We start from the raw sequence: 55941 nt of genomic DNA, 5'->3' as shown, positions 1-55941 counted from the left end.
CCCCGTCGGCGCTTGCGTCGGCATGCGCGGTTCGCGCGTTCAGGCGGTCGTCGGCGAGTTGCAGGGCGAGAAGATCGACATCATTCCGTGGTCGCCGGAGCCTGCATCCTTCATCGTCAACGCGCTGCAGCCGGCCGAAGTCGCCAAGGTTGTTCTCGATGAAGATGCCGAACGTATTGAAGTTGTGGTCCCGGATGACCAACTATCACTTGCGATCGGTCGTCGTGGCCAGAACGTCCGCCTTGCTTCACAGCTGACAGGCTGGGATATCGACATCCTCACCGAGCAGGAAGAATCCGAGCGCCGCCAGAAGGAATTCGTCGAACGTTCGAACCTCTTCATGGAGGCGCTGGACGTCGATGAAATGGTCGGCCAGGTTCTTGCTTCCGAGGGCTTTGCCAGCGTCGAGGAAATTGCCTACGTCGATAGCGACGACATTTCCTCCATCGACGGCTTCGACGAGGAAACGGCGGCTGAAATCCAGCAGCGCGCCCAGGAATACCTTGCCCGCATCGAAGAAGAGCGGGATGTGCGCCGCAAGGAACTCGGTGTTTCCGACGAATTGCGCGATCTGCCGGGAATGACGAATGCCATTCTCGTTGCGGTCGGTGAAGACGGCGTCAAGACGGTCGAGGATTTCGCAGGCTATGCGGTCGACGAACTCACCGGCTGGCGCGAACGCAAGGATGGCGAAACGGTCAACTACCCCGGCATCCTGTCGCAGTTTGATGTCAGCCGCGCTGATGCGGAACAAATGGTCCTCGCCGCGCGTCTGAAGGCAGGCTGGATCACGGAAGAGGACCTTGCTGTGGAAGAGGCGGCGGAAGCCACCTCCGACGAAGAGGTTGCCGGCTGACCTTCGATCCCGAAAAGTTGCATGACTATTCGGGAAGGGTCATGCGGGATTATCGAAGGGCGATTGAGGCGTGGAACCGGAAATGAACGACAGGACGTGCATCGTCACGCGTGACAGCGGTTCTGTCGACGACATGATCCGGTTTGTCGCCGGCCCTGACGGAACGGTTGTGCCGGATCTGAAGCGCAGCCTTCCCGGCCGGGGATGCTGGGTGAAGGCCGAGCGGCGCTATTTGGATGAAGCGGTCAAGCGCAAGCTGTTTCCGCGCGCATTGAAGGGTGCCGTCGTCGTCCCCGACGATTTCGGAGCGGTCGTTGATCGAATGCTCGCAAAATCCGCGCTGGGAAGTTTTGGGTTGGCGCGCAAGGCCGGGGTTGTGGTAACAGGGGCGGCAAAAGTCGACGCCGCCATCCGCAACGGTACTGCCGCACTCGTTCTTCATGCCCATGAAGCGGCGGAAGATGGTGTTCGCAAGCTTGACCAGGCCCGCCGTTCGGTAGTTTATGCGGGCGGACCGGAAATACCCGCTCTTTCATTGTTCGAAAGCAGTGAAATGGATTTGGCATTGGGCGGGGTAAATGTGATACATGCTGCCGTACTCAAGGGAATGGCAGCTGCCGGGTTCGTTAAGCGGGCCTGGTTGCTTCAGCATTTTCGCGGTGGCCCCGAGGATCAGGCCATCGCAAAAACGGCATTTGCCGCGAAGGAAACGGAAACGGAATGAGCGATACGAAATCGACAGACGACAAGACGCTTGGCGTCAATAAGAAAACCCTGACCCTGAAGCGGCCCGGCGTTGAACAGAGCACGGTGCGCCAGAACTTCAGCCATGGGCGGACGAAGTCTGTTGTGGTTGAAACCAAGAAGCGCAAGTTTAATCTTCCGGATCACAAGCCGGAGGTCGCGCCTCCTGCTGCCGCCGCGCCGGCGCCTGCACCTTCGCCCGCACCGGCCCAGGTTCGCCCGGCCGTTCAGCCTGCGGCAGCGCCGGTGAGCGCGCCCGCGGCTGCACCGCGTCCAGCAGCGACGGCAACTGCCGCGCCGGTCGCTCAGCCCGCCGCGCGCCCGGCCCAGCCGCAGCAGCGTCCTTCCGGCCAGCAGCAGCCGTACCGTCCCGCCGGCCAGCGTCCGAACGACCGTTCCGGCATGGTGCTGAACACGCTCTCGAGCGCCGAGCTCGAAGCGCGTCGCAAGGCGCTCGAAGGTTCGAAGGCGCGTGACGCCGAAGATCGCGCCAAAGCTGCGCTCGAAGCCACACGCCGTGCGGAAGAAGATGCATTGCGCGCCAAGGAGCGTGAGGAATCCGCCCGCCGCCAGGCCGAGGAAGAAGAGCGCCTGCGCCGCGAGGCCGAAGCCAAGCAGAAGGCCGAGGAAGAATCGCGCAAGCGCCAGCCCGAGCTCAAGACCGCCGACGATTCGGCGCTGAAGGCTCCGGCGCGCAAGACCAATGCTACCGAGGAAGAAGACGATCGCCGTGGACCAGCAGGTGCCCGCCGCGGTACCAGCGCCGTGCCGGCCAAGCCCGAAGTGCGCGCGCCGAAGGTTGTTCGGGGTGAAGACGAACGCCGTCGCGGCAAGCTGACACTGGGCGCTGCCCTTGATGATGAAGGCGGCCGCAACCGTTCTCTCTCGGCGATGCGTCGCCGTCAGGAGAAGTTCAAGCGCGGGATGCAACAGGAAACGCGTGAGAAGATCGCGCGTGAAGTCATTCTGCCTGAAACGATCACCATTCAGGAACTTGCCCAGCGCATGGCCGAGCGGTCGGTCGACGTCATCAAGTTCCTGATGAAGGAAGGCCAGATGATGAAGCCGGGCGATCTGATCGATGCCGATACGGCACAGCTCATCGCCGAGGAATTCGGCCACACGGTCCGCCGCGTTGCCGAGTCCGATGTCGAAGAGGGCATCTTCAACGTTGAGGATGACGCCGCAGCACTGGAGCCACGTCCGCCGGTCGTCACCATCATGGGTCACGTCGACCACGGCAAGACCTCGCTGCTCGATGCCATCCGCCATGCCAACGTCGTCTCCGGCGAAGCCGGAGGCATCACCCAGCATATCGGCGCATACCAGGTCGAGCAGAACGGCCAGAAGATCACCTTTATCGATACGCCCGGCCACGCCGCCTTCACGGCAATGCGAGCCCGCGGTGCTCAGGCGACGGACATTGCGATCCTCGTCGTCGCAGCCGACGACAGCGTCATGCCGCAGACGATCGAATCGATCAACCACGCCAAGGCGGCCGGTGTTCCGATCATCGTGGCGATAAACAAGATCGACAAGCCTTCCGCTGATCCGCAGAAGGTTCGCAACGGCCTGCTGCAACACGAGGTTTTCGTGGAATCGATGGGCGGTGAAACGCTTGACGTGGAAGTGTCGGCAAAGACCGGCGCCGGTCTCGAAAAGCTGCTTGAAGCCATCCTGCTCCAGGCGGAAATTCTCGACCTGAGGGCCGATCCGCACCGGACCGCCGAGGGCGTGGTCATTGAAGCCAAGCTCGAGCGCGGCCGTGGCTCGGTTGCCACCGTGCTCGTCCAGAAGGGTACCTTGCATCCTGGCGACATCATTGTTGCTGGCAGCGAGTGGGGCCGCGTTCGCGCGTTGGTCAATGATCGCGGCGAGAACATGAAGGAAGCAGGCCCGGCAACACCGGTGGAAGTCCTCGGTCTGCAGGGTCCGCCCCAGGCAGGCGATCGCTTCGCGGTTGTCGAGAACGAAGCCAAGGCACGCGAAATCTCTGAATACCGTACGCGCCTTGCCCGTGAAAAGGCAGTGGCCAAGCAGGCAGGTTCGCGCGGCTCGCTCGAGCAGATGATGAGCCAGTTGCAGGTGTCCGGCCAGAAGGAGTTCCCGCTCCTGATCAAGGGCGACGTGCAGGGCTCGATCGAAGCCATTTCCGGCGCGCTGGATAAGCTCGGGACCGACGAAGTGCGGGCCCGGATCATCCATTCTGGCGCTGGCGGCATCACGGAAAGCGACATCGCGCTTGCCGAGGCTTCCAATGCTGCGATCATCGGCTTCAACGTGCGTGCCAACAAGCAGGCACGTGACCTTGCCGAGCGCGAAGGCATCGAAATCCGCTACTACAACATCATCTACGATCTCGTGGACGATGTGAAAGCAGCCATGTCGGGACTTCTGTCGCCAGAACGGCGCGAGACCTTCCTCGGCAACGCGGAGATTCTCGAGGTCTTCAACATCACCAAGGTCGGCAAGGTTGCCGGTTGCCGTGTTACGGAAGGCAAGGTCGAACGTGGTGCAGGCGTACGCCTCATCCGCGACAACGTTGTCATCCACGAAGGCAAGCTCAAGACGCTCAAGCGCTTCAAGGACGAAGTTTCCGAAGTGCCGGCGGGCCAGGAATGCGGTATGGCATTCGAAAACTACGACGACATTCGCGCAGGCGATACGATCGAAGCTTTCCGCGTCGAGCACGTCACCCGCACGCTGTAAAAGCGTCTCTGTTAAGATCGATGGGACCGCCGGAATGAAAGCCGGCGGTCCGTTATCGTTATTTGGATAAGATCGTTATGTCTCGTTTTGCATCATCGGGTCCCTCACAACGCCAGTTGCGCGTCAGCGAGCAGGTGCGCCACGCAGTTGCGCAGGTGCTCCAGCGTGGCGAGGTTCGTGATCCGACGCTCGAAAATGCCGTTGTTGCCGTCTCGGAAGTGCGCATGTCGCCGGACTTGAAGATCGCGACGTGTTTCGTCTCGCCGGTCGGCGCCACCGACAGCGAAGGCGTTATCACGGCGCTCAACAAGAGCGCCAAGTTCATTCGCGGACGCGCCGCGCCGTACCTCAAGCAGATGAAATACATGCCGGAGTTCCGCTTCCGCATCGACACCAGCTTCGATAATTACGCGAAGATCGATGCGCTTTTGCGCAAGCCGGAAGTAACCCGCGACCTTCACGCCGATGATGACGATGATGGCGGCGAGCCCAATCCCGGCGATGTTCCCGGACACGACGGTAACGACTAAGATGGCAAGACAGCGCAAGAAGAAGGGCCGCCCGGTTTCCGGCTGGCTGGTATTCGACAAGCCAAAAGGCATGGGTTCGACCGAAGCCGTCTCCAAGATCAAATGGCTTTTCAAGGCGGAAAAGGCCGGACACGCCGGAACGCTTGATCCGCTTGCCTCCGGTATGCTGCCCATTGCCCTTGGTGAAGCGACAAAGACCGTTCCCTATGTTATGGACGGAACCAAGATGTATCGCTTCACGGTCACCTGGGGTGCAGAACGCACGACCGACGACCTTGAAGGCGAAGTGACGCTGACGTCGGCCGATCGTCCGGACGAGGCCGCGATCAAGGCGATCCTGCCCAAATATACCGGCGTGATCGAGCAGGTCCCGCCAAAGTTCTCGGCAATCAAGATCGCTGGCGAACGTGCCTATGACCTTGCCCGCGGCGGCGAGGAAATTGAAATACCCGCCCGCGAAGTCGAGATCGACCGGCTCGAACTCATAGAGCGGCCCGACGATTCCACGGCAATATTCGAAGTCGAGTGCGGCAAGGGCACCTATGTGCGCTCGCTCGCACGCGACATGGGACGCGATCTTGGCTGCTATGGCCATATTGCGGACCTGCGCCGCATCGAAGTCGCGCCGTTCGACGAACAGGATTTCGTGACCTTGGCCGAACTTGAGGCGGCGCACCCGCCTGTACCCGAAGGCGAAGAGGCCGGCGAGCAATCCTATCAGGCAATCGCCGAGCGCTTTGCCGTGATGGATGCCTTCCTCATCGAGACAGGCGCTGCGCTCGACTGCCTGCCGCAGGTGGCGGTTTCCGACGATCAGGCGCACCGCATCCGCATGGGCAATCCAGTTATACTGCGCGGCCGCGACGCGCCGGTAGAGGCTGACGAAGCTTGTGTCACGAGCCGCGGCAAGCTGCTTGCGATCGGTTTCATCGAGCAGGGCCAGTTCAAGCCGAAGCGGGTGTTTACGGCTTAGCTTCTGGGTTTCGGGTGAGAATCATTTGCGGCTGGTAATTTGCCGCGTTTTCGACTATACGGCCCCCAGCGACAAGCATTGCTCTCGCTTTAACCGGCCCCCGCTGGACGACATCCCGGCCGTGGGCATCCTGTTTTTCCCTTCCAAAGAAAGGATATACGATGTCGATTACCGCTGAACGCAAGCAGGCAGTGATCTCCGAATATGCAACCAAGCCAGGCGATACCGGTTCTCCGGAAGTCCAGGTTGCTGTGCTGACGGAGCGCATTGTCAATTTGACCGACCATTTCAAGGACCACAAGAAGGATAACCATTCCCGCCGTGGTCTGCTCAAGCTGGTCTCGACGCGCCGCAGCCTTCTCGATTATCTCAAGAAGGTTGATGAGACGCGCTACCAGACGCTGATCGGAAAGCTCGGCCTGCGCCGCTAACAGACTGGACCGGCGGTCGCTCCTTGCGCCGCCGGTTCTTTTCATCCCTCGCGGGTGAAACTACCATGAGACAGATCATGGGGCAGGATTGCTGGCAACTCGGCTTGGGGAGTTGCACGTTGTCTTGCCCGTGATTGGTCTGAAACGAAACGGAAGATCATCGCGGCACCAAAGGGTGCGCGTTGCCTTCCAATGAAGGACAAGACATGTTTAATCAACACAAGGTTGAAATCGAATGGGGCGGTCGTCCGCTCATTCTTGAAACCGGCAAGATCGCCCGTCAGGCTGACGGCGCGGTGCTCGCCACCTATGGCGAGACCGTGGTCCTTGCCACCGTCGTTTCCGCCAAGGAACCGAAGCCGGGCCAGGATTTCTTCCCGCTGACGGTCAACTACCAGGAAAAGACCTATGCCGCCGGCAAGATCCCGGGCGGCTATTTCAAGCGCGAAGGCCGCCCGAGCGAGAACGAAACGCTTGTTTCGCGTCTCATCGACCGCCCGATCCGCCCGCTCTTTGCCGATGGCTACAAGAACGACACGCAGGTCGTCCTCACCGTCATCCAGCATGACCTCGAAAACAATCCCGACATCGTCTCGATGATCGGCGCTTCGGCAGCTCTTACGCTTTCCGGCGTTCCCTTCATGGGCCCGATCGGCGGTGCACGCGTCGGCTATATCGGCGGCGAGTACAAGCTGAACCCGACGGTCGATGAAATGGTCGAATCCAAACTCGACCTCGTCGTTGCCGGCACAGGCGATGCGGTTCTGATGGTTGAATCGGAAGCGCAGGAACTCGGCGAAGACGTCATGCTCGGCGCAGTCATGTTCGGTCATCGCAGCTTCCAGCCGGTGATCGACGCGATCATCAAGCTGGCTGAAGTTGCTGCGAAGGAGCCGCGCGATTTCGTCTCCGAAGACCTTTCGGCCGTAGAAGCCGCCGTTCTGAAAGTCGCCGAAGACGATCTGCGCGCCGCCTACAAGATCACCGACAAGCAGCAGCGTTATTCAGCCGTCGATGCCGCCAAGACCAAGGTCAAGGCGCATTTCTTCCCGGAAGGCGTCGAGGAGCCCGAATTTTCGGCTGAAGAGATTGCGACTGTCTTCAAGTCGGTTCAGGCCAAGATCGTTCGCTGGAACATCCTCGACACGGGCAGCCGTATCGATGGCCGCGATCTGAAGACCGTTCGTCCGATCGTCTCAGAAGTCGGTATCCTGCCGCGCACACATGGTTCGGCCCTGTTCACCCGTGGTGAGACCCAGGCCATCGTCGTTGCCACGCTCGGCACCGGCGAAGACGAACAGTATGTCGACTCGCTGACCGGCATGTACAAAGAAACCTTCATGCTCCATTACAATTTCCCGCCTTATTCGGTCGGTGAAACGGGACGCATGGGTTCGCCCGGCCGTCGTGAAATCGGCCATGGCAAGCTTGCCTGGCGTGCCATCCATCCGGTGCTCCCGGCCAAGGAACAGTTCCCCTACACTCTGCGCACCGTTTCCGAGATCACGGAATCCAACGGTTCCTCGTCGATGGCAACGGTTTGCGGCACGTCGCTGGCCTTGATGGATGCAGGCGTTCCGCTGCTTCGTCCGGTTGCAGGTATTGCCATGGGCCTGATCCTCGAAGGCGAGAAGTTCGCAGTTCTCTCCGATATCCTTGGTGACGAAGATCATCTTGGCGACATGGACTTCAAGGTCGCCGGCACGGAAGGTGGCATCACCGCCCTGCAGATGGACATCAAGATCGACGGCATCACCGAAGAGATCATGAAGGTTGCCCTGGCTCAGGCCAAGGACGGCCGCGTCCACATCCTCGGCGAAATGGCGAAAGCCATTACCGAAGGCCGTTCGGAACTTGGCGAGTTCGCGCCGCGCATCGAAGTCATGAACATCCCGACCGACAAGATTCGTGATGTCATCGGCTCCGGCGGCAAGGTCATTCGCGAAATCGTCGAAAAGACCGGCGCGAAGATCAACATCGAAGATGACGGTACGGTCAAGATAGCATCGTCCTCGGCCAAGGAAATCGAAGCCGCGCGCAAGTGGATCCATTCGATCGTTGCTGAACCGGAAGTCGGCGAAATCTACGAGGGCACGGTCGTCAAGACCGCTGACTTCGGCGCCTTCGTCAACTTCTTCGGCCCGCGCGATGGCCTGGTCCATATCTCCCAGCTCGCTTCCGAGCGCGTTGCCAAGACCTCAGATGTGGTCAAGGAAGGCCAGAAGGTCTGGGTCAAGCTCATGGGCTTTGACGAGCGCGGCAAGGTTCGCCTCTCGATGAAGGTCGTCGATCAGGAAACCGGCAAGGAAATCGTTCAGGAAAAGAAGCCTGCGGAAGAAGACGCAGAGTAATTTCTCGAGCGAACGCAATTGGAGAGCGCGCCCTTGTGGCGCGCTTTTTTCTTGAACGACCAGAATGGATAAGGCGATGACCGACGGCGCACTCAAGACGCTTTTTCTACCCTTTGAAAACGAAATCCTGCCGGTTCCCGCGGGTCAACGCTGGCTGTTTCTCGGCGCCGAGGCGAACCGCGACATTGCTCTCGCATGGCGCGATATCCTGACCTGCCTCCAGCCATTCAGGCCGGATTTCATCGATCTTGAAAAGGCCGGGTTCAATACGATTCCGCGCCTTGAGGGCCTGCAGACATTTGATGGTGCGCTGATCCTGATCGGAAAGCACCGCGGCCGCAATGAAGCCTGGCTCGCCCAGGCTTTCACTCACGTCAGGCCCGGAGGCACGATTGTCGTCGCCGGCGACAAGAAGCTGGGTATCGACAGTTGCCGCAGGACGGTCGAGACTTTTGCGCCGGTTATGGACCGGCTGTCCAAGCACCACGCCGTCGCCTTCTGGCTGACGCGCCCCGAAAAGCTGGCTGTCGACAGCGTCGAAGCGCTGAAGCCGCTCCCTGTTCGAGTCGAAGACCGATACACCACAGCGCCGGGCATGTTCTCGCACATGGCAATCGACAAGGGATCGGCGCTTCTTGCAAAGCATTTCGAAGGCCGCATCAGCGGCCACGTTGCGGATTTCGGTGCAGGCTGGGGCTATCTTGCCAGCGAACTTCTCGGTCACACCGAGAAAATGAAGTCGCTGGCGCTTTATGAGGCCGATTTCGAGGCGTTGGAGGCGGCAAGGCAGAATGTGGTCGGGCCGGCCGACATCCCGGTGTCGTTCCATTGGCACGATGTCAACCGTGAAGCAATTGCAGATATCTACGACACCATCGTCATGAACCCGCCCTTCCATGCCGCACGCAGCGCCGATCCGACCATGGGGCAGGGGTTCATCGCGGCGGCGGCCAAGCGATTGAAGCCAGGCGGTCGCCTCCTTCTCGTCGCCAACCGGCAGATGCCCTACGAAGCCGGACTAAAGGCGCTGTTTCGCACGGTGACACCGCTGGAGGACAATGCCGGTTACAAGATCATCGAAGCGAAGAAGTGACATAAAACAAAAAGGCCCGCCAGCGCATCGCCGGCGGGCCTTCGATAAACACTTCAAGCGCTAGATTATTCCTTGTCGTCGTCGGACTTCTTCAGTTCTTCCAGCGTCGGCATCGAGACGATGTTGTAGCCGGAATCGACGTAATGGATTTCGCCGGTCACACCGTTCGAAAGATTCGATAGAAGGTAGAGCGCCGAGCGGCCGACATCCTCGATGTCGACAGTGCGCCGCAGGGGCGCATTGCGCTTCTGGTAAGAGAACATGGCGCGGGCATCGCCGATGCCGGCACCGGCAAGCGTGCGCACAGGACCCGCCGAGATCGCGTTGACGCGAATACCTTCCGGCCCGTAGTCGGCGGCGAGATAGCGCACCATTGCTTCCAGCGCGGCCTTGGCGACGCCCATAACATTGTAGTTGGGCATGACGCGCGTCGAGCCGCCATAGGTCAGCGTCAGAATCGAGCCGCCCTCCTTCATGAGCTTGGAGGCGCGCTGGGCAACTTCGGTGAAGGAATAGGCAGATATGACCATCGTGCGGCTGAAATTGTCGCGCGTCGTCACATCGGCATAGCGTCCCTTGAGCTGCGCCTTGTCGGAAAAGCCGATGGCGTGCACGACGAAATCAAGCGCGCCCCATTCCTTTTCCAGCGTGTCGAATACAGCATCCACCGTGGCGATATCTTCCACATCGCAGGGCAGCAGGAATTTCGATCCAAGCTGTTCCGCCAGCGGCGCGACGCGCTTGCCGAACGCTTCGCCCTGATAGGTAAAGGCAAGCTCGGCGCCATTGGCCGCAAGTTCCTTGGCAATTCCCCAGGCAATGGAATGGCTGTTCGCGACCCCCATGATGAGACCGCGCTTGCCTTTCATCAAATCACCCATGTTCAGAGCCTTTCCTGGCCACGCTGGCCGCATTCTGTTGCTCGGTTGACGAGACGATCCATTCCGGCTCCCCCCTTAACCGTCGTACCGCTGGAACACCAGCGAAGCGTTCGTGCCGCCAAATCCGAAGGAATTGGTGAGAACCGTGTTCAATTTGACATTGTCGATCCGCTTGCGCGCAATAGGCATGTCGCCGAAGGCGGGATCGATCTCCTCGATATTGGCGCTCTCGGCGATGAAGTCGTGGTTCATCATAAGAAGCGAATAGATCGACTCATGCACGCCCGTTGCGCCTTGCGAGTGGCCCGTCAACGACTTCGTCGCTGAGATTGGCGGGCACTGATTGCCGGACCCGAAGACCTCGCGAATGGCCTCGATCTCCTTGAGATCGCCAACCGGCGTCGAGGTGGCGTGCGGATTGATGTAGTCGATCGGTCCTTTGACATTGGCGATCGCCATGCGCATGCACCGGGCTGCGCCTTCGCCGCTTGGCGCGACCATGTCCGCGCCGTCGGAGGTGACACCATAGCCGACGAGTTCGCCATAGATTTTGGCGCCCCGGGCCTTGGCATGTTCGAGTTCTTCGAGAACGAGTACGCCAGCACCGCCGGAGATGACGAAGCCGTCGCGATTTTTGTCATAGGCGCGCGAGGCGACCGCCGGACGATCATTGAACTTCGAGGACATCGCCCCCATGCCGTCGAAGAGGACAGAGAGGGTCCAGTCGAGGTCTTCGCAGCCGCCGGCGAACATCATGTCCTGCTTGCCATACTGGATCATCTCAAACGCATTGCCGACGCAATGGTTGGACGTGGCGCAGGCGGAGGAGATCGAATAGTTGACGCCCTTGATCTTGAACCAGGTGGCGAGTGTTGCCGAAGCTGTCGAAGACATGGCTTTCGGTACGGCGAATGGGCCGACCTTCTTGCTCGATCCGGATTCGATGGTCTTCTCTGCGGCTTCGACGATGGTGCGCGTCGATGAACCGCCGGATCCCATGATGATGCCAGTGCGTTCGTTGGAGATCAGGTCCGCTTCGAGACCGGCATCGGCGATGGCCTGGTCCATGGCGACATGGTTCCACGCCGTCCCGCCTCCATGGAAGCGCATGGCGCGGCGATCGACCAGGGTCGATGGATCGAGTGTCGGAGCGCCATGAACCTGGCTGCGGAATCCATGCTTTGCATATTCTTCGGCAAAGACGATGCCTGACTTTGCAGTCCGCAGGGATTCCAGCACTTCCTGCGTGTTATTGCCGATAGAGGACACGATACCCATGCCCGTCACAACCACTCGCCGCATCGCGATCTCCTTGAAGGTGTTGCGCTGGCTGAAGGCTCAGGCAGCGCTTTCCTTGAACAGGCCAACCCGCAGGTCGGTTGCCTTATAGATAGTTTCGCCGTCGGCCTTTAGCCAGCCATCGGCAATGCCAAGGACGAGACGACCGCGCATGACGCGCTTGAAGTCGATACCATATTCGACAAGTTTGGTCTTTGGTGTGACCATGCCGGTAAATTTGACTTCGCCTGTCGAGAGCGCGCGACCCTTGCCGGGCTCGCCCAGCCAGCCGAGGTAAAAGCCGGTCAATTGCCACATGGCATCGAGGCCGAGACAGCCGGGCATGACTGGATCGCCGATGAAGTGGCAGGGGAAGAACCAGAGGTCTGGTTTGATATCGAACTCAGCGCGGATATAGCCCTTGCCGTTTTCGCCGCCTGTCTCAGAAATCTCAGTGATGCGGTCGAACATCAGCATGGGCGGAGCCGGCAACTGCGCATTGCCCTGACCGAACATCTCTCCGCGGGCACAGGCAAGAAGCTCCTCATACCCGTAGCTTGATTTCTGTTCTGGCATTCTTTCTCCCATCGACTGCTTTTGACGTTGGCGCATGGAAAGCAAGACGCTCCTGCGCATGCGGACCCTATCACAGACTGTTTCCGCCTGAAAACGCTCTCTAGAGCAATCCGAAGTCAAATGGAACCCTTGGCTTCGTTGTGCCTTCGGTGAAATCCTTATGACAGAAGATCGGCCGGAATCCGACATAGACGAATGGCCTAAATGCTGCCTATTGATCGATTTCGCAAGACAGCATATATCAAATAGTGCGCATCAGGGGCACTTTGCCCGTGGTGTGGTTTTGGATGTGGTTAACGGAGTGGCAGACGGGCCATGCATGTTTCTTACGAAATAGAGGCTGATGTTTCCTTGCAGGAGCGCTTGCGCTTTGCTGGTCTGAGGCCGACCCGTCAGCGCATCGCGCTTGCCAGCCTGATCTTCTCGAAGGGCGACAGGCACCTTTCAGCCGAGGAACTGCATGAAGAGGCGCAGGGCGCCAACGTGCCGGTTTCGCTGGCAACCGTCTATAACACCCTGCACCAGTTCACCCAGGCGGGAATGCTGCGCATCCTCGCCGTTGAAGGTGCAAAGACTTATTTCGACACCAATGTTTCGGACCATCATCACTTCTTCGTCGAAGGCGCCAACGAGGTTATCGATATTCCCGATGGTTCGGCGATGGTCGGGCACCTGCCTCCCGTGCCAGAGGGCATGGAAATCGTCAACGTCGATATCGTGATCCGCCTGCGCAAGAAGCGCGGCTAAACGATCTATCAATACACCCTGCGCAGCAGCAGGTCGACGAAAGTGCCGGCCGCCGAGCTTTAAACCAGCCGTATCGGACCGGGATAGCGCGCAACGATCGGATCCGAAGTTACGAGCGTTATTCCCTCAGACATGGCCTGTGCCACAAGTATGCGGTCAAACGGGTCCTTGTGGATCTGCGGCAACGCTGCGACGGCAACGGCGTGTTCGCTCGTGATCGCCAACTCGGCATAGCCATTGTCCAATAAACCGCGACGGAGGATGCGCGCATCCACCCGAAAGTCGGAGCGTTCCAATCCCTGCTTTATCGCGGTTTCCCATAGACTGGCGGCGCTGAAGACCAGTTGGTTCTCCGGATTCGTGAAGAGCAATCGTGCATCAACGGAAAGTCTGTCGTCGAACGCCGCAGCCCAAAGGATAAGATGTGTATCGAGCAGCAACCTCATTTGGCAATGCTGAATAGAGCCTCTATTTCCTCTTTGCCCATCTCGTTGAAGTCGTCGGGGACATCGATCTGGCCAGCTAAGAACCCAAGGCGCTTTGGTTGCGGCGTGTCTTGAACGTCGACTGCGCTCACCTTGACCATCGGCTTTCCGGCCTTGGCAATGATGAACGGTTCCCCGTTGGAGGCCTGTTCAATAAGACGCGAAAGGTACGTCTTTGCTTCATGAATATTAACAGTTCGCATTGTGTCACCTCTCAGACTTAGTCTATTAGACTTAGTCTATTCCTCTGGGCGAAACAAGTACACGTTTTAATCGTCGAATTTCTCGTCCGGATAGGCGCCCCAGATGTCGGGCTGCTTTATCCAGCCGCTGGCGCCGCTGAAAACGACGCGGCAATAGGTGCCGTTACAGGCTTTCAAGGTTCCAAGTACGCCCGGCTGGACCTTGGCGACAAGCGCGGACTGATCGTCGGCGCTGCGATAGACATTGAGCATGGCGCCGTCCTTGTCCCGCTGCCATGGCGCCGTCAGAGCCGTTCGCTTGCCGGAGAGCAATGACTGATAGACCCAGCCTTCCGTGCCTTCGGAATCGCGGATGCGTCGCCAGTTGTCGAATTCCTGGACGATCTCGACCGGGAGGCCAGACTTCAGGAATAGCCACGTCACCGCATAGTCGCGGCCCGGGCCAACGCGCAGATTGACGCGACCGGGCTTCAGGCTGACGAATCGGGGCAGGGGCAGACCGCTGGGTCCGACCTGCGCTGCCTGCGCCGGTGCGAAAGCCGGCAAGGTCAATGGCAGCCCCAGCGTCACGGCTGCAGCGAGGCTGGCGGCAGTCAGGAAGCGGCGAAAAGTTCCAATATTCAACAAGGTCGGTCCTTCGTCGTCCGGGCCTCAATCCGCGCGTTTTTCGGCAGAATGGCGGACGATCCCTATTTTTCTTTGTCTTTGATGCGCCGCCTTGATAGACAAGTGGAGGAGCGCAAAGAGCAATTGCAGTTTGCAATGACTTGGTTAAAGAGGTCTCAATAGCGCTGTCAAATGGGAGGGGAATATTGGTGAGCAAGAAGCCTCTGGTCGTCATAACTCGCAAATTGCCGGATCCCATTGAAACCCGCATGCGCGAGCTTTTTGAGGCCCGGCTGAATGTCGATGACCGGCGTCTGACCAAGGCGGAGCTGATCGAGGCGGTCAAAACTGCCAATGTGCTCGTCCCCACCATCACCGACCACATCAGCGAAGAGATTATTGCCGCCGCGGGACCCAACCTCCGGTTGATCGCCAACTTCGGCAACGGTACCGACAATATTGACGTCGTTGCCGCCGGCAAGCGCGGCATTACCGTTACCAACACGCCGAACGTTCTGACCGAAGACACGGCCGACATGACCATGGCTCTTCTGCTCGCCGCCCCGCGCCGCCTGGTCGAAGGCGCATCGATCCTTCTCGACGACGGAAAGTGGGAGGGCTGGGGTCCGACCTGGATGCTCGGCCGCCGCATCTGGGGCAAGCGCCTCGGCATCGTCGGCATGGGCCGCATCGGCACTGCGGTGGCGCGCCGCGCCAAGGCTTTTGGCCTTTCCATACATTACCACAACCGCAAGCCGGTCAACCCGCGTACCGAAGAGGAACTAGAGGCGACCTATTGGGAGAGCCTCGACCAGATGCTGGCCCGCATGGACATCATCTCGGTCAATTGCCCGTCGACACCGGCCACGTTCCACCTGCTTTCGGCAAGACGCCTGGCGCTGATGCAGCCGACGGCGTTTATCGTCAATACGGCGCGCGGCCAGATCATCGATGAGCACGCACTTATCGAGCAGCTGGAACAGGGCAAGCTCGCCGGGGCGGCGCTCGACGTGTTCGAGCACGAACCCGCAGTGAATTCCAAGCTGCGCAAGCTCGCCAAACAGGGCAAAGTGGTCATCCTGCCGCATATGGGCTCGGCGACTCTCGAAGGGCGCATCGACATGGGCGAGAAGGTGATCATCAATATCCGCACCTTTATCGACGGTCATCGCCCACCGGATCGCGTCTTGCCCGATCGCGTTTGACGCCGGAATTCAGGCGGCGATTGCGATATCGCCATCGCCGGCGACGCGGAGTTTCTCTCCATTCAGCCCTTCGAATTTCTCGCGGTCGAGTTCAACGGCGATCGGCGTCTGGTAGCCCATTTCCTGTGCCACGATGAGCCCGAGGAGGAGAATAGCATCCGGTTCGTGCAGAATAATTGCCGCGGGCGCAAGATCGACGGCAACCAGCTCAAGCAGCACGGCAGCGGCCGATGAAGAACCGATTGTCCCGGGCAGGCAAAGAATCGTTCCGGCAATCGAGGCACCGTGCTCGGGATGGCGCACGTCTTCGATCAATCCCGTCTTGGGATTGACCCCGCCCCAGAAACTGATCGGCGCAGAAAGGACAAGTGCCGGGCCCTCGGCTGCAGCGCCCGCAACAAGAACCTTCGCCTTCATGACGCGGCTCCGAAACGCGGCCGACCCGCAACGGCGCTTTCCACACATTCGGCCATGGAGCCATAGAGCACGCCATAGCCGGTATTGCCCGGCGCATAGTGGGCGAACTTGCCGGAGTTGGTCATGAGCACAGCACCTTCTGCCTCCGGCAAGATGGGCGTGACGACGACGCAGGTATCAGCAACGATGACAACGCCGGCGTCTTCGAGAGATTTGCGACCGCCATTGGCTTCCAGCTCCGCCAATGCGTGGCGGCCGGTGCAGGCATAGAGCGGGATTTTGAGCTTGCGGCCGGCAACGAGCTGTTGAAGCTGGTTGAACTCCTCACCCGACAAATGCGGACTGCCGATGGCGACGGCATCGAGCCTGTCTGTGCCTGAAACGGTGGAGAGCCGCCGGCGCGAATCTGCGACCATTTCCTCGCTGACATGGATAGTCATCTCCGGCGGCTGATGCTGGAGCGCGCTATTGAGATCGGGTGCTTCCGGCGTAACGCCCGACACATGAAATAGCCCGACTGCTCCCGCTGAAGCGGCCGCTGCGCCAAAGGCTTTCAAAGCGTCTTCGCCGGGATGGCGGGCAAGCCCCGAAACAATGCCGACCGCGCCGCCAAGCTCACGGCCGTAGAGGCTGCCAAGAATGGGAAAGGCCACTTCGGAAGCCAGAAAGGCAGGGTCGAGACCCGACACATCGAACACCACGGTTGCGCGGCGGTTCTCCTCGAGGTGAAAACCGTAGTAGGGTGCAAAGCCGGCAATCGCGCAGGCGATGTCGAGAAAATCGCCATAGCGGTTGGTGCGGGCGCCCAGCACCGAATTGCAGAACACGACCGCATTGGATTCGCCCCAGGCGACGTCCGTGCCGGGGGCCGGACGATGGCCCGCCTGATAGGGCGCGCAGGTCCAGCTCGGCTCGCAGCCGAGCTTGCGATAGGCGTCCATCATGCGCCGCGCCATCACCCGCTCATGCGGCGGCAGCCGGTTCCTTGAACATCCGGTAAGGTCGATGGAGCCCACATTGAGTGTGGCGCGCACGGCGACTTTTGCCCTGCCTTCAACGAGCTTTTCGGCAAAAAGCGTTCCGGAGTCGCCGTGGTAAAGCGCACCGTCAATATGGGCTGAAGCAATGGGGATGAGGGAGGGCGCCCCCATCAGCCGCGCCGTTGCTGCAACGATCCGCATCGCCATCGCTGCGCCTTCACCGCCCGCACCTTGGGCAATCGATTGCTGTTCCGCAGTCAGTTCAAGCGGCATCATCCGACCGCTTGCGCGCCTTGTACTTGATGATTTCGAAACGCGAGGTCAGCGCATCATAGAGCAGGAGCCGTCCGACCAGCGGTTCACCAATTCCGGTAATGAGCTTGATGACTTCCGTCGCCTGCAAGGTGCCAATGACGCCTGGCAGAACACCGAGTACGCCGGCCTCGGCACAGGCCGGAAGCAGTCCCGGTGGTGGCGGATTGGGAAAGAGATCGCGATAGGATGGATTGGCCTCGCCGGCAGGGTTCGCCGCATAGGGCATCAACGTCGTGACCGAACCGTCGAACCGTCCAAGCGCTGCCGAAATCAGCGGCCGCTTTTCCTTAAGGCAAACGTCGGCCAACAAATAGCGCGTATCGAAATTGTCCGATCCGTCGACGATGATATCGTAGCAGCGCACGAGATCGGCGGCATTCTCCCTCGCGATGCGCGTCTCATGGGTCTCGACGATGACATGCGGGTTGATCGCGGCGATGGCCCGCGCGGCGCTTTCGACCTTGGCCGATCCGACAAGGTCCGAGCTATGTATGATCTGGCGCTGCAGGTTTGAGAGTGAAACGCGATCATCGTCAATGATCCCGAGCGTGCCGACGCCTGAGGCCGCGAGATACTGCAGCACCGGAGCGCCGAGGCCGCCGGCACCGACAACGAGCACCCGAGCACGTTTCAGCTTTTGCTGGCCGGGACCGCCGATCTCGCCAAGGATGATATGGCGCGCATAGCGTTCGATTTCAGCTTGGGAGAGGGCGGTGTTTTGCTCGTCGATCATTTTCTGCGCTGGCTATCCACTTTGCCGGTCAGCCTCCAATGCGATTGGTGCGATTGGAGCGCTCGTCCAAATCGACACTAGAGCAAGAACGTCTCGAAATGCACGGCCGATTTGCACTCAGGCGAGAAATTTCAGCCCGCCGATGCCGGCAACGATCAAGCCGATGCAGACAAGACGGACGACCGTCGCGGGCTCGGCAAAAAGATACATGCCTAGAAGTGCAGTGCCGACCGTTCCGATACCCGTCCAGACCGCATAGGCACTGCCGACGGGAAGATCGCGCAGAGCCAGGCCAAGCAACACGACGCTGATGACCATGCTGCCGGCGGTAAGGATCGAGGGAGTGAGGCGGGTAAAGCCATCGGTATATTTGAGCCCGATGGCCCAACCGATTTCAAAGAGTCCCGCAGCGACGAGTATTATCCAGGCCATGACGACCTCCTTCACATATTTGCTCGGGCCGTCCCGGATTTGTCTGGAAGCGCCGGAAATCCAGCGGCGTTGCTCACAAGGTCTATTTAGGAAACGGCAATGTGAATGGCAAGCCTGTCGCGCGATGACTAATTTTGTTGTTTATGTTCAAGGCCGATGAAGGGCGACAGCGAGCCACATTCACCTGTTCCGGCACGCAACAGCATGGAGAAAAATAAGGATGAACAATAATCGGAAGCTCCCGAACGGTTTAACCCGGCGCGCGCTCCTAGTATGCATGACGCTGATATCTACGCGGGGAGTTGCGATGGCTGACACGAAGGCACTTGAACTGATTGAAGCCGCGCATGGCGGCGACACGACGACCTTGCAGTCGTTGCTCGCGCAAGGGGTTGATCCCGATGTGCGGAACGAACGCGGCGAAACGGCGCTGCTCGTCGCAACACATGCCAACCGCATAGAAGCGGCACGCATGCTGATCAAGGCCGGCGCCGACGTGAACGCCAAGGACAGGATCGAGGATAGTCCCTATCTGTATGCCGGCGCCCGCGGTCACCTCGAAATACTTCGCATGACGCTCGCCCATGGCGCGGATTTAAAGAGCACCAATCGCTACGGCGGCACGGCACTGATCCCGGCGTCGGAGCGCGGTCACGTCGAAACCGCCCGCACGCTTATCGAGGCCGGCGTTGATGTCGACCATGTCAACAAGCTCGGCTGGACAGCACTCCTCGAGGCGGTCATTCTCGGCGACGGCGGTCCCCGCCATATTGCGATCGTCAAGCTGCTTGTCGATGCGGGTGCGAACAAGGCGCTTGCCGATAGGGACGGCGTCACGGCGCTGCAGCACGCACGCGCGAAAGGCTATGCGCAGATCGTGGCCCGGCTGCAGTAAATGACATGCGGTTCATTGTGCTCGCCGCAGCTACCTCCTAGCGACCTCTTCGCCAACCTGCACACCCCTGCCACCATCCTCGGGCCTGACCCGAGGAGCCATCGCGGATGTACGTGAGCGCTGCCGCGGGAAATGGAAAAAATCCGTCTCTCTCTCAATCAATTGGTAACCAAGATTCTTCATTGTTCATGCAGGACAGTCGCGGATTGAGGACGCGGTTTTGTTGCCCGCAGCCTCAGTTTTGCCACGGTAAGCGTGGTTTTGCGCGGACTGTCGCGTGGGTTGAGCAGTGTGGGTACGAGTATCATGGCGTTTGCAGTCGGGGCGGGCGGAAAGCCTTCGCAAAAAAATGGCCGTCGTCGGGGTCCCGGACTAACCTCCGCCGCCTTTCTTGCAAGTCTCGGAATCATGACCGCGTTCGGCGCGATCATTCTTGCCGTTACACTGCACCATGCCGTCGCCTCGCGGTCCGAGGGCAGCGCGCTCGCTGACAGCTACAGGCCGGGTGAACGGGCGTTTGGCCCGAGCAGCATCGCCCTCGCACCCAACCTCGTCCCGGTTCGCGTCAATCCCAAATATCCCCGCGTTCCGGAACTCACCGGCACGGCCTGGCAGGCTACCGATATGGACGAGGGCTCGGTGATCTCGGCTACCGGCGAGATCGTTGTCATCACGCCGCCGAAGCCGAAGTTCGTTCTGGCGGCAACGGCGCCAATTGAAGAGGATGCGTTCGGTGTCCGGGCTTCGGGCCTCGATACAATGCATGTCGCTTCCGTGCGTTCCTACAGCACCTTCGACGAGCCGCCTTCGCCGCAAGTCGCCTTGGCCGGTGCGCCCGCCGCTGCGGGTTATCCGTCAGACGGTCCGTTCAGCCTGGTATTGGCTGAAAAGGACCCCGGGCTTGACGATGCAGACGATGCGGCTGAAGTCCCGCTACCCGGCATCCGTCCCAACCGCCCGGCCCGGCTGGCCAAGCGCGCAACGCCGCAGCTTCTTGCCTATGCGCCGCAGGACAACGACATTCGCGATGTTGCGCCGTCCTACGAACCGCCGGCGGCCCGCCTCTTTGCCCGCAATCGCACCGCGATCTACGATATCTCGGCCAAGACGGTCTACATGCCCAATGGCGAGCGTCTTGAGGCGCATTCCGGACTTGGTCCGCTGCGTGACGATCCACGCTCCGTACACAAGAAGATGCGCGGCGCAACGCCACCACATACCTACCGGTTGACGATGCGCGAGGCCCTCTTCCACGGCGTCGAGGCGATCCGGCTCAATCCACTCGATCCGAGCAAGCTTTTTGGCCGCGACGGACTGCTAGCCCATACCTACATGCTCGGCCCGCGCGGCGATTCAAATGGCTGCGTGTCGTTCAAGGATTACCGCCGGTTCCTTGCGGCCTTCAAGCGGGGTGAGGTCACGCAGCTTGTCGTCGTCGCCCGGATGCCGGCATCGACGACGAGCATTGCCTCGCGGTAATCCGCTTCTGCTGGAAGCCGACCCCACGCCTGCCAACGCCCGTCTTCTGTAGGACACTCTAGAATACGGTATTCACCGATTGTCCGAGCGCCATCGCTCCGGCATACCGCGCTTGCGGGCCTTGCTGGAGCGGGTGGAACCGCGCGCCCTGGATATCCCGGAAACGCTGTTCAAGACCGTTCGAGCGATAAAAACCGGCACCACCCGCCAGCTCGAGAGCAAGCTCCACTGTCTTGATTGCATGTTCCGCCACCAGTGAACGTCCGATCATGACCTCGTTGACGCTTTCGGCGGAAGGCGAATTGCGCTCGACAATTTTCACCATCCACTGATGTGCAAGCTGGGCGGCGCGTAGCGAGGTGTCCATGCGACCGGCGAGGTTCATGGAGGTTTCGGTTGGCTGCTTTTTCTTGGCAAGATGGATGGCAATGTCCCGCGCGCTTTCGGCAACGCCGAGATACACAGCATAGATCAGCGGAAATGCCGTTGTTGCGATGATCTGGAAAACCGGATGCCATTCGCCCGCCTTACGCGAAAACGCGACGCTGGCGTCAGGCACAAAGAAGTCCTCGATCGCAACATCGTTGGAGCCGGTTCCTCGCATTCCGAGCGCTTTCCAGGTATCGACAACCTTCACTTCGGCTGACTTCATGGGAACGCCAAAGTGGATCACCTGAGCCGATCCGTCTTCCCCGCGAAGGATTGCGCCGGTCATCAGGATGTCTCCGGCATTGGCGCCTGAGGTGAACACCTTGCGCGCCTTGATGCGGTAGCCGCCCTCGACCTTGGTTGCATCGCCTGAGCCGCCGATCCAGTCCGAGCCCCCGCTCGACAACAGGATCAGCTTTTCAGCGGCAATACGCTTCAGAAGGGGCTCGACGGCCAAAGCCTTCTGGTGGCGCCAGCGCCAGGCAGGGATCGCGACTTGATGCGTGTGCATCGAGAAAGCGAGCGCGGTCGACGAGCAGCCATGCGCGAGCACGCGCAGCATTTCGGCAAGCTCGCCAACGTCGGCGCCGCCGCCGCCAAGTTCGTGCGGCACGCCGGCATGGACGAGGCCGGCCTCCTTGAGGAGCTTATAGTTCTCCGCAACGAAAGTGTCGGTCTCGTCAAATTCCGCTGCCCTCGCAGCGAGAGCTGGTGTCAAAGAGTGCGCGATATCTACGGCACTCCCGGACGAAGCTTCGTCCGCAATGGATGATGTATGTGCCATGCTGTTCATAGGTCCTCCTTGGGGCTTCAACAGCCCATGCGCAAAGGATCCTCTCAACGCTGCAATTCGTCCAGTTCAGGAAATGTACTAGCCTATTCGGCTTCGCCCTTGGCCGTTTTCGCCCGTGCGCGTGGCGTGGCTTTCTTTGCCAGTTTCTTGGCTTGGTTGAATTCGACGGCGGCGCGAATGAGCTTTTTCAAAGCGTCCTTGTCAACCTTGTCGCCCTCGTGGACGTCGATCGCGCGCCACACTTTGCCCCCGAAGCCATTGTTGAAAAGCTTATCTGGATCCGGAAGGCTTGCGCCGTGCGAGAACGTCAGCTTCACCTTTTCCTTGTGGGCATTGCCCACCGCAATGATCCCGTCGCGCTCCCAGACAGGGCTACCCATCCACTTCCATTCCTCGACGATCTCCTTGTCGGCTTCAAGGAAAGTCTTGCGGAGGCTTGCGAGCATCTCCCCGCGCCAGTCGCCGAGTTTTTCGATAAGCTGGTCAATATGTTCCGAGGGATTCATGGGTACTGTTCCTCCAGTTCCGGACCCGATTCGTGCAGGCAAGCCTATATTACTTGATCAAATCAGGGGACCCAGCCGGGCAGGGCGGCGGCCTGACGGATCCACGCCGCCAGTTCCTCCTCATTGATCGCGTCGTTCTCATGGATGTGAAAGTAACGGGTGTTCTTGTCCTTGGATTCGACAGGCGGCATCGGGTTCAGCGACGCGCCGTGGAAGAAAGCGACCTTTATGTATTTGTCGAAGCAGTGGACGCCGAGAAAGAATCCCTCACCTTCAATACCGTAGAGCGGCGAGTTCCATTTCACCGCCTTTCGCACATCGGGAACGGTGCGAGCGATCAGCGCGTCCAGGCGTCGGCCGGCCTCGCTTTTCCAGCCGGGCATCGCCGCGATATAGGCCTGAACGGGGGCGTCGCCGTCAGCTTTCGCAATCTGAGGGTTGCCGCCCGACAAGAGCTTGGGCTCTGCGGGGGTGCCTTGGGGCTTGCGGGCAGGTGATTTGCCGGAGAGTTCCTTCGCTTTCTTCTTGACGGTCTTGCCCGGTTTCTTTTGGGCAACCGTACGCGGTTCATTCGAAGTATCGGTCATACGTCCAACCTTTCGAGCAGCGTTTAAAAGACAGGGCATAGTTGTATCCGCAGACTTCGGCACAAGGCAACGTTCCGACCCGAAATGTCCAGCCGGTAGGATTCGACCGCGTTTTAGGGTATTCTTGCCTTAAGAAAAGGGTCAGGAAGACCGGTGGGAACAATGGAACAACGTGGAGGATACGGGCAGTTCTGTCCGGTTGCGATGGCGTCGGAGATATTGTGCTCGCGCTGGACGACGCTCGTGATACGCGAAATGCTGATGGGAACGACGCGTTTCAACGATCTGCGCCGCGGCGTGCCGCGCATGTCGCCTGCGCTTTTGTCCAAACGGTTGAAAGAGCTTGAACGTGCGGGGGTGGTAGAGGTCGTAACCAACGCCAACGGCACGACCGAATATCATCTCTCGCCCGCTGGCGAAGACCTGCGGGCAATCGTGCTCGGCATTGGCTCCTGGGGGCAGCGCTGGGTTGAATCGGAACTGTCGCTGCGCAATCTCGATCCCTCCCTGCTGATGTGGGACATGCGCCGCAACCTCAATCCGAAGCCGCTGCCAAAACGGCGCTGCACGATTCAGTTTCTGTACCCCGAACTGCCGGAAACCAGGCAGAATTTCTGGCTGGTTGTCGACGGCAGTTCCGTTGACCTTTGCGGCTTCGATCCGGGATTCGATGTCGATCTTCTGGTGACAAGCTCGCTGAAGAGCATGACGGCGATCTGGATGGGACTTTCGGCCGTCAGGCGCGAGGTCGAAGCAGGCCGCGTCGAATTCGACGGCGACCCCAGCATTGCGAGCGCCATGCAGCAATGGCTCGGCCTCAGCACATTTGCCCCACAGCAACGCATGGTATCATAGGATTGGTGAAATCGCCGCAGTGCGGAAACCGCAAGCATGACTTGCGGCTTCCTTTGTTCCTTTCAGACGACAATCAGCCCAGCGATTTGATGATTTCGCGATAGGCTGCTTCCGGGAAAGCCTTCAGCGTACGCGTGCGCACAAAGCCCTTCTGCCCAAGGCCGAGCGTAAAGCGCGCCATGACCGCGTCGTCGGGCGCCGTCATGATGCCGACCATGTCATATTCGCCCATCGTCAGAAAAAACTGATCGAACGAACCACCCATTTCCTTGAGCATTTTCTTCGCACCGTCGAGCCTGTTAGGCGAGTCCCCGGCGTTCTTGAGGCCAAGTTCAGTCCAGTTCAAGAGAACAACATATGTGGTCATCGCTAACCTCCCCCGCGGCACGGCTCGTGCCGGTGGCCGCGATTTTGCTCCCTCCGCATCCCCGGATTAACTATAGTCCTGTTGGCAGGGTGGAACAATGCAAGGCCTGCGACAGACGCACCGGCCCAGACTTGATCAGTAGTCCATGCCGCCGCCCGCAGGCATGGCTGGAGCCGCGGGCTTCTTGGGAATATCGGCGACCATCGCTTCGGTCGTGACGAGGAGACCCGCAATCGAGGCAGCGCCTTGCAGCGCGCTGCGCACCACCTTTGCCGGATCGATCACGCCCATCTCGTAAAGATTGCCATATTCGCCGGTCTGGGCGTTCCACCCAAATGCAAAGTCGCTATTCTCGCGCAATTTGCCGACGATCAGCGAGCCCTCCGCGCCGGCATTCTCCGCAATCTGGCGCACGGGCATCTCGATGGCCCGCCGCACGATCTCGATACCGACGCGTTGGTCCGCATTCTTGACCTGCAGCCCCTCAAGCGCTTTGGCTGAACGCAGGAGCGCAACGCCGCCACCGGGAAGTATTCCTTCCTCCACGGCCGCCCGTGTCGCGTGAAGCGCGTCGTCGACGCGATCCTTGCGTTCGCGCACCTCGACCTCGGTCGAGCCGCCAACCCGGATCACGGCCACGCCGCCGGCAAGTTTGGCAAGCCGTTCCTGCAGCTTTTCCTTGTCATAGTCGGATGTCGTATCCTCGATCTGGGCCTTGATCTGCACAATACGTGCATCGATATCGGCTTTCGTGCCGCCGCCGTTGACGATAATCGTCGTTTCCTTCTCGACGATCGTCTTCTTGGCACGGCCGAGCATGTCGAGTGTGACGTTCTCGAGCTTGATGCCGAGGTCGTCGCTAATCGCGGTGCCGCCCGTCAGGATCGCTATGTCCTCGAGCATGGCCTTGCGCCGATCGCCGAAGCCAGGCGCCTTGACCGCTGCGACCTTCAACCCACCGCGCAATTTGTTGACGACGAGCGTGGCCAATGCCTCGCCCTCCACATCTTCTGCGATGATCAGCAGCGGACTTCCCGACTGGATGACGGCTTCGAGAATGGGCAGCATTGCCTGAAGGTTCGAGAGCTTCTTCTCGTGGATGAGGATATAGGGATCTTCGAATTCGACCCGCATCTTGTCCTGGTCAGTGACGAAATAGGGGGAGAGATAACCGCGGTCGAATTGCATGCCCTCGACGATTTCGAGTTCGGTCTCGGCGGTTTTTGCCTCCTCGACAGTGATGACGCCTTCGTGCCCGACCTTCCCCATGGCGTCGGCCAGATATTGGCCGATTTCGATATCGCCGTTGGCGGAGATGGTTCCCACCTGGGCAATTTCGGAATTGTTGGAGATTTTACGGGCATTGCGCTTCAGTTCCGCAACGACTGCGTCCACGGCGATATCTATGCCGCGCTTCAAATCCATCGGATTCATGCCCGCAGCTTCAGCCCTCGCGCCCTCGCGCACGATGGCCTGGGCAAGAACGGTAGCTGTCGTCGTGCCGTCACCGGCAACATCGCTCGTCCTCGAAGCGACTTCGCGCAGCAGCTGGGCTCCCATGTTCTCGAATTTATCCTCGAGTTCGATTTCCTTGGCGACGGTGACGCCATCCTTGGTGATGCGCGGCGCTCCGAAGGATTTCTCGATTACGACGTTGCGGCCCTTGGGACCGAGTGTCACTTTGACGGCATTGGCAAGTATATCGACGCCGCGCATCATGCGATCGCGCGCTTCGGCGCTGAATTTGACTTCTTTTGCAGCCATGGTCCTCACTCCTCCCTTTTACAAGTTCTGTAATTTTCCTTGAAAACACAGCGGAATCTGACAAGATTCACAGTGACGCATGAGTTGATCCACAAGGGAAATATTCATGACAACAAGCAGAGCATTCGAACTTCAGCTAAAAGGCTACGGTCTGACAACGGCCGAGATACATTATCGCCTTCCCGACCACCCGAGCTTTCTGCAGCTTTACATTTGGCAGGAATACGATCTTGCTCCGTCTTTCCCGGAATTGAAAGGCTTTCTTGATTTCTGGTGCAAGGACATCGAGGGGCCGCTGCACTCAGTCCGGATCGTCCACCAGCACCTGATTTCGCCGCGTGAATGGCGCGCAGTGGACGGCATCATATCGCTGCATTGATTGCGGCGCCCCTGGAATATTCTCCGGACAATCCGCCCGCCCACAGACGAGATGATGGAAAACCATCAATATCCAAATGGACCGGGCTGCATTCGGAAAGGTAATTTCGATGCACGGGCAATAAGAGGCCGGCGGGGCGCAGTTGCGGAGGATAATCAAATGACGAAAAGCTATGCGCTTGTTGGCGACGCAGCGCGCGCCGCAGTACTGACCGACGATGGCTTCGAGCACCGGGTCGAATCCGAATGGTTTTCCGCAAAAGTCGACCGCAAGGTCTTCAAGCAGTTGATGAAGCGTTCAGACCTGGTCTCGCTGCGCCATTTTGGGCTCTGGCTCGCATTGCTTGCCGTATCGGGTGCCGGCGCTTTTCTGACATGGGGCACGCTTTGGTGCGTTCCATTCTTCGCCGCCTATGGTGTTCTCTACGCTGCCAGCGATCACCGCGCGCATGAACTTTCGCACGGGACGCCATTCAAGACGCGCTGGATCAACGAGGCGCTTTACCACCTCAACGGCTTCATGACCCTGCATGAGGGTTTTTACTGGCGCTGGAGCCATTCGCGGCATCATACAGACACGATCATCGTCGGCCGCGACCCCGAAATTGCAGTGCCGCGTCCGCCCGATATTCCAGGTATCATTCTCGATTTCTTCTTCCTGAAGTCCGGCCTGATCCAGATGGCTTCGATCCTGCGCCACGCCTGTGGCAGCCTGAACGGGGAAGGCCGTCACTTCGTTCCTGACAGCGAACAGCCCAAGGTGTTCTGGTCGTCACGCATCTACGTTGCGATCTTCGTCGCGACCGGAGCCGCCTGCTGGTATTTTGCCTCGATCCTGCCTGCCCTGTACATCGTCCTGCCGCGCTTTTATGGCGGTCCGCTGGCGCAGCTCTTCAACATCACGCAGCATGCGGGGCTGGACGAGGATGTCTACGACCACCGGCTCAACACGCGGACATTCGAGACCAATCCTGTGTTCCGCTTCCTCTACATCAACATGAACTACCACATCGAGCACCACATGTTCCCTATGGTGCCGTTTTATGCCCTCCCGCAACTGCATGCCATGATCAAGGACCAGTGCCCTCCGGTCTATCCGTCCATCTGGGACGTTTACCGCGAAATCATCCCGGCGCTGATCAGGCAGGTGAAGGACCCCGGCTATTTTGTCCAGCGGCCGCTGCCGGGAACGATTCGGGCCGCACCCGATATGCGCTTTGCCGCGCCCGCCGAGTGAACAATAATTTTGAGGAGAACTGACGATGAATGCTGTTTCGAAGACCTGGATCGAAGCGTGCGACGCCGATGACATCGACGAGGAGGATGTTATCCGCTTTGACCACGACGGTCGCACTTTCGCGATCTTCCGCTCGCCGGACGACGAGTATTATGCCACCGATGGCCTCTGCACCCATGAGAAGGTGCATCTTGCTGACGGGCTCGTCATGGACCATGTCATTGAGTGCCCAAAGCATAATGGCCGCTTCGATTACCGAACCGGCGCGGCCAAGGGCGCTCCTGTCTGCGTGAACCTGCGTACCTATCCGGTCAAGGTCGAATACGGGAAAGTCCTCATCTCCGTTGGTTAGTTTGCCGTGCGATCGGATGTCTTCCCGACATTCTCCGGTCCGTGCAGCGTGAAGTCGATCGTCGCGCTATAAGGTGTCTTGAATTCGGGATGCTCGGCATAGCCGAAGTGGTGCAGCAGGATGTCGACCGCGAGCCGCGCCTGCTGCTGCGGGTTCTGGTCGATGGCGAGCGTCATCGTACCCTCTCGCAACATTTTACACGATTGCGGGGTTAACTCGTGCCCGATGAAGATGGGTTGTTGCTGCAGCGCGCTCTTGCGAAGGGCGAGTTCAACGGCGTCATTCGGAGCACCGGCATTATAGACGCCGACAATATCGCGGTGACATTTCAGTGCATCGACCAGGAGCCGCTCGGAAATTTCAGAATCGTCGCGCCCCTCAAGACGCTCCGCCAGTGTAAGCCCGGCGCCGTGGACATTGATTGCATCTGTCAAACCCCGAATGCGGTCGGCATGGCCCCTGATTCCGAGGTCATAGCACAGGGCAATGACGCGACCCGGTTGCCGCGCAAACTTCGCCATGAAGTAGCCCGCCGTCCGCCCCGCAGCGTAATGGTCTATTCCGGCATAGGCGAAGCGCGCTGAGGTTGGCAGGTCGGAGATGACGGTGATCACCGGAATACCCGCTGCGGTTATGGCGCCGACGGCGCCGATGATCGCGGGATCCTCCTGCGCATAGATGATCACGGCATTGCAAGTCGTGGCGCGGATACGCTCGGCAATGTGTTCCGCCTTGTCGTCCTTGAGCAAGCTACGCTGAATGGTAACCGAGCGGTCGAGGCTGGGTGCAAGCTGCATGAACGCCTGGTTCATGCGCTTGATCAGGGGCAAATACGGCCGCGCCAAGATTACCTCCAGGCGCAGGCCCTTATGATAGGTCGCGGGCAGGATGCGCTGCAGACCGAGCTGTCGCGCAGCCCGAATGATCTTCAAGGCTGTTTCCGGTTTGACGTTGCCGCGCTCATTGAGCAGACGATCGACCGTAGCGATACCAACTCCCGCAAGCTCGGCAACCTCGCTCAGTATGACCTTCTTACGCGCCATCAACCGCTCCGAGGCTGCATGGCGCTAGGCTGCCGGACGCTGTGGAATATCGAGGCCACGCTGCACGGCGGGCCGGGCAAGTCCGCGCTCCAGCCAGCCGGGGACATATTTCAGCCTGTCGAAATCAACGATTTCCCGCGCGCCGTAGAACCCGACAAGGTTGCGCACCCAGCCGAGCATGGAGATATCGGCTATGCTGTATTCGTCGCCCATGATCCATTCACGCCCGCTGAGCCGCGTTTCGATTACGCCGAGCAGGCGCTTCGATTCATCAACGTAGCGTTGGAGCGGCCGCTTGTCCTCGATCTCGCGGCCTGCGAACTTGTGAAAGAATCCGACCTGTCCGAACATCGGCCCGATTGCGGCCATCTGGAAGAAAACCCACTGGATGGTCTCGTACCGCAGGCTCGGATCCGCGGGAATGAGCTTGCCGGTCTTCTCGGCGAGATAAAGCAGGATGGCACCGGATTCGAAGAGGCCGAGCGGCTTGCCGCCCGGACCATCGGGATCGATGATCGCGGGGATCTTGCCGTTGGGATTGAGCGACAGGAACTCCGGCGTCCAGCTTTCATTCTTGCCGATATTGACCGCATGCGGCTCGTAGGGCAGCCCAAGTTCTTCCAGCGCGATCGACACCTTGACCCCGTTCGGGGTCGGAAAAGAATAAAGCTGCAGCCGGTCCGGATATTGTGCCGGCCAACGGCTGGCAATGGGGAAAGCGGATAGATCGGACATTCACGTCTCCTTGGGGGGATTTGATTCTGGAGCGGGTAGGCTAGCATGCAGGCGAACGCGCATCCACGTTGACGGGTTCCTGTGATTGTTCGGCTTTTCCGAAAACCAGTTCCGCCATCTGCCACCTACTTCGAACCGAGGCCAATCACCACTATCAAGTCCAACAACAGCGGCTGACCCTCAGCCCGCATCAGACATCAGGAGAAGAACATGAGCAGATTATCTGGAAAAGTGGCGATCGTTACCGGTGCGAGCGCCGGTATCGGTCGGGCGACGGCAAAGCTGTTCGCCATGGAGGGCGCAAAGCTTGTCGTCGGCGCGCGGCGCAAGGAAGAGCTTGACGCACTGGTGCTCGAAATCGAGAGCGATGGCGGCGATGCCGTTGCCCTTGCCGGCGACGTGCGTTCGGAAGATTATGCCAAGGGCCTCGTCCAACTCGCTGCGGAACATTACGGCAGGCTCGACATCGCCTTCAACAATGCCGGCGTTATGGGAGAAGCGGGCCCAACTACCGGCGTTTCTGAAGCAGGCTGGAACGATGCCATTGCGATCAACCTGACCGGCTCTTTCCTTGCCGCCAAGCATCAGGTCGCGGAGATGCTGAAGCACGGTGGCGGATCGATCATCTTCACGTCCACCTTCGTCGGCTACAGCTTCGCATTCCCGGGCGTTGCTGCCTATGCCGCCAGCAAATCCGGCATTATAGGCCTCACCCAGTCGCTGGCCGCCGAGTACGGACCGCAGAATATACGCGTCAATGCGATCCTGCCAGGTGCGGTCGATACGGACATGTACCGCGAGATGAACAATACGCCTGAGTCAAAGGCATTCATCACCAACCTTCATGCCTTGAAGCGGGTCGCGACCGCGGAGGAACTGGCGCGCTCCGTGGTCTACCTGGCCTCCGACGACGCTTCGTTCGTGACCGGCACGGCCTCGCTGGTCGATGGCGGTGTCTCGATCACACGGACGTAATCTGCTCGACGTTGATCCTCGGGCCCGCACTGGTCAGGCTCGAGGGCCAAAATCAAGGCGGCGTGACAATCATCCAGGTGAACACATAGGCCTGGAGCATGACCAGAATGCCGACGAGGCAGGCCAGCACGATCGAATGCTTGAAGACAAAGCGCAGGATCGTCCCCTCATGCCCGTACCAGTTGGTAGCGGTGGAGGCGACGACGATCGACTGGGCATCGATCATCTTGCCCATGACGCCGCCTGACGAATTGGCCGCGCTCATCAGTATCGGTGAAAGACCGAGTTGTTCGGAGGTAATCTTCTGCAGATTGCCAAAGAGCACGTTGGAGGCGGTATCCGATCCCGTCAGGGCGACGCCCAGCCAGCCGAGCAAGGTTCCGAAGAAGGGATAGAGCACACCGGTCGCGGCGAAAGCGAGGCCGAGCGTCGCATCGATGCCGGAGAGGCGGGTGAGCGTTCCGATGGCAAGCATCGCCGAGATCGTGATCAGCGAGTAGGCGCACAGCTTTATCGTGCGGCCATAGGCCGTGATCAATTCAAGTGGTTTGTAACCCATGATGAAGCCGGAAATGATGGCTGCAATCAGCATGCCGGACCCGGTAAAGGAGAGCCAGGTGAAGGCAAAGACTGCCTTTTCCGGCGTCGGGGTGGCAGCAATCGGCGCGACTTTCATGATCTGGTTGTTAAGGCCCGGCACCTCGTAGCTCAACGTCGCCCATGGATTGACCATGCCCTTGAACCAATCAGTACCCCAAAGCAGAAGCACCGCGCAGACGATGATCCACGGCGTCAGTGAGGCCCAGACCTCCTTGCGCGTCGGCTCGCGCTTGTTTGCCTTCACCGGTGGGACCTGGCTTGCGGAGTCGTCGCGGATGCGCAGCTTGGCCGAGGTCCAGATGACCTGCGGCTGCCAGATGCGAAGAAAGCCTATGAGGCAGGCCATGGAGATCAGGGAAGCGCCGATATCGACGATCCAGGGGTTGACGAAATTGGAAATCAGGAATTGGGGCACGGCGAAGGAAACGCCGGTGACGAGAATGGCAGGCCAGACTTCCTTCATGCCTCGCCAGCCGGCAAACGCCCAGACAACCCAGAATGGTATGATCAGCGAGAAAAACGGCAATTGCCGTCCCACCATGGCGCCGAGCAGAAACGGGTCAATACCCGTCACGCTCGACAGGCCGGCGATGGGTGTGCCGAGCGCGCCGTAGGCGACCGGGGCGGTGTTGGCAATCAGCGACAGGCCTGATGCGGCAAGCGGCGAGAAGCCGAGGCCGATAAGGATCGCTGCGGTGACTGCAACCGGCGTGCCAAATCCCGACGCGCCCTCGAAGAAGGCACCGAAAGAAAAGGCGATCAGCAGGATCTGCAAGCGCCTGTCGCGGGTAACGCCGCCGATCGTGTTCTGCAGCGTCTCGAAGATGCCCTTCTCGACGGTCAGTCTGTAGAGAAATATGACGTTGAGGACGATCCAGCCAATCGGAAAGAAGCCGGTTACAACGCCAAGCAGCGATGCCCTGACCGACATGCCGGCGGGCATTGTGAAGATGAAGATGGCGACAAGATTGGCAACGACCAGGGCGATGATCGCGGCGATGTGCACCTTGACCTTGTTCGATGCGATCATCGCAAGCAGAACGACAACAGGTATCGATGCGGCGATAGTCGATAGAACGGCGTTATTGAAGGGGTTGTAAACCTGATTCCACATGTTGAATACGCTCCATGACGAATGTATGTGGCAGATGAATCGGTCTTGTCCCTAGTTGGTACGTCGAAAGTCCAATATTGCAAGGCGACTTACTCACAAAAGCGTTTGATAAGTCCGACGCCTTTCGCCGACGTCTCGAAGCAACTCAACACAATCCAGACGTGTGTTACCGTAACATACTTGCGTGTAAACGGGTTGCTGGTCACCAATGGAAGCAGAATGCTTTTGCTGGGATGCAGTTCCAACTCACGCAAATCTTCCACGCAGTTTCATGCCGCATCGGCGTCGCAGCTTGTGACGCGAACAGACGATCTCAAGAAAACCGGACGCAAGCCCATTGCATGAAACCAATGAATGGCGCGCGGACTTCCAACGGAGGCCAACATGAAAGTGAGAATAATAAGCCAAGTGGCTGCCGCGCTCATTGTTATGGGCGCATTGGTTCATGGCGCAGCAGCAGCTGACGCTATTACCGAGGAGGAGGCCGCGACGATCGGCATAGATGCCTATGTCTACTTCTATCCCATGGTGACGATGGATGTGACGCGGCGGCAAGCAACAAATATCGAGGCTGGTAAAGTCATGGGGCGAGGGCCGGCCAACAGCTTCGTCAACGTTCCGGAATTTCCGACCGCCGACTACCGCGATGTGGTCAGGCCCAACTTCGACACGCTCTATTCCTCCGCCTGGCTGGACATGACCAAGGAGCCTATGGTCGTATCCGCACCCGACACCGGCGGGCGCTATTACCTCCTTCCCATGCTCGACCTGTGGTCGGACGTCTTCGCATCACCCGGCTGGCGGACCACCGGTACGGCCAAGGCCGATTACGTGCTGGTGCCACCCGGCTGGCAAGGCAAAGATCTGCCAGATGGCCTCCAGCGGATAGACGCGCCGACACCCCATGTCTGGATCATCGGCCGTACCAAGACCGATGGACCGGAAGACTACGACGCGGTTCACAAGATCCAGGCGGGCTACAAGATCACTCCGCTATCGCAATGGGGAAAGACTGCAGAAGCCGCCAAGGTGACGGTCGATCCCTCGGTCGATATGAAGACGCCGCCTAAAAAGACAGTCGACAGCATGTCCGCAAACGAATTCTTCACCTACGCGGCCGACGTCTTGAAAGTCAATCCGCCGCATATCACCGATCAGCCGATCATCGCACGCATGAAGCGGATCGGCATCGAACCCGGAAAGAGCTTCGACGCGGGCAAGCTCGATCCGGCCGTTGCAAAAGGGTTGCAAGACGTGCCCGCCCAAGCGCGAAAGCTTATGGAGTGGAAGGTGCCGACGCTTGCTCGCGTCGCCAATTATTGGTCGATGAATACCGATACGATGGGCGTTTACGGCAATTACTACCTCAAGCGGGCGATTGTGGCGCAACTCGGCCTCGGTGCAAACCTGCCCGAAGATGCGATCTATCCGCTCAATCTCGCTGATGAAAAAGGCGATCCTCTGACCGGCGCCCGGAATTACACCCTGCATTTCGACAAGCAATCACTCCCGCCGGTCGATGCATTCTGGTCGGTCACGCTCTATGATATGGAAGGCTTCCAGGTTGGCAATCCGCTCAATCGCTTTGCTGTCAGCAGCTGGATGCCGTTCAGCTATAATGCTGACGGTTCGCTCGATCTCTACTTCCAGAACAAGAGCCCTGGCGCCGACAAGGAAGCCAACTGGTTGCCCGCGCCTGAAGGTCCATTCAACCTGACGATGCGGCTCTATGGGCCGCGATCCGAGGCCCTCACGGGAAAATGGAACCCGCCGGCCGTCATTGTCGCGCCTGCCTTGCAGCCCTTGGTGACGCAGTAACAGCAACTCGGCCGCGCGGCGCTGGAAACGGCGCCGCGCGTTTGTATCTCCGGAGCGCTTCTATTTAAGTGCGCAAAACTCTAAAACACCCTCATGAACTTCATTCGGCATCTCTTCGGTGTCTCCCGCAGCCTTTGGAAGGCGATCACGGATGAACTCCGTTCGGTCGGCCGCCCGGGCCCCCGGCTCGTCGACGAGCTTGAATGCGTCCTGTCGGTGCTGCTTGCAATTGTCTTCGCCCATGCCCTTGGGGCGCAATATGTCGGGTGGGCGGCATTCAGCGGCTATGCGGTCATGCGCTCGCGGCTGTCGGAAAGTGTCATGCGCGGGACGCTGCGGATCACGGGAACGATAGCAGGCGCGATCGTTGCGCTTATCCTCGCGCCGCTTATTGCCGACAAACCGTTTCCGCTCGCCTTGGCTTTGGCGCTGATCGGGGCAACGACGCTCTATTTCGCGCTTGTCAGCCGGCGCAGCTATGCCTGGCTTTTTACGGGACTTACCTTCTGCATGATCCTGATCGAAGGCATGATGCAGCCCGCGAGTTCGGTCTTTCCCTTTGCCCGGTCGCGTATCGTCGAAATCCTTGCAGGCACATTTGCCTGCATCATCGTCAGCGCCTTGTCCAACTGGACCATTCGCCGCGCGCTGCGGCGAGACGAGCCGAAGACTGCGACGCCCCTCGCGACCCCGGCGGCAACGCTTTGGCACAAGGGCGCTGCGCTCCATGCGCTCCAGGCGGGGATCGCGCTGGCGTTCATTCCGTTCATCTGGCGGTGGACCGGCTTTGCCTCGCTCAGCCAGTCGAGCGTCACCATCATGGCCGTCATGCTGTTGCCGGTGGCAACGCTTGAATCAAGCGTATTGAATCCGGTCACCTCGAAGATCGCGATGCGCTTTGTCGGTTGCGCTGCCGGCGGCGTGCTCGCCATCGCGGTCCTGTTGAGCAGCCATCACTCGCCGTTGCTTATGACGCTTGCCCTTTGCGTTGCCGTTATCATCGGACGGCACGTCGAGAACGGCAATCCGGCGACGAGCTATATCGGCATCCAGTTCGCGCTTGCTTTCCTTGTCGTTCTCGTTCCCGACAACTACATGAATGCCGCGCCGGAGCCGGGTTTGAACCGCCTGGCTGGAATTTTGCTCGGTATTGTAATCCTCGAACCAGTTCTGCTCGCCTGGCATCTGCTTTTCGCTGATAAATCGCCGCCGAAAGTTGGAATGGCGACCGAACCCGACAACATGCCGAGGGAATAGCAATCAATTCGGCGCGACTGCACCGTGCGACACGTTGAAGAATTGCGCCCGTCCGCGAAGGCTGTCGAACAGCGAGGTGTCCGTGCCGGTCATGAACGCCTGGCCGCCAAGTTCCTCGATAATGTCGAACAGGGCGGCCCGGCGGCCCTCGTCGAGATGGGCGGCAATTTCATCGAGCAGCAGGATGGGCGCCATGCCGGCAAGCTTGCCGGTAAGCCGCGCATGCGCAAGGATAAGCCCGATCAGCAGCGCCTTCTGCTCACCTGTCGAGCACAGTTCAGCGGGCATCGCTTTTGGCCGGTGGCGGACGAGGAGATCGGAGCGGTGCGGCCCGTCGAGCGTGCGCCCGGCGGCGCGGTCGCGGCTTCTACCATCACGGAGCGCTCGCCTGAAAATCTCCTCCACATCGGTTGCCGCCTCAATGCCGATGCGCTGCTCAAGTGCGCCTTCGATGAGGCAATCGGCCTTGGGGAAGGGACTGCCGTCGGGCGAGCGTTCGATCATGTCATTGATCAGCCGCATCAGTTCGGCGCGCGCTGCGGCAATCGCTATGCCGAGTTCGGCCATCGGCGTCTCAATTGCATCGAGCCAGGCGTCGTTGGAGCGCTCTTCGGTAAGCAGTCGATTACGGCTGCGCATCGCCTTTTCATAATCGAGAACGCGCTTGCCATGAGCCGGGTCTATGGCGAGAACCATGCGGTCGAGAAAACGACGCCTGTCGGCGGAGGGGCCAGTAAAGAGGCCGTCCATCGCCGGCACGAGCCAGAGGATACGCGCGTAGTCGAGAAGTTCATCGGCGCTTGCGGCGGTGACACCGTTAACGCGGACGCGCCGCCCGCTTTCGCCCGGCCCATTGCCAGCAAGGCCGGTTCCGACATCGACCGAGCCTTCCTCCGTCTCAATGGCGGCATGGATGGCGAAACCGTCAGGTGCTCCGCTGCGAGTTACATCCGTATAAACGGCGCGCCGCAATCCACGGCCAGGCGAAAGAAACGAAATCGCTTCGAGGAGATTGGTCTTCCCCGCACCGTTTTCACCCGTCAACACCACATGCGATGGCCCGAGCCGCAGCGAGAGGCTTTCATAGTTGCGAAAGTTGGCGAGCTTCAGCCGGCTGATCGAAACGCGCGCTGGTGGGAGACTGTTTTCCATGCAGGCCTACTGTATGCCGCCTGGAAGGCCGCTCAACCCCCGACTGCGCTTCCACGCAGAGGAGGGTGACGGGATTTTCACACGATCACCCATTGAATGCTGGCGATCGCCCTAAACCCGCATCGGCATGAGGACATAGAGCGCATTTTCATCGCCTGTATCGCGCACCAGTGTCGGTGAACCCGCATCGGCCAGCATGAACACTGCCTCCGTACCGGTCAACTGCGCGGTAATATCGAGAAGGTACTTGGCATTGAAGCCAATCTCGATCGGATCGGCGTCATAATCTGCGGCAATTTCATCGGTGGCACTGCCGGAGTCCGGGTTGTTGACGGTCAGCGTCAGCAGTCCATCGCCGATCGTAAGCTTTACGGCACGGCCGCGCTCGCTCGAGATCGTCGAGACACGATCGACAGCCGAAGCGAAGCTTTGCCGGTCGATCGACAGCTTCTTGTCATTGCCCGAGGGGATGACGCGCTGATAATCCGGGAACGTGCCGTCGATGAGCTTCGAGGTAAGGACGACCGATCCAATGGTGAAGCGGATCTTGGTTTCGGAGAGTTCGACAGTCACCGTAATATCCGGATCGTCGACGAGCTTCTGCAATTCAGCGACGGTCTTGCGCGGGATGATGATCCCCGGCATGCCCTCGGCACCGGCAGGCGCCTCGAGTTCGGCGCGGGCAAGGCGATGGCCGTCGGTGGCGACAGCGCGCAGCTTCAGCTTGCCGTCGCTCTCGATGGCGTGAAAATAGATGCCATTGAGATAATATCGCGTCTCTTCGGTGGAGATGGCAAATTGCGTGCGCTCGATGAGGCTTTTCAGCGCGCTCGACGGCATGCGGAAGGTGTGGCTGAACGCGCCAGCGGTCAGCTCCGGAAAGTCGGACTGCGGCAGGCACTGCAGGCGGAAGTTCGAACGGCCGGACGTGACGGCCATGGAATTGCCATCCGTATTGGTGGCCAGCATCACCTCTGCGCCGTCCGGCAACTTACGGACGATGTCGTAGAGGAGGTGGGCCGGAACAGTCGTCGCACCGGATTGCTCGATTTGCGCGCTTGTTGCTTCCGTCACTTCGAGATCGAGGTCGGTGGCCTTCAAGGCGAGGCTGGCGCCGTCGGCATTGAGCAGGACATTCGACAGGATCGGAATGGTATTGCGCCGTTCGACCACGCGGTGGACATGATTGAGCGACTTCAGAAGGTTGGAACGTTCAAGAGTTACACGCATGATAAACCGGTCTCGCTGACTTCTATTCCGGCAGGAGGGCGGCGTATCTGCAATCCTCCTCCGGTGCGGGGCGCTTATTCCCCAGGGTCAAGCAAATTGGCAGAACTTCGCCTTAAAAAGCAAGCCTGCGGCAGGCATCAGCGTACCATACCGCAGGCTTTCTGTTGATAAGATGTGTCCTATTGGGCCTGTTCGTTGATCAGGCGCTTCAACAGTTCGAGTTCTTGCGAGAGTTTCTGGTCCTTGCCGACAATGTCCTCGATCTTGCGCACGGCATGAAGGACAGTGGTATGATCGCGACCCCCGAAACGACGGCCGATTTCCGGCAGGGAACGCGGCGTCAGCATTTTGGCCAGGTACATGGCGATCTGGCGCGGCTTGACGATCGTGCGTGTACGCCGGTTCGACAAGAGGTCCTGCTTCGATACGTTGTAGTGGCGAGCGACGATGCGCTGGATTTCCTCGATGCGGATGCGCTTGGCATCGCCCCCACGCATGAGATGGCTGAGGAGTTCATCAACGCGGTCGACGGAAAGGTTCGGTTCGAACGTCTGGCGGAACAGCAACTGGTTGAACGCGCCTTCAAGTTCGCGGCCGCTGCCGGTCACGGACTGGGCGACGTGGTCGAGAATTTCCATGGAAATATCCAGCGAATGATCTTCGAGCTGGGCAGCAGCGAGACGGCGCTTGAGGATTTCGAGACGCATCGCATAGTCCGGCGAAATCATTTCCAGGGCAACGCCGCCCTGAAGCCGTGAGCGCACGCGGGCATCGAGCGATTCAAGCTCGGAAGGCGGACGGTCGGCAGCAACGACGACCTGCTTGGCACTGTCGAGCAGCGTATTGATCAGGTGGCAGAATTCGTGCTGGATCGACTTACCCTGCAGGAATTGCATGTCGTCGATGATCAGAAGGTCGATATCGCGAAGCTGTTCCTTGAACGACAGCGCATTGTTGTCGCGGATTGCTGTCGCAAAGCGCCACATGAAATATTCGGCGGTGAGATAGACGACGCGGGCGCGCTCCGGACGCTTCAGCGCCTCTGCGGCGATAGCCTGCAGGAGATGGGTCTTGCCGAGCCCGACCGACGCGTGAATGAACAGCGGATTGAAGCGGACGGCGCTGGCGCCGGCATCGGCGATGGTGCGCGCCGCAGCAAGCGCCACGCGGTTTGGCGTACCATCGACGAATGTCTCGAACGTATAGCGCGGATCAAGTGGCGAGCCAAAAACCGAGTTCTGCGAACGATCGGCGAAATGCGCTGGAGCCTTCTTTTCCTGCGAGGTGGTGCCGACCGGGAACACCGGCTTCTCACGGGCCAGCGCACGCGTCTCGGCACGCTGGGGTGCCTCGGCGTCACAGATCGGCCGGATGGCACGGCTGGCGCTGCGGAAGACGATCTCGACCTTCAGAACCTGCTCTTCTTCCTCGCGCCAGAGCGCGGTGATCATGTCGGAGTAATGATTGTTGATCCACGAGCGCAGGAAGGCGGTCGGCACGGACAGCCGGACGATGCTCTTCGACGTTTCGTCGAGTTTCAAGCGGCCGAACCAGCTCGAATAGACCTCGCTGCCGAGTTTCGCCTTGAGCTTGCTTTTGACACGCTCGAATATCATTTCGCTGCCGGCCGAAGCCATGTCTTTCCCCTCATCCACATGGAGCGGGACCATGGCATTTGTGCCGTTTTCCATTATTCCGCTGGTCATTGTCATCGCCTCATCCTGGTATTTCATTCGGGTCGTAGAGACGCCCGTGTTTTATATTTGCCGACGTATCACCGTCAGGCAGTGATGACCGACGAGCCGCCCCAGTGGCCCGTCTGGTTAATGCCGTAACTAACAGATTGAGGATTTGGCGATCACGCAGTGTTGTACTGAATAAGACTTGTTCAGAATATCTGTCACAACCACGTTCGCATCCCTCTCGTTAGGCGCGTAAAGCCTTACGCCCGGCTCACGCCAGCGTCGCCAACCCGCTCGATTTATGAAACAACCCAACCCCGATGGGCTGAGTACTGACAAAAACCACTCGTTACGCAAACGGTCAAATCTGCGCCCGAACCCACTATTTAATAAGCCTGTTAAATGGGTTTTGCCCACCCCTTCGATGTCTTGGACCTTACAAAAACCTTTGCAGGAAGAGCAAGTCCGGCCCAAGGGTTTTTTGATGAATAAAAGGTTAATGGAATTTGATTTTTTTTAAGTGTCCCCGGCTCAACTTGGAAAAACCGTTCGGATTCAAGGCTTTTTTTGAGGCTCAGATTTTGTTGCACTGCGACCAGACACACAGAAAAAAAATTTATAAATTTACGCTTGACAGCGGGTGTGGTCGGAGATTCCACCGGACGGTCCCGAGTTATAATTACTACCTTTTATAACCCGTTGAAAAAACACACAAATTGATGATTGACGCTTTTTGTCCTAATCGATTTGTGACCACCAGATGTCATGGTTTTGATAAGCCACAATCTTTTCCCCGGGTAACGAATTTATTCCCAGAATCAGGCCCAAATATAAAAACCCGGCTAAATAGATGCCGGGTTTTCAAATATAAATATGAAGGTCTGATTAAGCAGACATGCCCTTCAGGCGAGCCGAGAGGCGAGATACTTTGCGCGAGGCAGTATTCTTGTGAAGGACGCCCTTCGAGGCAGCGCGCATGACTTCCGGCTCGACAGCCTGGAAGGCGATGGCGGCAGCCGCCTGGTCGCCGCTTGCAACCGCATCTTCGAATTTGCGCAGGAAGGTGCGCACGCGCGAGCGGCGGGATTTGTTGACTTCGGTGCGGGCTTCGATCTTGCGCGCCGCTTTCTTGGCCGAAGGAGTGTTGGCCATGATGCCTCTCTTTTCTGTCAGCTAATCGGCAGCCTGAAAGCAGCCGTCACAAAATAATAGGGTGGCCGAGGGGCCACCGAACGTTGGGGGGCTTATAGATGACGTTTGCTTCTGCGTCAACTTGGAATCGCTGATGAATTCGGGGATATTTTCGTTCAGCGATTTTTAAAGGACGGCGCCCGCTTTTCGGCAAAGGCTGCCATGCCTTCCTTCTGGTCCTCGAGGGCAAACATCGAGTGGAAAACCCGGCGCTCGAAGCGCAAGCCTTCCGAGAGTGTCGTCTCATAAGCGCGGTTGACGGTCTCCTTGGTCATCATCACGACCGGGAGCGAGAAGGAGGCAATCTTCGCGGCCGCCTTGACGGCCTCGGCCACAAGGTCTGCCGCAGGAACCACCCGGGATACCAGGCCGCAACGCTCGGCCTCGGCCGCATCCATCATGCGCCCGGTCAGGCACAGGTCCATTGCCTTCGACTTGCCGACCGAACGGGTGAGGCGCTGCGATCCGCCCATTCCCGGCATTACACCGAGAGTGATCTCGGGCTGGCCGAATTTCGCGGTGTCGGCGGCAATTATGAAGTCGCACATCATGGCGAGTTCGCAGCCTCCGCCAAGTGCATAGCCAGCGACCGCAGCAATCAACGGCTTGCGCAGCCGGGTCACGCGCTCCCACTCGCTGAAATAGTCGCCGAGATAGGCGTCGGCGAATGCAAGCGTCTGCATTTCCTTGATGTCGGCGCCGGCGGCAAAAGCCTTTTCGGACCCGGTGATGACGATCGCGCCGATATGGTTGTCCTTGTCGAACGCTTCAAGTGCGCCTGCAAGGTCTGCGAGCAGCGCCGAATTCAACGCATTGAGCGCTTGCGGACGATTGAGCTGGATAAAGCCCACCTTTTCGCGCGTCTCGACGATGATGTTTTCATAGGTCATGGTTGATCCTCCTCAATCGCTAATGCTGGCACACGGGGCAATAGAAGGTCGAGCGCCCGCTTTGGACAATACGCGACACCGTGCCATTGCAACCCTTGCGCGGGCACGGGGCGCCTTCGCGGTCATAGACCGAGAACGAATGCTGGAAATAGCCAAGTTCGCCATCGGCTTGCCGGTAATCCTTGAGGCTCGATCCACCGGCCTTGATCGCGTCAACGATGACAGCCCGGATCGCTGTCGCGAGTCGCTTTGCATCATCGGTTGGCGCGCCATCCGTGCCGGAAATGCTCCCTGCCGATCGCAATGGCGAGAGTTCCGCGCGCCACAGCGCTTCGCAGACATAGATGTTGCCAAGCCCGGCTATCAACCTCTGGTCGAGAAGTGCCGCCTTCAACGGCGCCGCCTTCTTGTGAAACAGCTTCGCCAGCAAGGCGCCATCGAGGCGGTTGCCTGTCGGTTCGGTGCCAAGGCCCTTGATCAGCGGATGATTGTTAAGTTCGCCCGGCTCGGCAAAGAGCATGAAGCCGAAGCGCCGCGGATCATTATAGACGACGCGGCTCGTCTTGCCGTCCTTGGCGCCGAGTTGCAGCACGACGTGGTCGTGCAGCGCGTTCTTCGAGCGCTCATGGGCAAAATCGCCGGGCGTTTCCGCCGCTTCGCCTTGCTCGATGCGATAGGATCCCGACATGCCAAGGTGGCTGATGACACCAAGACCGTTATCGAGATGAAGGATGAGATATTTGGCGCGCCGTTCGAGCGCTTCGATGCGCCGGCCCGTCAAACGCTCGGCGAAGCGCTCGGGGAAGGGAAAGCGCAGGTCGGGGCGCCGCTGCTCCACGCCAAGTATGGTCGCGCCCTCCATGACGGGTTGGAGACCGCGCCGGACGGTTTCAACCTCAGGTAGTTCAGGCATCGGAGCTGCGCTCTCCCGTTCCCTTGAGGAAGCTCTTGCCGTGGAGGCCGGGGGCAACGCCGAGATGGGCGGCGACCGTCTCGCCAATATCAGCGAAGGTCGGGCGTACGCCGAACGAGCCTTTGGGCAGGTCCGGACCGTAGCAAAGCACCGGAACGCGCTCGCGCGTGTGGTCCGTGCCCTGATAGGTCGGGTCGCAGCCATGATCGGCGGTAAGGATCATGAGATCGCCCGGACGGAGCTTGGCGATAGCCTCGGGAAGGCGCATGTCGAAGGCCTCTAGCGCTGCCGCATAGCCTGCGACATCGCGCCGGTGGCCGTAGAGCATGTCGAAATCGACAAAATTGGTAAACACGAGGTCGCCATCCTGTGCGTCGTCCATCGCGACCAGGGTTTCATCGAAGAGCGCCATGTTACCGTTGGCCTTGCGCACCTGACCTACGCCCTTATGCGCATAGATATCGCCGATCTTGCCGATGGCGATGACCATGCGGCCGGCATCGGTAAGGCGGTCCAGCAGCGTCGCCTCTGGTGGCGGCACGGAATAATCGCGGCGATTGCCGGTGCGCTCGAATGTTTCCTTCGCCTCACCGATGAATGGCCGGGCAATAACGCGGCCAATATTCAGCGGATCGACCAACTCGCGAACGGTTTCGCAAAGCTTGTACAAGCGTTCCAGCCCGAAATACGTCTCATGCGCGGCAATCTGGACCACGGAATCGGTGGATGTATAGAAGATGGGCATGCCCGTCCGGATGTGTTCTTCGCCAAGTTCCTCGATCACGTCAGTTCCCGAGGCGTGTTTGTTACCGAGGATGCCTGGAAGCTGTGCAAGCCGAACCGTGTCGGCGATCAAGGTTTCGGGGAATGTCGGGACGGTCTGGGGAAAATAGCCCCAATCGAACGCCACCGGAACGCCGGCAATTTCCCAGTGACCGGAAGGGGTATCCTTTCCCTTCGAGGTTTCTTCGGCCGCGCCCCACAAACCGACCGGGGCCGGGGCCCGCGATGATACCGGAAAAGCCGAGGCGATGTTGGCGGCGTGGAAGAGGCCGAGCGAGCTCATATTGGGAACAAGCAGAGGGCCTTGGCGCAGGCCCTCCTTGTCGGCCTCGCCGGCAGCACATCGTTCGACGATGTGCGCGAACGTATTTGAACCTTCGTCGCCGAAAGCCTTGGCATCCGGTGCGCCGCCGATGCCGAAGGAGTCGAGAACGAAAAGGAAAGCGCGAGCCATGCGATACTCCGAGTAAAATCAGACATCACAGATAGGTCAAACAGCGCGCCGTGACAAATCAATGGTGGCGGAGCGTCCTCAGCAGTTGGTGCAGGTAACCGCGTTTGAGCCCTGCCGGATGCGGCCATAGGTGTTCTTCGACATGTGAATTCCGATAACCGAAGCACCGGCGGCCGTGTTCGTCTGCCCGGTGATCGTCCAGGGGATGATCGGCACATAGGCAAGTTCGGCCTTCACCTGCACTACAGTGGTGCTGGGGATGCGCAGATTGGCGTCGAGCGTCACGGCGCTGCCAGCGTTGAACGGCCTTGACTCGGTCCCATTTACCACCCGCCGCGACCAGAGGACGGTCGCATTGCCGGCGGCGGATATATCGATGGAGGTTATTGTGATCTGCGGCGTATCCCGGCGATAGGGCAGCACCGTCGCCTGCCCGATCTTCATGATGTCGCCGAGCTGGGCAGTCGTGACAGTCGTTTGTTGCGTGACGAGATCGGCCACCATCGTCGCCGCCCGGCCGAGGTCCTTGTTGACGTTTACCCCCTCGGTCGTTTCGACCGTACCGAGGTAGAGCAGGATGAGGACGGGGGCAATGAGTGCGAATTCAAGCGCTGCGACGCCTCGCTTGTCGCCGATAAAGCGCTTCATCACGAGGGCCAAATATTTCGCGGTCTTTTGTTGTTTTTGGTTGTTCATGCGTCACACTTTCGAAGCTATGCCGGAATTGAGCATCAGACGAACGGTTCGTTTCTCCAGGTCGCGGTAGAGAACAGCAGAGTCCTCCCCGTTCCGTCGATCGTCTCGATACGATTGCGCATGAGATTGGTGAGGATTGGCCAGCGATAGAAAACGCGCAGCTGGTTGATCGAGCCCGCACCGCCGACATTGTTCTTGAAACCCGTCGAATCGACGTCCCCATTCGGCTTTAGCGGGATGGTGACGGGAACGTTGGTGAAGTTCGCATAGGTCTTCAGGTCAACGACGAGGTTGGCGCAGCCGGCTTCGGGCAGGATAAGCTTTGCGCAGATACGGTCGCGCAGCTGGTTCCCCGAGATATTTGCAGCCCTTAACTCGCCGGTACGCAAGCGCCTTGCGATTTCATCGGTAGCATTTGCCATGACCTGCTGCGCCATGAAGGTCATTCCAACTTCGAATATGACGAAGATCAGCAGGAAGAATGGCAGCGCGATCATCGCAAATTCGATGGCAACTGTGCCGCGTCGGTTGCGCCTGAAGCGGGCAAGCAGTGCCACGAGCCGGCTTTGCCTGACGCGCCCTGTGCAGTGTAGGGCGGCAGAGGCCGCCGCGACACCTTCATGCGATTGATTGTTTTTATCGTTGTAGAACATGGATGGAATTCCCCGACCACCTAAGGCAAGAAAATTCCTAGCATTCAGAAGTTAGAATCCTGTTCGATCCGCGGTGGAAATTGCAGTAAATTCCTTCACGATTTTTCAACCGTGAGTAGCGCCAGCTCAGTTGCCGCCGATTTTTTGATCGGATTCGGTTTCGGCAGTCGTCTTCTGCGCTGTTTCGCAATAGGGCGTACAGGAAAGTGTCTGGACGAAAGCGCGCCGATAGACGCGCGTCGTGTTGGCAACGCTGCGGCTCACCATGACCTGATCATCGACAATCGGGCTGCCATCGGCGTCCAGGATGACAATATTGGTCATGCCGAAGCCTTTCCCCGTCAAAATTACGGTGCGCGCATCCTTGACGACCGCATCGGCAATGGCGGGGTCGCCGACGACGACCGTATCCGCCGGACGCGCGAGTCTCAATATTCTTGCCTGGTTCATGATCACATGGATGCCCGTATCGGCGCTCGCGGGGGCGGGGGCGAGCGCAATGGCGACAAGCGCCAAGGCGATGGTCAATCCGTACGCAGAAACAGTGTGGAATTTATTGCCGACCATGGATAAGAGCCCCTCGAAACGAATGCTTCTCAAACATGGCGTGGATTGGTGAAGGAAAGCTTAAACCCGCAAAGCTTTTGTTAATCATAACGGCGCAAGACGACGTACAACGGTAAAATTTTATGCAAATTCTAACTATACGATTTACCTTTTAGTCACCTCTATTTCGAGTTGCCAAAGCTTTACTATTTTGTAACGGTGTTCCTTAAGATGAATGAAATTCGCTGCCACTAGCGTTCGATCAGGCGCAACCAGTGGTACGAGCGAGGACATTCCAGATGACAGGCACGATGAATGCGATCCTCGACGTGTTCGCTCGCTTCCTGCACAACCGGTGCGGCGCTACGGCTATTGAATATACGCTCATCGCTTCGATCCTAAGCATCGCCATTCTGGCCGGCGCGAACGTGCTTGGATCATCGGTACAGACCCTTTACGGCTCCCTTGCGGACAAGGTTGCCCAGGCGCCAAACAGGTAAGGTCATGATTGAAGCCGCCATCCTCGTCATCTTTCCGTTTGCAATGGCCTTTGCGGGGATCTCCGATCTCCTGTCGATGACAATTCAAAATCGCGTTTCGCTCATCCTTATCGTTTCATTTGTAATCCTGGCGCCGTTGACCGGCATGGGCTGGGAAGCCTATGCAATGCATTTTGCCGCGGGCGCTGCGGTTCTCACGGTAACATTCGGCCTTTTCGCGACCGGCACGATGGGCGGCGGCGACGCCAAGCTGATGTCAGCGACCGCGCTTTGGCTCGGCTGGAACATGGGCCTTGCCGAATATTTGTTGATGATGTCTGTGCTGGGCGGCCTGCTTACCCTCGCAATTCTCAACTACCGCAATTCCCATGCTGCAATAATATATGCGGACCGGATCGAGTTCATGCGGCGGCTCGCGCGCAAGGAAGAGGGCGTCCCCTATGGCATCGCCCTTGGCGGCGCCGGCCTCCTTGCATTTCCAAGCTCCCCCCTATGCCAATGGGTAATCGATCGCCTGGCGCACCTCTGATTGAGTTCGTATCCCAGGGCTTTTCCTGGATCTAAACCATCAGAAGCGTGCATTGTTAGACTGGGCGTCACCTTGTAGATTGGATCGACACCCTGGAGATTTGAACATGGCGCTAAAGCGGATGGACAATGTCGGTATCGTCGTTGAAGACCTCGAAGCGACGATCGATTTCTTTCGCGAACTTGGCCTCGAACTCGAAGGGCGGGCGACGATCGAAGGCGAATGGGCCGGACGCGTCACCGGACTGGGCGATCAGCACGTCGAGATTGCCATGATGCGCACGCCGGACGGCCACAGCCGGCTCGAGCTCTCGCGCTTCATTACGCCGCCTGTCGTCGCAGATCACCGGAAGGCGCCGGTCAACGCCCTGGGCTACCTGCGCGCCATGTTTACCGTGGACGATGTCGACGAGACGCTTGAAAGACTGAGTGCCCACGGCGCGCAACTCGTCGGCGAAGTGGTCCAGTATAAAGACGCGTATCGGCTCTGCTACATTCGCGGGCCTGAAGGGCTTCTCATCGGGCTTGCCCAAGAACTAAGCTGAACGGCGATACAAATAAGACCGTGAGGAGCGGGCTGGATGACGATAGCCACGCGGCCCGCATCAACGTTTCAGAAGCCATAATCCATGTCGCCATGCGCGACGTTCCGCTGCGTCGTATCAGCTACTGACGTTCTCAATTTGACCCGCTGAGTATTCACAGATCGAAAGTCTAACGGTTAAACGCCGTTAAGCATAGATTTAAGCAATGCGTTAACCATAATTACACGATTGGCAAGTCAAAGTGCAACCGTGGGTAATCTTAGACAAAAGTCTAACGGGGTGCATTGAATGCAAAGAGCACGACTTGTCATTTTGACCGTCGCGGTCGCTGCCGCGGGCGCCGCGGGCTATATCGCGACGCAGATGAAGCCTGACGTTACCGTCGTGCAGTCAGCACCCCAACCACAGATGAAATTGCAGGATATTCTCGTTGCCACGGACAATCTCGGCGTCGGCACGGAACTGAACGGCCAGCTGCGCTGGCAGCCTTGGCCCGTCGATGCCCTTGCTGACGGATATATAAAGCGCGCTGACCGTCCGAACGCCGTCGAGGAACTCAAGGGCTCGACGGTTCGACTGCGCATATTCACGGGCGAACCGGTTCGTGAAGCAAAGCTCATCGGCAAGGGCCAGAGCTTCATGTCGGCGCAACTCCCGGCCGGCATGCGCGCTGTGGCGACGCAGATTGCCTCGGAGACATCGGCGGGCGGCTTCATTCTGCCCGATGACTATGTCGATGTCATTATGGTCCACGAGATCGAAACACAGGGCCAGGCGAAGCAATACATCACGGAAACTGTCCTTCGCAATATTCGCGTGCTGGCGATCGATCAGACGATCCAAGAGGACGAGAACGGTGAAAAGACCAAGCTGGGGTCCACCGCAACGCTCGAACTGACGCCGGAACAGGCCGAAGTCATCACCGTCGCGCAACAGATGGCTGCGCGCCTGTCGCTCGTTCTCCGCTCGGTTCAGGACGCCCAGGAACAGACAGGACCTGGCGCCGAATATCTCGTCAATTCGCCCGGCCGTAGCGGCAATGTGAAACTGATCAAGTCTGGAACCATGGTCGAAGTCATGGGGCGGAAATAAAAAAATGGGGCACGAAATCAACATTATGCAGCTCAAATGCGCATCCCCTATGTCGCCGCTGATGAAGGCGGCCCGCGTGCTGCTCGGCTGCAGCATAGCCGTTCTGCCATTGCAGAATACGGCCGCTGCGGAAGACGCTGTCGTAAGGCTCAACCAGAGCCAGACCGCTGGCAAGCGGATCAACCTTGGACTGAGCAAGTCGCTCGTCATCGATCTGCCGGCGGATGCCTACGACATTCTCGTTGCCAATCCTTCCGTTGCCGATGCCGTCACCCGCACGGCGCGGCGGATTTATCTTTTCGGCAAGATGGTCGGGCAGACCAACATCTTCGTCTTTGGCCCGAATGGTGAGCAGCTTGCAAGCTTCGATCTCGTTATCGAACGCGATGTGGCGGGGCTCGAGGAAAGCCTGCGGAAGTATATTCCGGACTCCGACATCAAGGTCGAGTTGATGAACGACAACGTCATCCTCACCGGAACGGTTCAAACGCCGCTCGACGCCAAGCGGGCAAGCGACCTTGCCAACCTTCTCGTTTCCGGCGGTGAAGCAACGACGGGACAATATGCGATCACGGCCTCCGGCCAGGGCGGCACCAATGGCGGCGGCGGGTCGGACGTTGCCATCAGCGACCCGGACGAGGCGCGCCAGAAAAGCAAGATCGTCAATCTCATTCAAATTGCCGGCGACGACCAGGTTACCTTGAAGGTAACAGTGGCTGAAGTCAGCCGCACGGTAATGAAGCAGCTTGGTGTCAATCTCGTCGGCAAGACCAAGTCGGACGGGATATTCTTCAGCTCGACCAACATCGCATCGCTGGCCGGCAAAAGCCTGACAACGTCCGGCGTTACCGTGCCGATATCGATCGGCAGCGCAACCATCGATTCCTACCTGAATGCCATGGAAGTGGCGGGGGTCATGAAGACGCTCGCAGAACCGTCCTTGACCGCCATCTCGGGCGAACAGGCGACGTTCAAGGTCGGCGGCGAATACAACATGATCACCGGCCAAACCTCGAATGCGCAGGGTGCACAGTATCAGCTTACCAAGATCGAATACGGCATCGGCCTCGAGTTCCTGCCCGTCGTCCTCTCACCCGGACGCATAAGCTTGAAGGTACGGACCTCGGTTTCCGAACCGACACTTGAACAATCGATCCCGCTCGGTGCAGGCGTCAATCCGACCTACAACGGAACGACGAACAAGAACCAGGCCCAGAACCTCGCCACCAACATCATCTCACTGCGCAAACGTCTTGCCGACACCACCGTGGAACTGCCCTCGGGCGGCTCGATGATGATCGCCGGCCTGATGCGCGACGACAACCGCGCCGCGATCTCGGGCCTGCCTGGAATTTCCAAGATTCCGGTCCTCGGAACCCTGTTTCGCAGCCGCGACTTCATTCGCAACGAGAGTGAACTCGTGATCATCATCACGCCCTATCTGGTGCGTCCGGTCGCCCGCACGGCGCTTGCAAGGCCTGACGACAATCTCAATCCAGCCAGCGATGCCGCCGGCATCTTCCTCGGCAAGGTCAATCGTGTCTACGGCACGAAGGAAGCCAGCCTGCCTGAAGGTCGATACGAAGGCACAATCGGTTACATTTACAAGTAAGCAGGGACGCGGACATGTCAGACACAACCACCATTCGTCGTATAAAGCCTGTCCTTGCATTGCTCGTCGTAACCCTGCTTGCAGGTTGCGCACCACGCGAGTTGACGGGGAGCATTCCGGACGACTATCGCACCAACCATCCGATAATCATCTCGGAGAAGGAGCAGGTCGCCGATATTCCGGTCGGTCATGCTGACCGCAAACTGTCGATTACACAGCGAAGCATCGTCGAACAGGTCATCGCCAATTATCGGGCCAACGGTTCCGGCATGGTTCACATCCTGTTGCCGGCGGGCTCGCCGAACGAACGCGCTGCGGCCGGCCTGCGCGACGATATCGCCGCAGTTCTGCGCAAGGGCGGGGTCAAGCCGTTCAACATAAACAGTGAGCGTTACAGCGCAGGTTCTTCGGATTCAGCGCCGATCAGGCTTTCCTATTCGGCAATGACGGCGTCCACGCATCCCTGCGGTCAATGGCCGAAGGATTTGCTCGAGACGGCCGATAATCGCCATTACGCGAATTTTGGCTGCGCCAGCCAGAATAATCTCGCCGCCCAGATCGCAAACCCTGCCGACCTTCTTGGACCACGGGCATCTTCGCCGATCGATGCGGAGCGCCGCAACATCGTGATCGAGGACTATCGCGGGGTTCCGTCCGACAGGCCGCATACGCCCAGCGCAGCAGAAGTCGATTATTCGTGGTGACCAACTCCCTGAAACGCGGAATCTGAAGATGAGTCTAGCCTTTGACATAGAAGACCCGGCAGGCGGAGGCACAGAGCGGTCAGCGGGCCTGCACGCCTATCGTCCGGTCCCGCGCATATCGATCGAGGCATTTTGCGAAACCGATGCGGTCGCGCGCCAGATCGCCAAGGCCAATGAAGACCGGCGCATGGCCAAGACCCATGCCCAGATTCATATGGGAGGTGTCGCGACCGCCGTTGAAATGTTCCAGACGGTGCCGACGCCCAATCTGATCCTTCTCGAAACCTCCGCAGCGCCGCGGGACATGCTGCAAAGCCTTTCCGCCCTGTCGGAAGTGTGCGACCCCAGCACCAAGGTCGTCATCATCGGTCATTTCAACGACGTCGCCCTCTACCGCGAGCTGATCAGGAACGGCATTTCCGAATATATGATCGCGCCGATCGAGCTGGCCGACATCATCGGCGTCATCGGTACGCTGTTCGTCGATCCCGAGGCTAAGCCGCTGGGCAGTGCAATAGCCTTCATAGGTGCAAAGGGAGGCGTCGGTGCCTCCACGCTCGCACACAATATCGCGTGGTCGATTTCCTCGCTGTTCAAGAGCGAGGTCGTCATCGCCGACATGGACCTGCCCTATGGCACCGCGAACATCAATTTCGACCAGGACCCGGCACAGGGCATTGCCGAAGCCGTGTTTTCGCCGGAACGCATCGACGATGTCTATCTCGATAGGCTGCTTGCGCAATGCGCTGAAAATCTCTCGCTCCTCGCGGCACCATCGACGCTCGATCGCGTCTTTGACTTCCGCGATGACTCCTTTGCACATCTGATCGATGTCGCGCAGCGTTCGGTCCCGCATGTCATTCTCGATGTGCCGCACTCCTGGAACGGCTGGACGCGCACGACGCTTGCCCGTGCCGACGAGGTCGTGATCGTTGCCTCGCCGGAACTTGCCAATCTGCGCAACACCAAAAACCTCCTCGACACGCTGAAGCAGCTTCGCCCCAATGATGCGCCGCCGCGGCTCATTCTCAATCAGGTCGGCGTGCCGAAGCGTCCCGAAATTGCGCCGCTCGAATTCTGTGGTCCGCTCGGCATCCCGGCGATGGCGACCCTTCCTTTTGAACCGGCACTTTTCGGCAGTGCCGCCAACAATGGACGGATGCTCGCTGAGACGGACGCGGCAAATCCCATTGTTCAGACCATCAACGAAATGGCCCATATCTTGACGGGCCGCATGACGCACAAAGCCAGAAAGAAGCCGGGACTGAAAGCCGTCTTCTCCAAGCTGACGCGTAAGAAATAGCGAGATCGAAGAGGCATCATGTTCGGCAAGCGCGGCGGAGGAAATCAACAGGTCCAGGAGTTTCGTGCCCCGGCGATGGAAGCGGCGCTGCCGCTCGGCAATATTGCGGCAGAAGCGTCCCGCTTGCCGCGCGATATATTGGAGCCGAAACGCCAACCGGCTGAAGCCGCAAAGCCGATCGTCGTGCTCCGCGAGAAGAACGAGGCCTATTACGATACGAAATCGCAAGTCTTCACGGCCCTGATCGACACGATCGATCTTGCGCAATTGTCGAAGCTCGATCCCGATGTCGCACGCGAGGAAATTCGCGATATCGTCAACGACATCATCGCGATCAAGAACTTTGCCATGTCGATCTCCGAGCAGGAGGAACTGCTCGACGATATCTGCAACGACGTACTCGGCTATGGACCGCTCGAACCATTGCTCGCACGCGACGACATCGCCGACATCATGGTCAATGGTGCGCGCAAGACCTATATCGAAGTGCAGGGCAAGGTGCAGGAATCAGGTGTAAGGTTCCGCGACAATCAGCAGCTTCTCAATATTTGCCAGCGCATCGTGAGCCAGGTCGGCCGCCGCGTCGATGAATCAAGCCCCATATGCGACGCGCGCCTGCCGGATGGCTCGCGCGTCAACGTGATTGCGCCGCCGCTCGCAATCGACGGGCCGGTCCTCACCATTCGTAAGTTCAAAAAGGACAAGCTGACGCTCGATCAACTCGTGCGCTTCGGTGCGATCTCACCGGCCGGTGCCGAACTGCTGCAGATCATTGGCCGCGTTCGCTGCAATCTCGTCATTTCCGGCGGTACCGGCTCGGGCAAGACGACGCTCCTCAATTGCCTGACGAATTATATCGACAAGGACGAGCGCGTCATCACCTGCGAGGACTCGGCCGAACTGCAACTGCAGCAACCGCACGTGGTGCGTCTCGAAACACGGCCGCCCAATCTTGAGGGCGAGGGCGAGGTCACGATGCGCGATCTCGTCAAGAACTGCCTGCGCATGCGCCCCGAGCGGATCATCGTCGGCGAGGTGCGCGGACCGGAGGTATTCGACCTGCTGTCCGCGATGAACACCGGTCACGACGGCTCGATGGGAACGATCCACTCCAACAGTCCGCGCGAGTGCCTGAGCCGTATCGAATCCATGATCGCCATGGGCGGCTTTTCGCTGCCGCAAAGGACAGTGCGAGAAATCATTGTCGGCTCGGTCGATGTCATCATCCAGGCGGCGCGTCTGCGGGACGGTTCGCGGCGCATCACCCATGTGACCGAAGTCATCGGCATGGAAGGCGACGTCATCATCACGCAGGACCTCGTCGTCTACCAGATCACCGGCGAGGATGCGAATGGCCGCCTTATCGGCAAGCATGTTTCGACGGGTATCGCGAGGCCGCATTTCTGGGAGCGCGCGCGCTATTTCAACGAAGATCGCCGCCTCGCCCAGGCGCTTGATTCCATGGAAATCATGCAGGGATGACGACGCCGGGAGAATTCCACCATGTTTGGGCTTAGCCTTCCGCAGATCGTCTTCGTTGCCCTGGTGGCGCTGACCTTCGCTGCACTCGCCTACGTCTTCTTCTTCGATTCGATCGCATCGCAGAAGCGCACTGAGGAACGCCTGAATTCCGTGAAACTCTCTGCCAGCGAAAGCATGGGCAAGTTTGTGGTTCGCGACAAGCTGGCAGAGGCGCAGAAGCGCCGGAGATCCGTTCAGGATACGCTCAAGGATATCGAGAAGCGTCAGAAACAGCGGGACAAGAACGCCAAGTCGCCGCCCTTGAAGATGCTGCTCATGCAGGCCGGGATGAAGGTGACTGTTCAGCGCTTTTATATCTACTCCGCAGTGGTTGGCGTTGTCGTCGCTTTCGCCGGGCTTTTCCTCGGCTCGCCGCTCTATCTTGCACCGGGCTTGCTGCTTGCCGGCATCTTCGGCCTGCCACGCTGGTTCGTTTACTATCGCCGCGGCCGCCGTATAAAGGCATTCCTCAAGGAGTTTCCAAACGCGATCGACGTCATCGTGCGAGCGCTTCGATCCGGACTGCCGCTCAATGACGGTATCCGGCTCATTGCCCAGGAGGCGCAAGAGCCGGTCAAGGCCGAGTTTCGGCGCATGGTCGATGCGCAGCAGGTCGGGGTGAGCATCCCGGAATCCGCGATGCGAATGGCCGAATACATGCCTTGTCCGGAAGCAAGCTTTTTCGGGATCGTGATCCAGATTCAGTCGCAGGCCGGTGGCAACCTATCCGAAGCGCTCGGCAATCTTTCCCGCGTGCTCCGCGATCGCAAGAAGATGGCGGCCAAGGTTCAGGCGCTGTCCATGGAGGCCAAGGCCTCTGCCTATATCATCGGTTCACTGCCCTTCGCGGTTGCCTTCCTCGTCTACCTGTCGAGCCCCGGTTACATCATGGTTCTGTTCACGACCGACACTGGTCACGTCATCATGGGCTGCGCCGCCGTCTGGATGTCACTCGGGATCCTGGTCATGAAAAAAATGATCAACTTCAAGTTCTGAGCGGGAAAGTCGAGGCCCATCAATGATCACCACCATCGCCAAAGCCATGCACAACCCCGCCTTCATCTTTGCGGTGCTCGTTGGCATATCGATATTTGCAACGCTCATGACTTTTCTGATGCCGATGTTCTCCGGCACCAGCCTGAAGACGCGGATGAAGTCGGTTGCCCTGGAACGCGATCAGATCAGGTCGCGCGAACGGGCCCGCATGGCTGCGGATGCGGAGACGCGGCGCAAGAATGGAGCGAGTTCATTGCGCGTGACCGAGCGGCAGGGTGTCAGGCAACTGGTCGAGCGGCTTGATCTCCAGCGCGCTCTTGCCGACGAGAATACCGTCAACTCTCTGCGTATTGCCGGCTTTCGCGGGCAGAACGCCCTCAATATCTTTCTTGCTGCCCGCTTTGGCCTGCCTTTTGTCACGCTCGGCCTGACCACATTGTGGATCTTCGGCATGGACGGCCTTGCCGCACAGTCGACCATGATACGGATGGCCGCCTGCTTCGCCGGTGCCTATGTCGGGTTCTACTTGCCCAATCTCTACGTCAAGAACGTCGGATCCAAGCGGCAGCAGTCGATCAAGCTTGCCTGGCCGGATGCGCTCGACCTGATGTTGATCTGCGTCGAATCCGGCATGTCGATCGAGGCAGCGTTCAAGAAGGTTTCCGAGGAAATCGGCGCGCAATCCGCAGAACTTGCCGAAGAACTGGTACTGACAAATGCCGAACTGTCGTTCCTGCCCGAGCGCCGGCAGGCCTATGAGAACCTAGCCAACCGTACCGGGCTCGAGCCGGTCAAATCCGTCGTCCAGGCGCTGACCCAATCGGAACGTTACGGTACTTCGATTGGCGGTGCGCTGCGCGTCCTTTCCGATGAAAGCCGCGACGCCCGCCTGATGGAAGCCGAGAAGAAAGCTGCGGCGCTGCCGCCGAAGCTCACCGTACCGATGATCGTCTTCCTGCTGCCGGTGCTTTTCGCCGTGATCTTGGGGCCGGCCTTCATCCAGATTTCCGCCCAAGGCGGCATCTTTGGCGACGCGACACCGAAGTAGCGCTCTACGTCGCTGGTCCCAATCGTTCCAGCTTGCGCACCAATCGCTTCAGATCGTTCCGGACGAGCAGTTTATGGATAGGGCCTACCACCGACATGTAGGCGCGCCCAAACATGTTGTGAATGACAACCGATGACGTGATCGTAAGGCTGCGTTCCACCGAGGAGATACAG

Annotated in this window: 57 protein-coding genes and 1 pseudogene (2 of these 58 cut by a window edge); 29 read left to right on the top strand and 29 right to left on the bottom strand. The window is 59.2% G+C overall.

Annotated elements, in window-relative coordinates:
- The 8 genes from nusA to BR48_RS0106035 all read left to right on the top strand — a co-directional run.
- Window positions 1–856: the 3' portion of a transcription termination factor NusA gene (gene nusA / locus BR48_RS0106070; RefSeq protein WP_027230474.1), read on the top strand. The gene continues 749 nt to the left of window position 1, outside the view; only the last 856 of its 1605 coding nucleotides appear in the window; its start codon lies beyond the left edge, outside the window; the stop codon is at window positions 854–856.
- Window positions 857–938: 82 nt separating this feature from the next.
- Entirely contained in the window at window positions 939–1580 is a 642-nt protein-coding gene (locus BR48_RS23955; protein WP_036813405.1) for an RNA-binding protein, read from the top strand.
- Window positions 1577–4309: a translation initiation factor IF-2 gene (infB, locus tag BR48_RS0106060; RefSeq protein WP_027230473.1), complete on the top strand. Its 2733-nt coding sequence runs from the start codon at window positions 1577–1579 to the stop codon at window positions 4307–4309. Before BR48_RS23955 ends, infB begins: the two co-directional genes overlap by 4 nt.
- 77 nt (window positions 4310–4386) lie before the next feature.
- Window positions 4387–4839, top strand: a complete 453-nt coding sequence (gene rbfA / locus BR48_RS0106055; protein WP_027230472.1) for a 30S ribosome-binding factor RbfA — start codon at window positions 4387–4389, stop codon at window positions 4837–4839.
- 1 nt (window position 4840) lies between these two features.
- Entirely contained in the window at window positions 4841–5812 is a 972-nt protein-coding gene (gene truB / locus BR48_RS0106050; protein ID WP_027230471.1) for a tRNA pseudouridine(55) synthase TruB, read from the top strand.
- Between the two features lie 161 nt (window positions 5813–5973).
- Window positions 5974–6243 (top strand): 30S ribosomal protein S15, encoded by a 270-nt coding sequence (gene rpsO / locus BR48_RS0106045; protein WP_027230470.1) that lies wholly within the window; start codon window positions 5974–5976, stop codon window positions 6241–6243.
- A 206-nt stretch (window positions 6244–6449) separates the two neighbouring features.
- Window positions 6450–8594: a polyribonucleotide nucleotidyltransferase gene (pnp, locus tag BR48_RS0106040; RefSeq protein ID WP_027230469.1), complete on the top strand. Its 2145-nt coding sequence runs from the start codon at window positions 6450–6452 to the stop codon at window positions 8592–8594.
- Window positions 8595–8670: 76 nt separating this feature from the next.
- Complete coding sequence (locus BR48_RS0106035) at window positions 8671–9687, top strand: class I SAM-dependent methyltransferase (RefSeq protein WP_027230468.1); 1017 nt, start codon at window positions 8671–8673, stop codon at window positions 9685–9687.
- A gap of 65 nt (window positions 9688–9752) precedes the next feature.
- Here BR48_RS0106035 and fabI read toward each other — a convergent pair whose 3' ends face one another.
- From fabI to fabA, 3 genes are all read right to left on the bottom strand, one after another.
- Window positions 9753–10568 carry an enoyl-ACP reductase FabI gene (fabI, locus tag BR48_RS0106030; protein ID WP_027230467.1) on the bottom strand — a complete coding sequence of 272 codons (816 nt, stop codon included), beginning with the start codon at window positions 10566–10568 and terminating at the stop codon, window positions 9753–9755.
- A gap of 75 nt (window positions 10569–10643) precedes the next feature.
- Window positions 10644–11870, bottom strand: a complete 1227-nt coding sequence (gene fabB, locus BR48_RS0106025) for a beta-ketoacyl-ACP synthase I (protein WP_027230466.1) — start codon at window positions 11868–11870, stop codon at window positions 10644–10646.
- A 36-nt stretch (window positions 11871–11906) separates the two neighbouring features.
- Window positions 11907–12422 carry a 3-hydroxyacyl-[acyl-carrier-protein] dehydratase FabA gene (gene fabA, locus BR48_RS0106020; RefSeq protein ID WP_027230465.1) on the bottom strand — a complete coding sequence of 172 codons (516 nt, stop codon included), beginning with the start codon at window positions 12420–12422 and terminating at the stop codon, window positions 11907–11909.
- 315 nt (window positions 12423–12737) lie between these two features.
- On the opposite strand from fabA, the gene irrA reads away from it, so the two are divergent.
- Window positions 12738–13169, top strand: coding sequence for an iron response transcriptional regulator IrrA (gene irrA / locus BR48_RS0106015; RefSeq protein ID WP_027230464.1), 432 nt, complete (start codon window positions 12738–12740; stop codon window positions 13167–13169).
- Between the two features lie 59 nt (window positions 13170–13228).
- Here irrA and BR48_RS0106010 read toward each other — a convergent pair whose 3' ends face one another.
- The 3 genes from BR48_RS0106010 to BR48_RS0106000 all read right to left on the bottom strand — a co-directional run bounded on the left by BR48_RS0106010 (window position 13229) and on the right by BR48_RS0106000 (window position 14427).
- Window positions 13229–13615, bottom strand: a complete 387-nt coding sequence (locus tag BR48_RS0106010; protein ID WP_027230463.1) for a type II toxin-antitoxin system VapC family toxin — start codon at window positions 13613–13615, stop codon at window positions 13229–13231.
- On the bottom strand, window positions 13612–13857 hold the full coding sequence (locus BR48_RS0106005) for a type II toxin-antitoxin system prevent-host-death family antitoxin (protein WP_027230462.1): 246 nt from the start codon (window positions 13855–13857) through the stop codon (window positions 13612–13614). The genes BR48_RS0106010 and BR48_RS0106005 overlap by 4 nt, the downstream gene beginning before the upstream one ends.
- A 66-nt stretch (window positions 13858–13923) precedes the next feature.
- Window positions 13924–14427: an SH3 domain-containing protein gene (locus BR48_RS0106000; RefSeq protein ID WP_228019314.1), complete on the bottom strand. Its 504-nt coding sequence runs from the start codon at window positions 14425–14427 to the stop codon at window positions 13924–13926.
- A gap of 239 nt (window positions 14428–14666) precedes the next feature.
- On the opposite strand from BR48_RS0106000, the gene BR48_RS0105995 reads away from it, so the two are divergent.
- The gene (locus BR48_RS0105995) at window positions 14667–15668 is read left to right on the top strand and encodes a D-glycerate dehydrogenase (protein ID WP_027230460.1); all 1002 of its coding nucleotides are present in this window, start codon (window positions 14667–14669) and stop codon (window positions 15666–15668) included.
- Window positions 15669–15677: 9 nt separating this feature from the next.
- On the opposite strand, the gene BR48_RS0105990 is transcribed toward BR48_RS0105995, so the two are convergent.
- The 4 genes from BR48_RS0105990 to sugE form a co-directional block, all read right to left on the bottom strand.
- Window positions 15678–16085 carry a DUF126 domain-containing protein gene (locus BR48_RS0105990; protein ID WP_027230459.1) on the bottom strand — a complete coding sequence of 136 codons (408 nt, stop codon included), beginning with the start codon at window positions 16083–16085 and terminating at the stop codon, window positions 15678–15680.
- Window positions 16082–17341 carry an aconitase X catalytic domain-containing protein gene (locus tag BR48_RS0105985; protein ID WP_280949019.1) on the bottom strand — a complete coding sequence of 420 codons (1260 nt, stop codon included), beginning with the start codon at window positions 17339–17341 and terminating at the stop codon, window positions 16082–16084. Before BR48_RS0105985 ends, BR48_RS0105990 begins: the two co-directional genes overlap by 4 nt.
- The gene (gene moeB / locus BR48_RS0105980; protein ID WP_051614609.1) at window positions 17328–18113 is read right to left on the bottom strand and encodes a molybdopterin-synthase adenylyltransferase MoeB; all 786 of its coding nucleotides are present in this window, start codon (window positions 18111–18113) and stop codon (window positions 17328–17330) included. Before moeB ends, BR48_RS0105985 begins: the two co-directional genes overlap by 14 nt.
- Window positions 18114–18230: 117 nt before the next feature.
- Window positions 18231–18545, bottom strand: a complete 315-nt coding sequence (sugE, locus tag BR48_RS0105975) for a quaternary ammonium compound efflux SMR transporter SugE (protein WP_027230456.1) — start codon at window positions 18543–18545, stop codon at window positions 18231–18233.
- A gap of 307 nt (window positions 18546–18852) precedes the next feature.
- Between sugE and BR48_RS0105970 the strand changes: the two genes are divergently transcribed.
- Both BR48_RS0105970 and BR48_RS25430 read left to right on the top strand, forming a co-directional pair.
- Window positions 18853–19440: an ankyrin repeat domain-containing protein gene (locus tag BR48_RS0105970; RefSeq protein ID WP_245273355.1), complete on the top strand. Its 588-nt coding sequence runs from the start codon at window positions 18853–18855 to the stop codon at window positions 19438–19440.
- A gap of 408 nt (window positions 19441–19848) precedes the next feature.
- Entirely contained in the window at window positions 19849–20919 is a 1071-nt protein-coding gene (locus BR48_RS25430; protein ID WP_245273354.1) for a DUF2778 domain-containing protein, read from the top strand.
- 58 nt (window positions 20920–20977) lie between these two features.
- Here the strand turns inward: BR48_RS25430 and BR48_RS0105960 are convergent, their stop codons facing one another.
- From BR48_RS0105960 to BR48_RS23945, 3 genes are all read right to left on the bottom strand, one after another.
- Window positions 20978–22132, bottom strand: coding sequence for an acyl-CoA dehydrogenase family protein (locus BR48_RS0105960; RefSeq protein ID WP_051614821.1), 1155 nt, complete (start codon window positions 22130–22132; stop codon window positions 20978–20980).
- 92 nt (window positions 22133–22224) lie between these two features.
- The gene (locus BR48_RS0105955) at window positions 22225–22647 is read right to left on the bottom strand and encodes a DUF1801 domain-containing protein (RefSeq protein WP_027230453.1); all 423 of its coding nucleotides are present in this window, start codon (window positions 22645–22647) and stop codon (window positions 22225–22227) included.
- A gap of 62 nt (window positions 22648–22709) precedes the next feature.
- Window positions 22710–23234, bottom strand: coding sequence for a DUF1801 domain-containing protein (locus tag BR48_RS23945; protein WP_081815775.1), 525 nt, complete (start codon window positions 23232–23234; stop codon window positions 22710–22712).
- A gap of 162 nt (window positions 23235–23396) precedes the next feature.
- Between BR48_RS23945 and BR48_RS0105945 the strand changes: the two genes are divergently transcribed.
- Window positions 23397–24089, top strand: a complete 693-nt coding sequence (locus BR48_RS0105945; RefSeq protein ID WP_027230452.1) for a helix-turn-helix domain-containing protein — start codon at window positions 23397–23399, stop codon at window positions 24087–24089.
- A 73-nt stretch (window positions 24090–24162) separates the two neighbouring features.
- Here the strand turns inward: BR48_RS0105945 and BR48_RS0105940 are convergent, their stop codons facing one another.
- Together BR48_RS0105940 and groL are read right to left on the bottom strand one after the other, a co-directional pair.
- On the bottom strand, window positions 24163–24456 hold the full coding sequence (locus BR48_RS0105940; RefSeq protein WP_027230451.1) for a GYD domain-containing protein: 294 nt from the start codon (window positions 24454–24456) through the stop codon (window positions 24163–24165).
- 135 nt (window positions 24457–24591) lie between these two features.
- A complete protein-coding gene (gene groL / locus BR48_RS0105935; protein WP_027230450.1) occupies window positions 24592–26220 on the bottom strand; it encodes a chaperonin GroEL in 1629 nt (542 codons plus the stop codon).
- 106 nt (window positions 26221–26326) lie between these two features.
- Here groL and BR48_RS0105930 point away from each other — a divergent pair, with 106 nt between their 5' ends.
- The 3 genes from BR48_RS0105930 to BR48_RS0105920 all read left to right on the top strand — a co-directional run bounded on the left by BR48_RS0105930 (window position 26327) and on the right by BR48_RS0105920 (window position 28187).
- A complete protein-coding gene (locus BR48_RS0105930; RefSeq protein ID WP_027230449.1) occupies window positions 26327–26599 on the top strand; it encodes a protein usg in 273 nt (90 codons plus the stop codon).
- Between the two features lie 159 nt (window positions 26600–26758).
- Complete coding sequence (locus BR48_RS0105925; RefSeq protein WP_027230448.1) at window positions 26759–27835, top strand: fatty acid desaturase family protein; 1077 nt, start codon at window positions 26759–26761, stop codon at window positions 27833–27835.
- Between the two features lie 25 nt (window positions 27836–27860).
- Window positions 27861–28187 (top strand): MocE family 2Fe-2S type ferredoxin, encoded by a 327-nt coding sequence (locus tag BR48_RS0105920; RefSeq protein WP_027230447.1) that lies wholly within the window; start codon window positions 27861–27863, stop codon window positions 28185–28187.
- Here the strand turns inward: BR48_RS0105920 and BR48_RS0105915 are convergent.
- Entirely contained in the window at window positions 28184–29230 is a 1047-nt protein-coding gene (locus tag BR48_RS0105915; RefSeq protein WP_027230446.1) for a LacI family DNA-binding transcriptional regulator, read from the bottom strand. The two genes, BR48_RS0105920 and BR48_RS0105915, sit on opposite strands and share 4 nt — an antisense overlap.
- A 24-nt stretch (window positions 29231–29254) precedes the next feature.
- Window positions 29255–29965: a glutathione S-transferase N-terminal domain-containing protein gene (locus BR48_RS0105910; RefSeq protein ID WP_027230445.1), complete on the bottom strand. Its 711-nt coding sequence runs from the start codon at window positions 29963–29965 to the stop codon at window positions 29255–29257.
- A gap of 210 nt (window positions 29966–30175) precedes the next feature.
- On the opposite strand from BR48_RS0105910, the gene BR48_RS0105905 reads away from it, so the two are divergent.
- Complete coding sequence (locus BR48_RS0105905) at window positions 30176–30940, top strand: SDR family oxidoreductase (protein WP_027230444.1); 765 nt, start codon at window positions 30176–30178, stop codon at window positions 30938–30940.
- 52 nt (window positions 30941–30992) lie between these two features.
- On the opposite strand, the gene BR48_RS0105900 is transcribed toward BR48_RS0105905, so the two are convergent.
- Window positions 30993–32654, bottom strand: coding sequence for an L-lactate permease (locus tag BR48_RS0105900; RefSeq protein WP_027230443.1), 1662 nt, complete (start codon window positions 32652–32654; stop codon window positions 30993–30995).
- Window positions 32655–33083: 429 nt separating this feature from the next.
- Between BR48_RS0105900 and BR48_RS0105890 the strand changes: the two genes are divergently transcribed.
- Window positions 33084–34472 (top strand): DUF1254 domain-containing protein, encoded by a 1389-nt coding sequence (locus BR48_RS0105890; RefSeq protein WP_245273394.1) that lies wholly within the window; start codon window positions 33084–33086, stop codon window positions 34470–34472.
- A 93-nt stretch (window positions 34473–34565) separates the two neighbouring features.
- On the top strand, window positions 34566–35729 hold the full coding sequence (locus tag BR48_RS23940; RefSeq protein ID WP_051614605.1) for an FUSC family protein: 1164 nt from the start codon (window positions 34566–34568) through the stop codon (window positions 35727–35729).
- Between the two features lie 3 nt (window positions 35730–35732).
- On the opposite strand, the gene recF is transcribed toward BR48_RS23940, so the two are convergent.
- From recF to BR48_RS0105835, 10 genes and pseudogenes are all read right to left on the bottom strand, one after another.
- Window positions 35733–36881, bottom strand: a complete 1149-nt coding sequence (recF, locus tag BR48_RS0105880; protein WP_027230441.1) for a DNA replication/repair protein RecF — start codon at window positions 36879–36881, stop codon at window positions 35733–35735.
- A gap of 111 nt (window positions 36882–36992) precedes the next feature.
- On the bottom strand, window positions 36993–38111 hold the full coding sequence (gene dnaN, locus BR48_RS0105875; protein WP_027230440.1) for a DNA polymerase III subunit beta: 1119 nt from the start codon (window positions 38109–38111) through the stop codon (window positions 36993–36995).
- Between the two features lie 179 nt (window positions 38112–38290).
- Window positions 38291–39748 (bottom strand): annotated as a pseudogene (dnaA, locus tag BR48_RS0105870) (chromosomal replication initiator protein DnaA); the annotation flags it as partial.
- Window positions 39749–40678: 930 nt separating this feature from the next.
- Window positions 40679–40945, bottom strand: coding sequence for a 30S ribosomal protein S20 (rpsT, locus tag BR48_RS0105865; RefSeq protein ID WP_027230438.1), 267 nt, complete (start codon window positions 40943–40945; stop codon window positions 40679–40681).
- 155 nt (window positions 40946–41100) lie between these two features.
- Window positions 41101–41874, bottom strand: coding sequence for an enoyl-CoA hydratase (locus BR48_RS0105860; RefSeq protein WP_027230437.1), 774 nt, complete (start codon window positions 41872–41874; stop codon window positions 41101–41103).
- Between the two features lie 19 nt (window positions 41875–41893).
- Window positions 41894–42787: a bifunctional DNA-formamidopyrimidine glycosylase/DNA-(apurinic or apyrimidinic site) lyase gene (gene mutM / locus BR48_RS0105855; RefSeq protein WP_027230436.1), complete on the bottom strand. Its 894-nt coding sequence runs from the start codon at window positions 42785–42787 to the stop codon at window positions 41894–41896.
- Complete coding sequence (locus BR48_RS0105850; RefSeq protein ID WP_027230435.1) at window positions 42780–44024, bottom strand: phosphopentomutase; 1245 nt, start codon at window positions 44022–44024, stop codon at window positions 42780–42782. The genes mutM and BR48_RS0105850 overlap by 8 nt, the downstream gene beginning before the upstream one ends.
- 78 nt (window positions 44025–44102) lie before the next feature.
- The gene (locus tag BR48_RS23935) at window positions 44103–44720 is read right to left on the bottom strand and encodes a TadE/TadG family type IV pilus assembly protein (protein WP_051614603.1); all 618 of its coding nucleotides are present in this window, start codon (window positions 44718–44720) and stop codon (window positions 44103–44105) included.
- A 35-nt stretch (window positions 44721–44755) separates the two neighbouring features.
- Window positions 44756–45373, bottom strand: coding sequence for a TadE/TadG family type IV pilus assembly protein (locus BR48_RS23930; protein WP_051614601.1), 618 nt, complete (start codon window positions 45371–45373; stop codon window positions 44756–44758).
- 126 nt (window positions 45374–45499) lie between these two features.
- The gene (locus BR48_RS0105835; protein WP_027230434.1) at window positions 45500–45940 is read right to left on the bottom strand and encodes a pilus assembly protein N-terminal domain-containing protein; all 441 of its coding nucleotides are present in this window, start codon (window positions 45938–45940) and stop codon (window positions 45500–45502) included.
- A gap of 278 nt (window positions 45941–46218) precedes the next feature.
- On the opposite strand from BR48_RS0105835, the gene BR48_RS0105830 reads away from it, so the two are divergent.
- From BR48_RS0105830 to BR48_RS0105785, 10 genes are all read left to right on the top strand, one after another.
- Window positions 46219–46419, top strand: a complete 201-nt coding sequence (locus tag BR48_RS0105830) for a Flp family type IVb pilin (RefSeq protein ID WP_228017117.1) — start codon at window positions 46219–46221, stop codon at window positions 46417–46419.
- A 4-nt stretch (window positions 46420–46423) separates the two neighbouring features.
- Complete coding sequence (locus BR48_RS0105825) at window positions 46424–46948, top strand: prepilin peptidase (protein ID WP_027230432.1); 525 nt, start codon at window positions 46424–46426, stop codon at window positions 46946–46948.
- 106 nt (window positions 46949–47054) lie between these two features.
- The gene (locus BR48_RS0105820; protein ID WP_027230431.1) at window positions 47055–47492 is read left to right on the top strand and encodes a VOC family protein; all 438 of its coding nucleotides are present in this window, start codon (window positions 47055–47057) and stop codon (window positions 47490–47492) included.
- 288 nt (window positions 47493–47780) lie between these two features.
- Window positions 47781–48584, top strand: coding sequence for a Flp pilus assembly protein CpaB (cpaB, locus tag BR48_RS0105815; protein WP_027230430.1), 804 nt, complete (start codon window positions 47781–47783; stop codon window positions 48582–48584).
- A gap of 61 nt (window positions 48585–48645) precedes the next feature.
- Window positions 48646–50196: a type II and III secretion system protein family protein gene (locus tag BR48_RS0105810; RefSeq protein ID WP_091950833.1), complete on the top strand. Its 1551-nt coding sequence runs from the start codon at window positions 48646–48648 to the stop codon at window positions 50194–50196.
- A 14-nt stretch (window positions 50197–50210) separates the two neighbouring features.
- The gene (locus tag BR48_RS0105805) at window positions 50211–50900 is read left to right on the top strand and encodes a CpaD family pilus assembly lipoprotein (RefSeq protein WP_027230428.1); all 690 of its coding nucleotides are present in this window, start codon (window positions 50211–50213) and stop codon (window positions 50898–50900) included.
- Window positions 50901–50928: 28 nt separating this feature from the next.
- On the top strand, window positions 50929–52203 hold the full coding sequence (locus tag BR48_RS0105800; protein WP_091950589.1) for an AAA family ATPase: 1275 nt from the start codon (window positions 50929–50931) through the stop codon (window positions 52201–52203).
- A gap of 18 nt (window positions 52204–52221) precedes the next feature.
- The gene (locus BR48_RS0105795; protein WP_027230426.1) at window positions 52222–53685 is read left to right on the top strand and encodes a CpaF family protein; all 1464 of its coding nucleotides are present in this window, start codon (window positions 52222–52224) and stop codon (window positions 53683–53685) included.
- Window positions 53686–53706: 21 nt separating this feature from the next.
- Entirely contained in the window at window positions 53707–54720 is a 1014-nt protein-coding gene (locus tag BR48_RS0105790) for a type II secretion system F family protein (RefSeq protein WP_027230425.1), read from the top strand.
- A 22-nt stretch (window positions 54721–54742) separates the two neighbouring features.
- The gene (locus BR48_RS0105785) at window positions 54743–55768 is read left to right on the top strand and encodes a type II secretion system F family protein (protein ID WP_027230424.1); all 1026 of its coding nucleotides are present in this window, start codon (window positions 54743–54745) and stop codon (window positions 55766–55768) included.
- Window positions 55769–55772: 4 nt separating this feature from the next.
- On the opposite strand, the gene BR48_RS0105780 is transcribed toward BR48_RS0105785, so the two are convergent.
- Window positions 55773–55941: the final stretch of a DUF2867 domain-containing protein gene (locus BR48_RS0105780; RefSeq protein WP_027230423.1), read on the bottom strand. It continues 326 nt past the right edge of the window; the window shows 169 of its 495 coding nt (coding positions 327–495); its start codon lies beyond the right edge, outside the window; the stop codon is at window positions 55773–55775.

Origin of the sequence: Phyllobacterium sp. UNC302MFCol5.2, from assembly GCF_000686005.1 — a bacterium.
In the GTDB taxonomy this organism is placed as follows: Bacteria; Pseudomonadota; Alphaproteobacteria; order Rhizobiales; family Rhizobiaceae; genus Phyllobacterium; species Phyllobacterium pellucidum.
This window is presented reverse-complemented; position numbering and strand designations above follow the sequence as displayed.

Coding starts and splice junctions, on each gene's coding strand:
- BR48_RS23955 (WP_036813405.1), top strand. CDS start 939: ATGAACGACAGGACGTGCATCGTCACGCGTGACAGCGGTTCTGTCGAC.
- infB (WP_027230473.1), top strand. CDS start 1,577: ATGAGCGATACGAAATCGACAGACGACAAGACGCTTGGCGTCAATAAG.
- rbfA (WP_027230472.1), top strand. CDS start 4,387: ATGTCTCGTTTTGCATCATCGGGTCCCTCACAACGCCAGTTGCGCGTC.
- truB (WP_027230471.1), top strand. CDS start 4,841: ATGGCAAGACAGCGCAAGAAGAAGGGCCGCCCGGTTTCCGGCTGGCTG.
- rpsO (WP_027230470.1), top strand. CDS start 5,974: ATGTCGATTACCGCTGAACGCAAGCAGGCAGTGATCTCCGAATATGCA.
- pnp (WP_027230469.1), top strand. CDS start 6,450: ATGTTTAATCAACACAAGGTTGAAATCGAATGGGGCGGTCGTCCGCTC.
- BR48_RS0106035 (WP_027230468.1), top strand. CDS start 8,671: ATGACCGACGGCGCACTCAAGACGCTTTTTCTACCCTTTGAAAACGAA.
- fabI (WP_027230467.1), bottom strand. CDS start 10,568: ATGGGTGATTTGATGAAAGGCAAGCGCGGTCTCATCATGGGGGTCGCG.
- fabB (WP_027230466.1), bottom strand. CDS start 11,870: ATGCGGCGAGTGGTTGTGACGGGCATGGGTATCGTGTCCTCTATCGGC.
- fabA (WP_027230465.1), bottom strand. CDS start 12,422: ATGCCAGAACAGAAATCAAGCTACGGGTATGAGGAGCTTCTTGCCTGT.
- irrA (WP_027230464.1), top strand. CDS start 12,738: ATGCATGTTTCTTACGAAATAGAGGCTGATGTTTCCTTGCAGGAGCGC.
- BR48_RS0106010 (WP_027230463.1), bottom strand. CDS start 13,615: ATGAGGTTGCTGCTCGATACACATCTTATCCTTTGGGCTGCGGCGTTC.
- BR48_RS0106005 (WP_027230462.1), bottom strand. CDS start 13,857: ATGCGAACTGTTAATATTCATGAAGCAAAGACGTACCTTTCGCGTCTT.
- BR48_RS0105990 (WP_027230459.1), bottom strand. CDS start 16,085: ATGAAGGCGAAGGTTCTTGTTGCGGGCGCTGCAGCCGAGGGCCCGGCA.
- BR48_RS0105985 (WP_280949019.1), bottom strand. CDS start 17,341: ATGATGCCGCTTGAACTGACTGCGGAACAGCAATCGATTGCCCAAGGT.
- moeB (WP_051614609.1), bottom strand. CDS start 18,113: ATGATCGACGAGCAAAACACCGCCCTCTCCCAAGCTGAAATCGAACGC.
- sugE (WP_027230456.1), bottom strand. CDS start 18,545: ATGGCCTGGATAATACTCGTCGCTGCGGGACTCTTTGAAATCGGTTGG.
- BR48_RS0105970 (WP_245273355.1), top strand. CDS start 18,853: ATGGCTGACACGAAGGCACTTGAACTGATTGAAGCCGCGCATGGCGGC.
- BR48_RS25430 (WP_245273354.1), top strand. CDS start 19,849: ATGACCGCGTTCGGCGCGATCATTCTTGCCGTTACACTGCACCATGCC.
- BR48_RS0105960 (WP_051614821.1), bottom strand. CDS start 22,132: ATGGCACATACATCATCCATTGCGGACGAAGCTTCGTCCGGGAGTGCC.
- BR48_RS0105955 (WP_027230453.1), bottom strand. CDS start 22,647: ATGAATCCCTCGGAACATATTGACCAGCTTATCGAAAAACTCGGCGAC.
- BR48_RS23945 (WP_081815775.1), bottom strand. CDS start 23,234: ATGACCGATACTTCGAATGAACCGCGTACGGTTGCCCAAAAGAAACCG.
- BR48_RS0105945 (WP_027230452.1), top strand. CDS start 23,397: ATGGAACAACGTGGAGGATACGGGCAGTTCTGTCCGGTTGCGATGGCG.
- BR48_RS0105940 (WP_027230451.1), bottom strand. CDS start 24,456: ATGACCACATATGTTGTTCTCTTGAACTGGACTGAACTTGGCCTCAAG.
- groL (WP_027230450.1), bottom strand. CDS start 26,220: ATGGCTGCAAAAGAAGTCAAATTCAGCGCCGAAGCGCGCGATCGCATG.
- BR48_RS0105930 (WP_027230449.1), top strand. CDS start 26,327: ATGACAACAAGCAGAGCATTCGAACTTCAGCTAAAAGGCTACGGTCTG.
- BR48_RS0105925 (WP_027230448.1), top strand. CDS start 26,759: ATGACGAAAAGCTATGCGCTTGTTGGCGACGCAGCGCGCGCCGCAGTA.
- BR48_RS0105920 (WP_027230447.1), top strand. CDS start 27,861: ATGAATGCTGTTTCGAAGACCTGGATCGAAGCGTGCGACGCCGATGAC.
- BR48_RS0105915 (WP_027230446.1), bottom strand. CDS start 29,230: ATGGCGCGTAAGAAGGTCATACTGAGCGAGGTTGCCGAGCTTGCGGGA.
- BR48_RS0105910 (WP_027230445.1), bottom strand. CDS start 29,965: ATGTCCGATCTATCCGCTTTCCCCATTGCCAGCCGTTGGCCGGCACAA.
- BR48_RS0105905 (WP_027230444.1), top strand. CDS start 30,176: ATGAGCAGATTATCTGGAAAAGTGGCGATCGTTACCGGTGCGAGCGCC.
- BR48_RS0105900 (WP_027230443.1), bottom strand. CDS start 32,654: ATGTGGAATCAGGTTTACAACCCCTTCAATAACGCCGTTCTATCGACT.
- BR48_RS0105890 (WP_245273394.1), top strand. CDS start 33,084: ATGGGCGCATTGGTTCATGGCGCAGCAGCAGCTGACGCTATTACCGAG.
- BR48_RS23940 (WP_051614605.1), top strand. CDS start 34,566: ATGAACTTCATTCGGCATCTCTTCGGTGTCTCCCGCAGCCTTTGGAAG.
- recF (WP_027230441.1), bottom strand. CDS start 36,881: ATGGAAAACAGTCTCCCACCAGCGCGCGTTTCGATCAGCCGGCTGAAG.
- dnaN (WP_027230440.1), bottom strand. CDS start 38,111: ATGCGTGTAACTCTTGAACGTTCCAACCTTCTGAAGTCGCTCAATCAT.
- rpsT (WP_027230438.1), bottom strand. CDS start 40,945: ATGGCCAACACTCCTTCGGCCAAGAAAGCGGCGCGCAAGATCGAAGCC.
- BR48_RS0105860 (WP_027230437.1), bottom strand. CDS start 41,874: ATGACCTATGAAAACATCATCGTCGAGACGCGCGAAAAGGTGGGCTTT.
- mutM (WP_027230436.1), bottom strand. CDS start 42,787: ATGCCTGAACTACCTGAGGTTGAAACCGTCCGGCGCGGTCTCCAACCC.
- BR48_RS0105850 (WP_027230435.1), bottom strand. CDS start 44,024: ATGGCTCGCGCTTTCCTTTTCGTTCTCGACTCCTTCGGCATCGGCGGC.
- BR48_RS23935 (WP_051614603.1), bottom strand. CDS start 44,720: ATGAACAACCAAAAACAACAAAAGACCGCGAAATATTTGGCCCTCGTG.
- BR48_RS23930 (WP_051614601.1), bottom strand. CDS start 45,373: ATGTTCTACAACGATAAAAACAATCAATCGCATGAAGGTGTCGCGGCG.
- BR48_RS0105835 (WP_027230434.1), bottom strand. CDS start 45,940: ATGGTCGGCAATAAATTCCACACTGTTTCTGCGTACGGATTGACCATC.
- BR48_RS0105830 (WP_228017117.1), top strand. CDS start 46,219: ATGACAGGCACGATGAATGCGATCCTCGACGTGTTCGCTCGCTTCCTG.
- BR48_RS0105825 (WP_027230432.1), top strand. CDS start 46,424: ATGATTGAAGCCGCCATCCTCGTCATCTTTCCGTTTGCAATGGCCTTT.
- BR48_RS0105820 (WP_027230431.1), top strand. CDS start 47,055: ATGGCGCTAAAGCGGATGGACAATGTCGGTATCGTCGTTGAAGACCTC.
- cpaB (WP_027230430.1), top strand. CDS start 47,781: ATGCAAAGAGCACGACTTGTCATTTTGACCGTCGCGGTCGCTGCCGCG.
- BR48_RS0105810 (WP_091950833.1), top strand. CDS start 48,646: ATGAAGGCGGCCCGCGTGCTGCTCGGCTGCAGCATAGCCGTTCTGCCA.
- BR48_RS0105805 (WP_027230428.1), top strand. CDS start 50,211: ATGTCAGACACAACCACCATTCGTCGTATAAAGCCTGTCCTTGCATTG.
- BR48_RS0105800 (WP_091950589.1), top strand. CDS start 50,929: ATGAGTCTAGCCTTTGACATAGAAGACCCGGCAGGCGGAGGCACAGAG.
- BR48_RS0105795 (WP_027230426.1), top strand. CDS start 52,222: ATGTTCGGCAAGCGCGGCGGAGGAAATCAACAGGTCCAGGAGTTTCGT.
- BR48_RS0105790 (WP_027230425.1), top strand. CDS start 53,707: ATGTTTGGGCTTAGCCTTCCGCAGATCGTCTTCGTTGCCCTGGTGGCG.
- BR48_RS0105785 (WP_027230424.1), top strand. CDS start 54,743: ATGATCACCACCATCGCCAAAGCCATGCACAACCCCGCCTTCATCTTT.